This window comes from Streptomyces sp. NPDC046977 (assembly GCF_040644455.1).
In the GTDB taxonomy this organism is placed as follows: domain Bacteria; phylum Actinomycetota; class Actinomycetes; order Streptomycetales; family Streptomycetaceae; genus Actinacidiphila.
Map to the genome: position 1 here is coordinate 1 of NZ_JBEYWO010000013.1, position 55,445 is coordinate 55,445.

At 70.6% G+C, this 55,445-nt stretch carries 52 protein-coding genes, 3 pseudogenes and 1 riboswitch (1 of these 56 running past the window's edge); of the genes and pseudogenes, 16 read left to right on the forward strand and 39 right to left on the reverse strand.

The window, feature by feature from the left end; translation table 11 throughout:
- Window positions 1-139: 139 nt before the first annotated feature.
- From ABZ883_RS20470 to ABZ883_RS20480, 3 genes are all read right to left on the reverse strand, one after another.
- Window positions 140-538 (reverse strand): ABC transporter substrate-binding protein, encoded by a 399-nt coding sequence (locus tag ABZ883_RS20470; RefSeq protein WP_360907866.1) that lies wholly within the window; start codon window positions 536-538, stop codon window positions 140-142.
- Window positions 539-564: 26 nt separating this feature from the next.
- A complete protein-coding gene (locus ABZ883_RS20475) occupies window positions 565-1,050 on the reverse strand; it encodes a hypothetical protein (RefSeq protein WP_360907868.1) in 486 nt (161 codons plus the stop codon).
- Between the two features lie 213 nt (window positions 1,051-1,263).
- A complete protein-coding gene (locus tag ABZ883_RS20480; protein WP_360907870.1) occupies window positions 1,264-1,698 on the reverse strand; it encodes a hypothetical protein in 435 nt (144 codons plus the stop codon).
- Window positions 1,699-1,933: 235 nt separating this feature from the next.
- On the opposite strand from ABZ883_RS20480, the gene ABZ883_RS20485 reads away from it, so the two are divergent.
- A complete protein-coding gene (locus ABZ883_RS20485) occupies window positions 1,934-3,199 on the forward strand; it encodes a TerD family protein (protein ID WP_360907872.1) in 1,266 nt (421 codons plus the stop codon).
- A 346-nt stretch (window positions 3,200-3,545) separates the two neighbouring features.
- Here ABZ883_RS20485 and ABZ883_RS20490 read toward each other — a convergent pair whose 3' ends face one another.
- Complete coding sequence (locus tag ABZ883_RS20490; protein ID WP_360907874.1) at window positions 3,546-3,923, reverse strand: metalloregulator ArsR/SmtB family transcription factor; 378 nt, start codon at window positions 3,921-3,923, stop codon at window positions 3,546-3,548.
- Between the two features lie 88 nt (window positions 3,924-4,011).
- Window positions 4,012-4,214: riboswitch (cobalamin riboswitch) on the forward strand.
- 27 nt (window positions 4,215-4,241) lie between these two features.
- Here ABZ883_RS20490 and ABZ883_RS20495 point away from each other — a divergent pair.
- On the forward strand, window positions 4,242-5,342 hold the full coding sequence (locus ABZ883_RS20495; protein ID WP_360907876.1) for a HoxN/HupN/NixA family nickel/cobalt transporter: 1,101 nt from the start codon (window positions 4,242-4,244) through the stop codon (window positions 5,340-5,342).
- 79 nt (window positions 5,343-5,421) lie between these two features.
- Here the strand turns inward: ABZ883_RS20495 and ABZ883_RS20500 are convergent, their stop codons facing one another.
- From ABZ883_RS20500 to ligA, 3 genes are all read right to left on the reverse strand, one after another.
- Complete coding sequence (locus ABZ883_RS20500; RefSeq protein ID WP_360907878.1) at window positions 5,422-6,879, reverse strand: PepSY domain-containing protein; 1,458 nt, start codon at window positions 6,877-6,879, stop codon at window positions 5,422-5,424.
- Between the two features lie 136 nt (window positions 6,880-7,015).
- Window positions 7,016-7,603, reverse strand: coding sequence for a hypothetical protein (locus ABZ883_RS20505; protein WP_360907879.1), 588 nt, complete (start codon window positions 7,601-7,603; stop codon window positions 7,016-7,018).
- 500 nt (window positions 7,604-8,103) lie between these two features.
- Window positions 8,104-10,122, reverse strand: coding sequence for an NAD-dependent DNA ligase LigA (gene ligA, locus ABZ883_RS20510; RefSeq protein WP_360907881.1), 2,019 nt, complete (start codon window positions 10,120-10,122; stop codon window positions 8,104-8,106).
- Between the two features lie 379 nt (window positions 10,123-10,501).
- Between ligA and ABZ883_RS20515 the strand changes: the two genes are divergently transcribed.
- Window positions 10,502-11,560, forward strand: a complete 1,059-nt coding sequence (locus ABZ883_RS20515) for a PP2C family protein-serine/threonine phosphatase (protein WP_360907883.1) — start codon at window positions 10,502-10,504, stop codon at window positions 11,558-11,560.
- A gap of 23 nt (window positions 11,561-11,583) precedes the next feature.
- Here ABZ883_RS20515 and ABZ883_RS20520 read toward each other — a convergent pair whose 3' ends face one another.
- Together ABZ883_RS20520 and ABZ883_RS20525 are read right to left on the reverse strand one after the other, a co-directional pair.
- A complete protein-coding gene (locus ABZ883_RS20520) occupies window positions 11,584-12,567 on the reverse strand; it encodes a helix-turn-helix domain-containing protein (protein ID WP_360907885.1) in 984 nt (327 codons plus the stop codon).
- Window positions 12,568-13,020: 453 nt separating this feature from the next.
- Window positions 13,021-13,416, reverse strand: coding sequence for an alpha-L-rhamnosidase C-terminal domain-containing protein (locus ABZ883_RS20525; RefSeq protein WP_360907887.1), 396 nt, complete (start codon window positions 13,414-13,416; stop codon window positions 13,021-13,023).
- Window positions 13,417-13,563: 147 nt separating this feature from the next.
- Here ABZ883_RS20525 and ABZ883_RS20530 point away from each other — a divergent pair.
- The 3 genes and pseudogenes from ABZ883_RS20530 to ABZ883_RS20540 form a co-directional block, all read left to right on the forward strand.
- Window positions 13,564-13,797: pseudogene (locus ABZ883_RS20530) on the forward strand (alpha-L-rhamnosidase N-terminal domain-containing protein); the annotation flags it as partial.
- Window positions 13,798-13,961: 164 nt separating this feature from the next.
- Entirely contained in the window at window positions 13,962-15,635 is a 1,674-nt protein-coding gene (locus ABZ883_RS20535; protein WP_360907889.1) for a family 78 glycoside hydrolase catalytic domain, read from the forward strand.
- The gene (locus tag ABZ883_RS20540; protein ID WP_360907891.1) at window positions 15,632-16,486 is read left to right on the forward strand and encodes an aldo/keto reductase; all 855 of its coding nucleotides are present in this window, start codon (window positions 15,632-15,634) and stop codon (window positions 16,484-16,486) included. The genes ABZ883_RS20535 and ABZ883_RS20540 overlap by 4 nt, the downstream gene beginning before the upstream one ends.
- Before the next feature lie 62 nt (window positions 16,487-16,548).
- Here ABZ883_RS20540 and ABZ883_RS20545 read toward each other — a convergent pair whose 3' ends face one another.
- The 6 genes and pseudogenes from ABZ883_RS20545 to ABZ883_RS20570 form a co-directional block, all read right to left on the reverse strand.
- A complete protein-coding gene (locus ABZ883_RS20545; protein WP_360908247.1) occupies window positions 16,549-17,520 on the reverse strand; it encodes a cytochrome P450 in 972 nt (323 codons plus the stop codon).
- Window positions 17,521-17,802: 282 nt separating this feature from the next.
- Window positions 17,803-19,170: pseudogene (locus ABZ883_RS20550) on the reverse strand (FAD-dependent oxidoreductase); the annotation flags it as partial.
- Window positions 19,167-19,394, reverse strand: coding sequence for a ferredoxin (locus tag ABZ883_RS20555; protein ID WP_360907893.1), 228 nt, complete (start codon window positions 19,392-19,394; stop codon window positions 19,167-19,169). The gene ABZ883_RS20555 and the pseudogene ABZ883_RS20550, both read right to left, overlap by 4 nt.
- 277 nt (window positions 19,395-19,671) lie before the next feature.
- Complete coding sequence (locus ABZ883_RS20560) at window positions 19,672-20,964, reverse strand: cytochrome P450 (RefSeq protein WP_360907895.1); 1,293 nt, start codon at window positions 20,962-20,964, stop codon at window positions 19,672-19,674.
- A 329-nt stretch (window positions 20,965-21,293) separates the two neighbouring features.
- A complete protein-coding gene (locus tag ABZ883_RS20565) occupies window positions 21,294-21,953 on the reverse strand; it encodes a response regulator transcription factor (RefSeq protein WP_360907897.1) in 660 nt (219 codons plus the stop codon).
- Window positions 21,950-23,134 (reverse strand): histidine kinase, encoded by a 1,185-nt coding sequence (locus ABZ883_RS20570; RefSeq protein WP_360907899.1) that lies wholly within the window; start codon window positions 23,132-23,134, stop codon window positions 21,950-21,952. The genes ABZ883_RS20565 and ABZ883_RS20570 overlap by 4 nt, the downstream gene beginning before the upstream one ends.
- Window positions 23,135-23,322: 188 nt before the next feature.
- On the opposite strand from ABZ883_RS20570, the gene ABZ883_RS20575 reads away from it, so the two are divergent.
- Window positions 23,323-23,925, forward strand: a complete 603-nt coding sequence (locus ABZ883_RS20575; RefSeq protein WP_360907901.1) for a DUF308 domain-containing protein — start codon at window positions 23,323-23,325, stop codon at window positions 23,923-23,925.
- A 70-nt stretch (window positions 23,926-23,995) separates the two neighbouring features.
- Here the strand turns inward: ABZ883_RS20575 and ABZ883_RS20580 are convergent, their stop codons facing one another.
- Window positions 23,996-24,838 carry a M23 family metallopeptidase gene (locus ABZ883_RS20580; RefSeq protein WP_360907903.1) on the reverse strand — a complete coding sequence of 281 codons (843 nt, stop codon included), beginning with the start codon at window positions 24,836-24,838 and terminating at the stop codon, window positions 23,996-23,998.
- Between the two features lie 88 nt (window positions 24,839-24,926).
- Here ABZ883_RS20580 and ABZ883_RS20585 point away from each other — a divergent pair.
- Window positions 24,927-25,025 (forward strand): annotated as a pseudogene (locus ABZ883_RS20585) (ABC transporter ATP-binding protein); the annotation flags it as partial.
- A 356-nt stretch (window positions 25,026-25,381) separates the two neighbouring features.
- On the opposite strand, the gene ABZ883_RS20590 reads toward ABZ883_RS20585, so the two are convergent.
- The 6 genes from ABZ883_RS20590 to ABZ883_RS20615 all read right to left on the reverse strand — a co-directional run bounded on the left by ABZ883_RS20590 (window position 25,382) and on the right by ABZ883_RS20615 (window position 29,827).
- Window positions 25,382-25,654 carry a hypothetical protein gene (locus ABZ883_RS20590; RefSeq protein ID WP_360907905.1) on the reverse strand — a complete coding sequence of 91 codons (273 nt, stop codon included), beginning with the start codon at window positions 25,652-25,654 and terminating at the stop codon, window positions 25,382-25,384.
- Window positions 25,655-25,823: 169 nt separating this feature from the next.
- Window positions 25,824-26,300 carry a hypothetical protein gene (locus ABZ883_RS20595; protein ID WP_360907907.1) on the reverse strand — a complete coding sequence of 159 codons (477 nt, stop codon included), beginning with the start codon at window positions 26,298-26,300 and terminating at the stop codon, window positions 25,824-25,826.
- Window positions 26,301-26,441: 141 nt separating this feature from the next.
- Window positions 26,442-26,813 (reverse strand): hypothetical protein, encoded by a 372-nt coding sequence (locus ABZ883_RS20600; protein WP_360907909.1) that lies wholly within the window; start codon window positions 26,811-26,813, stop codon window positions 26,442-26,444.
- 129 nt (window positions 26,814-26,942) lie between these two features.
- Complete coding sequence (locus ABZ883_RS20605; RefSeq protein ID WP_360907911.1) at window positions 26,943-28,298, reverse strand: HAMP domain-containing sensor histidine kinase; 1,356 nt, start codon at window positions 28,296-28,298, stop codon at window positions 26,943-26,945.
- A complete protein-coding gene (locus ABZ883_RS20610) occupies window positions 28,295-28,969 on the reverse strand; it encodes a response regulator transcription factor (RefSeq protein ID WP_360908249.1) in 675 nt (224 codons plus the stop codon). The genes ABZ883_RS20605 and ABZ883_RS20610 overlap by 4 nt, the downstream gene beginning before the upstream one ends.
- 87 nt (window positions 28,970-29,056) lie before the next feature.
- The gene (locus tag ABZ883_RS20615; RefSeq protein ID WP_360907913.1) at window positions 29,057-29,827 is read right to left on the reverse strand and encodes a hypothetical protein; all 771 of its coding nucleotides are present in this window, start codon (window positions 29,825-29,827) and stop codon (window positions 29,057-29,059) included.
- Window positions 29,828-30,035: 208 nt separating this feature from the next.
- Between ABZ883_RS20615 and ABZ883_RS20620 the strand changes: the two genes are divergently transcribed.
- From ABZ883_RS20620 to ABZ883_RS20630, 3 genes are read left to right on the forward strand one after another with little or no spacing between them, the layout of a single operon-like run.
- Window positions 30,036-30,560: a PadR family transcriptional regulator gene (locus ABZ883_RS20620; RefSeq protein WP_360907915.1), complete on the forward strand. Its 525-nt coding sequence runs from the start codon at window positions 30,036-30,038 to the stop codon at window positions 30,558-30,560.
- Window positions 30,557-31,255: an ABC transporter ATP-binding protein gene (locus ABZ883_RS20625; protein ID WP_360907917.1), complete on the forward strand. Its 699-nt coding sequence runs from the start codon at window positions 30,557-30,559 to the stop codon at window positions 31,253-31,255. Before ABZ883_RS20620 ends, ABZ883_RS20625 begins: the two co-directional genes overlap by 4 nt.
- Entirely contained in the window at window positions 31,252-33,546 is a 2,295-nt protein-coding gene (locus ABZ883_RS20630; protein WP_360907919.1) for an FtsX-like permease family protein, read from the forward strand. The genes ABZ883_RS20625 and ABZ883_RS20630 overlap by 4 nt, the downstream gene beginning before the upstream one ends.
- Window positions 33,547-33,607: 61 nt before the next feature.
- Here the strand turns inward: ABZ883_RS20630 and ABZ883_RS20635 are convergent, their stop codons facing one another.
- The 6 genes from ABZ883_RS20635 to ABZ883_RS20660 all read right to left on the reverse strand — a co-directional run bounded on the left by ABZ883_RS20635 (window position 33,608) and on the right by ABZ883_RS20660 (window position 39,794).
- Window positions 33,608-34,285 carry a response regulator transcription factor gene (locus ABZ883_RS20635; protein WP_360907921.1) on the reverse strand — a complete coding sequence of 226 codons (678 nt, stop codon included), beginning with the start codon at window positions 34,283-34,285 and terminating at the stop codon, window positions 33,608-33,610.
- Window positions 34,282-35,607 (reverse strand): histidine kinase, encoded by a 1,326-nt coding sequence (locus tag ABZ883_RS20640; RefSeq protein WP_360907923.1) that lies wholly within the window; start codon window positions 35,605-35,607, stop codon window positions 34,282-34,284. Before ABZ883_RS20640 ends, ABZ883_RS20635 begins: the two co-directional genes overlap by 4 nt.
- A 79-nt stretch (window positions 35,608-35,686) precedes the next feature.
- Window positions 35,687-36,535 (reverse strand): ABC transporter permease, encoded by an 849-nt coding sequence (locus tag ABZ883_RS20645; RefSeq protein WP_360907925.1) that lies wholly within the window; start codon window positions 36,533-36,535, stop codon window positions 35,687-35,689.
- On the reverse strand, window positions 36,532-37,470 hold the full coding sequence (locus ABZ883_RS20650) for an ATP-binding cassette domain-containing protein (RefSeq protein WP_360907927.1): 939 nt from the start codon (window positions 37,468-37,470) through the stop codon (window positions 36,532-36,534). Before ABZ883_RS20650 ends, ABZ883_RS20645 begins: the two co-directional genes overlap by 4 nt.
- Window positions 37,471-37,623: 153 nt before the next feature.
- Entirely contained in the window at window positions 37,624-38,379 is a 756-nt protein-coding gene (locus ABZ883_RS20655; protein ID WP_360907930.1) for a polysaccharide deacetylase family protein, read from the reverse strand.
- Window positions 38,376-39,794, reverse strand: a complete 1,419-nt coding sequence (locus ABZ883_RS20660; protein WP_360907932.1) for a glycosyltransferase — start codon at window positions 39,792-39,794, stop codon at window positions 38,376-38,378. The genes ABZ883_RS20655 and ABZ883_RS20660 overlap by 4 nt, the downstream gene beginning before the upstream one ends.
- 144 nt (window positions 39,795-39,938) lie before the next feature.
- On the opposite strand from ABZ883_RS20660, the gene ABZ883_RS20665 reads away from it, so the two are divergent.
- Window positions 39,939-40,343: a BlaI/MecI/CopY family transcriptional regulator gene (locus ABZ883_RS20665; protein ID WP_360907934.1), complete on the forward strand. Its 405-nt coding sequence runs from the start codon at window positions 39,939-39,941 to the stop codon at window positions 40,341-40,343.
- Window positions 40,344-40,524: 181 nt separating this feature from the next.
- On the opposite strand, the gene ABZ883_RS20670 is transcribed toward ABZ883_RS20665, so the two are convergent.
- The 5 genes from ABZ883_RS20670 to ABZ883_RS20690 form a co-directional block, all read right to left on the reverse strand.
- A complete protein-coding gene (locus ABZ883_RS20670) occupies window positions 40,525-41,301 on the reverse strand; it encodes a response regulator transcription factor (protein WP_360907936.1) in 777 nt (258 codons plus the stop codon).
- Between the two features lie 125 nt (window positions 41,302-41,426).
- Window positions 41,427-44,084, reverse strand: coding sequence for an ABC transporter permease (locus ABZ883_RS20675; RefSeq protein WP_360907938.1), 2,658 nt, complete (start codon window positions 44,082-44,084; stop codon window positions 41,427-41,429).
- Window positions 44,081-44,794, reverse strand: a complete 714-nt coding sequence (locus ABZ883_RS20680; protein WP_360907940.1) for an ATP-binding cassette domain-containing protein — start codon at window positions 44,792-44,794, stop codon at window positions 44,081-44,083. Before ABZ883_RS20680 ends, ABZ883_RS20675 begins: the two co-directional genes overlap by 4 nt.
- Window positions 44,791-45,489 carry an ATP-binding cassette domain-containing protein gene (locus ABZ883_RS20685; protein WP_360907942.1) on the reverse strand — a complete coding sequence of 233 codons (699 nt, stop codon included), beginning with the start codon at window positions 45,487-45,489 and terminating at the stop codon, window positions 44,791-44,793. Before ABZ883_RS20685 ends, ABZ883_RS20680 begins: the two co-directional genes overlap by 4 nt.
- Window positions 45,489-46,040, reverse strand: coding sequence for a hypothetical protein (locus tag ABZ883_RS20690; RefSeq protein ID WP_360907944.1), 552 nt, complete (start codon window positions 46,038-46,040; stop codon window positions 45,489-45,491). Before ABZ883_RS20690 ends, ABZ883_RS20685 begins: the two co-directional genes overlap by 1 nt.
- 207 nt (window positions 46,041-46,247) lie before the next feature.
- Here ABZ883_RS20690 and ABZ883_RS20695 point away from each other — a divergent pair, with 207 nt between their 5' ends.
- Window positions 46,248-47,555, forward strand: coding sequence for a HAMP domain-containing sensor histidine kinase (locus ABZ883_RS20695; protein ID WP_360907946.1), 1,308 nt, complete (start codon window positions 46,248-46,250; stop codon window positions 47,553-47,555).
- A gap of 201 nt (window positions 47,556-47,756) precedes the next feature.
- Window positions 47,757-48,644 carry a hypothetical protein gene (locus ABZ883_RS20700; protein ID WP_360907948.1) on the forward strand — a complete coding sequence of 296 codons (888 nt, stop codon included), beginning with the start codon at window positions 47,757-47,759 and terminating at the stop codon, window positions 48,642-48,644.
- A gap of 17 nt (window positions 48,645-48,661) precedes the next feature.
- Here ABZ883_RS20700 and ABZ883_RS20705 read toward each other — a convergent pair whose 3' ends face one another.
- Both ABZ883_RS20705 and ABZ883_RS20710 read right to left on the reverse strand, forming a co-directional pair.
- Window positions 48,662-49,600, reverse strand: coding sequence for a M56 family metallopeptidase (locus tag ABZ883_RS20705; protein WP_360907950.1), 939 nt, complete (start codon window positions 49,598-49,600; stop codon window positions 48,662-48,664).
- Window positions 49,601-49,611: 11 nt separating this feature from the next.
- Window positions 49,612-49,995, reverse strand: a complete 384-nt coding sequence (locus ABZ883_RS20710; protein WP_360907952.1) for a BlaI/MecI/CopY family transcriptional regulator — start codon at window positions 49,993-49,995, stop codon at window positions 49,612-49,614.
- Window positions 49,996-50,138: 143 nt separating this feature from the next.
- Here ABZ883_RS20710 and ABZ883_RS20715 point away from each other — a divergent pair, with 143 nt between their 5' ends.
- Entirely contained in the window at window positions 50,139-50,804 is a 666-nt protein-coding gene (locus ABZ883_RS20715; protein ID WP_360907954.1) for a DedA family protein, read from the forward strand.
- Between the two features lie 99 nt (window positions 50,805-50,903).
- Window positions 50,904-51,740: an undecaprenyl-diphosphate phosphatase gene (locus tag ABZ883_RS20720; protein WP_360907956.1), complete on the forward strand. Its 837-nt coding sequence runs from the start codon at window positions 50,904-50,906 to the stop codon at window positions 51,738-51,740.
- Window positions 51,741-51,808: 68 nt separating this feature from the next.
- On the opposite strand, the gene ABZ883_RS20725 is transcribed toward ABZ883_RS20720, so the two are convergent.
- The 4 genes from ABZ883_RS20725 to ABZ883_RS20740 all read right to left on the reverse strand — a co-directional run.
- Window positions 51,809-52,429, reverse strand: a complete 621-nt coding sequence (locus ABZ883_RS20725) for a hypothetical protein (RefSeq protein ID WP_360907960.1) — start codon at window positions 52,427-52,429, stop codon at window positions 51,809-51,811.
- A gap of 2 nt (window positions 52,430-52,431) precedes the next feature.
- Window positions 52,432-53,277, reverse strand: a complete 846-nt coding sequence (gene efeU / locus ABZ883_RS20730) for an iron uptake transporter permease EfeU (RefSeq protein WP_360907962.1) — start codon at window positions 53,275-53,277, stop codon at window positions 52,432-52,434.
- Window positions 53,278-53,297: 20 nt separating this feature from the next.
- On the reverse strand, window positions 53,298-54,458 hold the full coding sequence (gene efeO / locus ABZ883_RS20735) for an iron uptake system protein EfeO (protein ID WP_360907964.1): 1,161 nt from the start codon (window positions 54,456-54,458) through the stop codon (window positions 53,298-53,300).
- 99 nt (window positions 54,459-54,557) lie between these two features.
- Window positions 54,558-55,445: the 3' portion of a M56 family metallopeptidase gene (locus ABZ883_RS20740; RefSeq protein ID WP_360907966.1), read on the reverse strand. Its footprint extends 72 nt past the window's final position; 888 of the gene's 960 nt are visible here — the last part of the coding sequence; its start codon lies beyond the right edge, outside the window; it ends in the stop codon at window positions 54,558-54,560.

Consider the following 55,445-nt stretch of genomic DNA (forward strand, 5'->3'; position numbering starts at 1 on the left):
ACTTCAAGGCGCTGACGCTCAGACCGTGGCCGCGGGGACCGGGAAATCATCGACACACCCCGACCAACGCCATACGACCGGCCCAGGACACTCCCGGACCGGTCACACCATACGAATCAACGACCCGCGAAGTACGGGTCTAGAACGGCCGCGCCTCCGCCGACGTCACCGCGGCCCCGGCCTGCACGCCGTGCAGCACATGGGCGAGCACTTCCGCACCGCGCACCACGCGAGGGCCGGGGCGGTTGAAGTAGGCCGGGCCGTCCAGAACCCACACCCTGCCGGCCCGGACGGCGGGCAGATCCGCCCAGCCAGGCAGCACCGTCAGCGCTTCTCGTTCGCGCAGCGTCCGCTCAGGCGAGAAGCCGCACGGCAGGGCCAGGACGACATCGGGGCGTGCCGCGACGACCGCTTCCCAGGTCATGGGCTTGGTGTGCTCGCCGGGTGCTGCCAGCAGGGCCTCGCCTCCGGCGTGGCTGATCTGCTCCGGCACCCAGTGGCCCGCCGGCCACAAGGGGTCGAGCCACTCGATCGCCACGACACGAGGGCGCGGCCGATCGGCTGTCAGGCGCGACACCGGTCCAGGCGGTGCCGAAGTTCGGCCTGGCGTCTTTCGGCCCGGTCGCGGACGCCGAGCACATCGCCGACCGTGACCAGGCAGTCCAGCACGTCGCCCAGGGTCCGTGGTTCCAGGCTCAGAACCCGGGTGCCGGTGTCCATGACGCGTACCGCCTGGCTCACCCGCTGATAGGAGACGGCACAGACCTCGCAGAGGTCCTGGGTGAGCACGACGTCGGGCTCGGCGGCCGCCAACGCCGCGCTGTCCAGGGTGTAGAGGGAGGAGCCGGAGTGAGCGGCGCCTCCGACGGCGTCCGAGATCTCCCTGCTGCTCATGTCGTCCGGCGTAAAGGCGGCACCGGTGACGACGGGTACGGAGGCAACTGCCTCGGGCGGCCAGTCGCACTCGTGTGTCCGCCCGGCCAACTGCGCGGCCAGGCCGAGTTCGGCCACGATGTCGGTCGCGGCCGGGAGCAGGGAGACGATGCGCATCCGACGACTGTAGGCGGCCCCTGCGGTGGCGGACGCCTTCTGAGGGCTGTCCCGTAAAGGATCTTCGGCAGGGTGGGCCGCGAGTGCCGCCTTCCAGACGGACGACTCACGCGGCGAGGAGGGGGTTGTGCATCCGTGCGATGCCGACCACGGCGCGGTGTACGCCGTCTCTGCGGGATCCTCACACGGTTTCCGCCGGTACTGGTGCACTGATCACTTGCTGGACAGTCGCAGATCCCCGGACCAGGTCTCGCACCGGACACGGCCGGCCTCGAAGGTGAGCTCAAGCGCGCGCCGGCCGGTATCCGGGTCCGCTTCGTTGTGTACCCCCAAGATCGTCTCACCGAGATGGTCTGCGAACGGGGCCTCGCTGTGAATCGGCGCCACCTCGACGCGGCCGGACTCCGCCATCTCGTATCCCTCACTGGGGGCTGATGTCTCTACGATCAGGCACCAGTCCGATCCCGGCGTCACGTGGGTGGCGGCCTCCTCGCTGTCGATCAGCCACAGATCCAGCGGGCCGGTCAGGGGCACCGTGCTGTACAAGTGCCACGACGCAAGCACTCGTTCGAGACGCCGCCCGACCAGGTAATCAGGACGCGCCCCGGCCCCGTGCAACGGGCACTTGTCCAATCGCTTCGGCTCCACCCAGCGACCGTCCCGTCCGGCAAAACCACAGGTCACATGCTTATACGGGACAGCGCTGAGGCCCTACTGCTGCGGAAGCTTGCAGGCCACGCTCGCGTCCTAGCCGCAACGGCCCTCAGGCACACCGCCACCGGTTGCCCCTCGGTACGTGGATTCAGTCGAGGAACATCAGCCGTTTCCCGGCGCGAATCGGCTCTACGGACCACCATGGGTGAAGCACTCTGGGAGGCCACGAATGATCACGAACCTCACTAAGGGCGGGAATGCTCCCTTGCTGGGCAACACCTGCCAAGTCACCGTCACTACGCCGACGACGGGCATTGATGTTTCAGCTGTTCTCTTGGCCCAGGATGGCAAAGTGCGGACAGATGAGGACCTGGTCTTCTACAACCACCGCTCTCAGGACGGTGTGAGTCTTGCAGGTCAAACCATCGCTGCTGACCTGGCTGCGGTACCCGGCTCAGTTGATCGAATCGCTGTAGTGGCCAGCATTGACCCGCAATGTTCGGCTCCGCACTTCGATGCGAGCAGTACCCCGCGCGCGGTGGTCGACTGCGGAGACGGCCGCATTATGTTTGCGCCACCGCCCCTCGCAAACCGGGAGACGGTCGCGGTTGTGGTCGAGTTCTACCGCCGTGCCGGCTCCTGGAAGGTTCGTGCCGTGGGGCAGGGCTGGGACACCGGGTTGGCGGGTCTGGCCGGGGATTTCGGGATCGTCGTGGACGACCCTGGCCCCGCCTCGGCCGCTGTGGCTGCAACGCCACCTGAGTCGCCGAGCACGTCGCACCATGCGACAAGTGCCCAGCCGGTTCGCGCCCCTGCCGTTCCGTCCGCTGCACTGCAACGGCCGCCGGTGACACCGCTGCCCCCGCCGGGCCCTCTGGGACGGGTTGTGCTCACCAAGGGTGGCCAGGCAACGATCAACATGAGAAAGGAAGATCCAAGCCTCGCTGTAACGGCCATGCTCGAATGGAACGGAGGCAGTGATGCCAGACGGAGGGCCGGGGCCGATCTGGATCTCTACGCGTTGCATGTTCCGCGGAGTCTGGTGACGCCCAAGGGTGCCAAGCCGAGCAAATCCGAACAGGTGATTTATTACCGGAATTTGGGATCGCTCATGGCTCCGCCATTCATCGCCCTAGATGGCGATTCCCGGAGGCCGGGGCGGGAGACCATCACGATCCGGCGTCCCGACCTGCAGGGATATGTTCTCATCTGCGCGTACAGTGCGGTTGAGAATGGTGTCGGCTCGTTCAAGTCGTATGGTGCCCGGGCAGTTGTAACCGATGGGCGGGGCTCGACTGTCACAGTACCGCTGTTCAATAATCGCAACCTGTCTTACTGGGTTGCTATTGCGTTGATCGACTTCACCGCCCCTGGTGGCATTGAGATTCGGCATGTTGAGAAGTACAGCGGGAATCACGTGGAGGCCCGGCCGATGCTGTACTCCAGTGGCAGTTTTCGGATGAGCGCAGGCAAGGTCGAATTCAAGACGAGGTAGCTGGCCGCCGTCCCACTCTTGACCCTTTCCTCCCACGGACCGACCTCAAGCAGGTGTGGGATCGAACACGGGAAAGGACACGTGGACAAGTTGGGCAGGAGTGCGCGATCGGTGTAGAGGCATTGGGGCATGCCTCACCGCCGCGTAGACCGCCTCCGGCGCCTGACGGCTCCCGCGCGTCCGGCCCCGCTCGCACGGTGTGCGGGGCAAGCGGGCCCGCCGGGCTCACCTGCCCGTCCCGACCCCGGTCCACCATGTCGCCGCAGGCTCTCGTTCACCCGTCAAAGGCGTCTCGCGGGCGCCGGGTGTCAACCAGCTCATCGTCGACCGGCGGGCGATGGGAACGTCACATGTCGGCGGCCCCGTCTCCTTGAGGCGCCGCGCAGTGTCCCAGCAGTTGCCCGGTCATCTCGTCCACGATGCGGTAGCGGACGATCCGGCCCTGCCGGTCACCGGTGACGATGCCGGCGGCCCGCAGCAGCCGCAGGGCCTGGGAGACCGCCGTGTCCGTCATGCCCGTGGCGACCGCCAGGTCCGTGACCGCGATCGGCCCCGCCGTCCGGAGAGCCAGCAGCAGCGCGAGACGGCCTGGATCGGCGAGCAGCGAGAAGCGATCCGCCCAGGCCCGCACATGCCCAGGTTCTCCAATGGCGGCGACAGCGTCGCAGACACGGTGGCCGTCGATGGTTCGGTGGCCCGCCCGCTCGGCGGGAACAAGGTGCATGGGCGCCATCCTGGCAGCCCGGGATGTGATCTTGAATACCTGTGCGTCTCTGCACCTGTGCAGCCTTGCAGGCGGAGTGCCCGCGCTCCTAGGGTGATGGCGCCGTGGTGCTCGGGAAGACCGGTGACAGCCGATGGAAGGCTCAGTCCGGGGCGGCCCTCGCCACTGTGATCGGGTAGTTCCCGCCCCCTCCCGCTTCGGCGGTGCCACTGGTCCTCACAGGCCGGGAAGGCAGGGGCGGGCGCGCTTCGCCCGTAAGCCAGGAGACCGGCCGCGGCATCTCACGAGTTGATCCACGAGGTGCTGGAGCGTGACCGCATGACCCTGCCCCCATCTGCCCCGTTCGCCGGCCCGTTCCGCTGGCGGCGCGAGGACACGCTCCGCACCGCGGGCCTGATGGCCGTGATCGCCGCATTGCACGTCGTCGCTTTCGGTGTGCTGTTCCTGCTGGTGATACCGAACGACTACCGGGTCGGTTCCGAGGCTTTCGGTCTCGGCCTCGGTATCACCGCCTACACCCTGGGAATGCGGCACGCCTTCGACGCCGACCACATCGCCGCCATCGACAACACCACGCGCAAGCTCATGGCGGACGGCAAACGCCCGGTCTCCGTGGGCTTCTGGTTCGCCCTCGGGCACTCCAGCGTCGTGGTGGCCCTGGCGGCGCTCGTCGCCGGCGGTGCCCGTCTGGCAGGCACCCTGGCGGACGAGGACTCCGGAACGCACCAGGCGCTGGGTGTGGTCGGAACCACCGTTTCCGGCACGTTCCTCTATCTCATCGCCCTGCTGAACCTCGTCGCCCTACTGGGCATACTGCGGGTCTTCAAGAAGATGCGTACGGGCTTCTTCGACGAACGGGAGCTCGAAACCCACCTGGAATCCAGGGGGTTCATGAACCGCGTACTCGGCAGGCTCACCCGCTCCATCACCCGTCCCGGGCAGATGTACCCACTCGGCTTCCTCTTCGGGCTCGGGTTCGACACCGCCACCGAGGTCGCGCTGATGGTGATGGCGGGCAGCGGAGCCGCCGCCGGTCTGCCCTGGTACGCGATCCTGTGCCTGCCGCTGCTGTTCGCCGCCGGGATGAGCCTGTTCGACACCCTCGACGGGACCTTCATGAACTTCGCCTACCAGTGGGCGTTCTCCAACCCCGTGCGCAAGGTCTACTACAACCTCACCATCACCGGTCTGTCCATCGCCGTCGCCTTCGTCATCGGCACCATCGAACTGGTCGGGGTCCTGCACGACAAGCTCGACATGACGGACGGGCTCACCGGCTGGGTCGCCGGCCTCGATCTCGACAACGTCGGCTACGTGATCGTTGGCCTCTTCGTCGTCGTGTGGGCCGTCGCGATCGCGTACTGGCGCGTCGCCAAGGTCGAGGATCGCTGGGCGGCGCGAACTGCGGGGAGCGTCTGACGTTCTTTCGGTGGCCTCCGGTCGGGCACAGTGGTGTGCCCGACCGGAGGCAGCCCCCGTCCCCTCTTCTGCCGCGACGTCAGGCGGCGGGACGCCGCAAGTAGAGCCCGAACACGATGTCGTAGAAGAGGAACGCGATCAGCGTGATGCCCAGCAGGGGCAGGGCCCAGCCGAGCGCGGCGACGGCCGGGACGCCGATGATCAGCACCGGCAGCGGGAGTTGTCGCCACGTTCCTCGTGCGGGGGCCTTCCCGAGGGCCGCCGTGCGGCCGTCACGCGTGGGGCGGCGCTGCCACCACATGCGGTAGCCCCACACGATGACGGAGATCAGGCCGACCGCGATCAGCGCCAGCAGGATCTGGTTGACGATGCCGAACAGCAGGCCCATGTGGCCCTGGACGCCGAGTTTGCTGAGCTTGGCCAGGACCGGGTAGTCGGCCCAACGGCTCTCCGAGGTGACCTTGCCCTTGGCGGCGTCGACGGCTACCTGGTCGTAGTGGACCGGCCAGAGGTCGTCGTCCTGCGCCACGGTCCACGCACTCGTCGCATCGGCGGGCGGCGTCAGCTCCACCCGGCCACCGAGGCCGGCCTCGCGGGCGACCGTGAGGACCGCGTCGAAGGCTGCGGGGTCGGCCGTCGCCGCGCCGGCGCCCGTGCCGTGTCCGGCGTGCCCCGCAGGCTCGCCCTTGCCGGCGCCGGTACCGCCGGGCAGGGCGGTGACCAGCGCGGGCGCGTGCCCCTTCGCCGCGTTCAGCAATTCCCCGAACCGGGCACCGGCGTAGTGGGACCAGGTCAGGCCGGTGGCGCTGAGACCGAGCAGACCGACGGCGAGCCATACGCCGGTGGCGGCGTGCCAACTGCGCGTACGCCGCACTCCGCCTGCGGAGCGGTCGGGCAGCAGCACACCGCGTGCCGACTTGGCGCGCTGCCCGCGGGCGCGTCCGAGCCACAGGACGAGCCCTCCGGCGACGATCACCCACAGCCAGCTGGCGGCAACCTCCGAATAGAGGCGGCCGGTCTCGCCCAGGTGCAGATTGCGGTGCAGGTCGTCCAGCCACGTCGTCAGCGGGGTGGAGCCGTACCACGTGGTCAGCGCCCCCTTGACCTCGGCGGTGTAGGGGTCGACGAACACCGTGCGCTGGTTCTCGCCCAGTTCCGGCAGCGACAGGACCACCCGCGTGGTGTCCTCCGGCCCGGGCGGCGTGATCACCGAGGACAAGGTGCCCTCAGGGTGGGACTTCCGGGCCGCGGCGATCTGTTCCGCGAGCGGGCGCGTTGCGTCCCCCACCTTCGCCACGCCGAGCTGATCGCCGTACACGAGCTGGTCGAGCTGGGGTGTGAAGGTGTAGGCCAGGCCCGTCAGAGCGGCCACCAGCAGGAACGGGGCGACGAACACACCCGCGTGGAAGTGCAACCGCACGAGCAGCGCCCGTACCCCCTTCCACGATCGGCCCCGTTGTTCCGGACCGCTTCCCGGAGCAGCCGATGCCGCTATGAGGGCGTTGTCTCTTGACGCTTCTTCTTGTGTCGATGACATGGGTGCATCCCCAATCGGCGCCCGGCGCACAGGACGCGGGCGCTCACGAAGCCGACGATGGTGTCCGCCTCAACGGCGGTACGGCGTGCGGGCACACCGCACTGCGCCCGTCATCGCATGTCAGCGAGACGGACGGTCAGGAGCACATCGCCGGCCGCGGCGGGCCGCGCCGTGTGACGCCGTGCCACAGGGCCGCCTGCTGAGACAGCCGCGAGGGGGCGTGAAGGGACACTCGCGTCGCCGGGGCCGGTGGGCTGACGACGACATGGACGAGGAAGGCCCCGCGCAATGGAGTGAAGACGAACGCGGCCAAGGAACGGCCCAGCCGGAAGGCAGCAGCCTCACCGCGCCACAGCCACAGGCCGCACAGCACCGCCGCGAGGGCGTGCGCGCCGAACATGCCAGGCGACCAGCCACTCATCGCGGCGCTGCTCATGGGCATCGCTTCCGCGGAGCCCGCAACCTGATGGCCGACAGCACCGTCCCCGACACCCGACGGAGCGGCGGCGAAGGCCTGGGCGAGGCGGAACCAGCCGTGCAAGGCGCATTGGGTCACCACGGTCGCGACCGTCACCACTGCCGCGCCGCGCTCACGCCGACCCGCGAGCCACCACGCGCCGGCGGTCGTCGCGGCGAATGCGTACCCCACCGCCCAGCCCGGAACCGACCGCGACATCAGCGCATGTCCAAGACCCGTCACCGCGACACACACGGCCGCGAACACCGCGGCACGTGCGAGACGGAAGGCAGGCCCGGGCGTCATGAGCAGCAATGATGCCATTCACCACCCGAATGAGGGATGGGGCGCACGGAAGCACCACCGGCGCGCCCACGGCTGTGCTAGCGCAGATCATGGAAGGCGACAGCGCGATGGCGTCGACCGGGAGGACTTCGTGTCGGCCGCAGACGCACACGATGCGGTGTGGGCCCGAGTCATCAGTGGGGCCGGGAGTGTCAACCGGCCATCGCCGCCCGCCTATGGCCGAGGTCTTCCTCAGCCCGGCTCGCGCACAGCCGGCTGAAAAGGCCACCGCAGTCGTGAAGGCGAGCGCGATCGAACACGCTCGCGAGCCCTGGAGGTCCGCCCCGGCATCGGCCTGCTGAGGCCGGACGGCCTGCGCGACTGCGCGACTGCCGGGGACGATGAATCCGGTGTCCGTCTCATCTGCCTTGTGGCGACTCGGCCCGCGCTGAAGCCCGTCAGCAGGTGTACCGGCCCCCGACCTACGTGAGGTAGTCGGCTATGAGGTCCGCGAACTCCACCTCGTTGAGGACCCTGGTACCGAGCTCTTGAGCCTTTTTGAGCTTCGATCCGGCTCCCTCGCCGGCCACCAGGATGGTCGTCTTCCTCGACACGGTGCCGGACGAGGTACCACCGGCCTGGCTGACGAGGTCGTTCATCTCGGTGCGGTTCCGTCCCGACAACGGGCCGTGCATCCCACCGGTGATCACCACGACCTCGCCGGTGAGCGGGCCGCCCTCCGCGGTGGCAACGATGGGCTCGGCCATGTTCACGCCCGCGCCGACGAGCTTGTCGATGACCGGCCCCAACGCGTTGATGTGCGCGGCGATTTTCGCGGAGTTGGCGCCCGGCAGCTTCGGCACCGCGGCGAGAGCATCGGCGTCCGCTGCGCGGATCGCGTCCATGGTGCCGAAGTACCGTGCGATCTCCCGTGACAGCGTGCGGCCGGTGCGGACCACACCGAGAGCGCAGAAGACACGGTTGAGAGGTTTGGTCTTGGCCGCCTCGATCTGGGCCAGCACGGTGTCGGCCCGCTTTTCGCTGCGGGTGGCGTCGATCAACTGCTCGCGGCTGAGGGTGAACAGGTCGCCGACGTCGGCGACCGCGCCGCTGTCGACCATGGCCTCGATGTAGGTGACGCCCAGGCCGTCGATGTCGAGCTGGTCGCGGCCGACGGCATACCGCAGGGCGGCGAGCAGCCCGCAGCCCCCGCCGGCGCCGCTCGCGCACTCCCACCGCTCACCCGAACTGTCGATCTCGCCGCCGCACTTCGGACAGGCGTCGGGCAGCACGATCGGCGTCTCCTCGCCGGTGCGGAGTTCCACCACCGGGGCTTCCACGCGCGGGATGATGTCGCCCGCTTTGAACACCCCGACCGTGTCGCCGATCATGAGACCGCTGTCGCGGATGAACCGTGGGTTGTGCAGCGTCGCGTACTGCACGACACTGCCGTCCACCTCAACCGGCTCCAGCACGGCCCGTGGGGCGATGACGCCGGTGCGGCCGACGTTCCATTCCACGGCCAGGAGTTTGGACCGTGACACGGTCGGGGGCAGCTTGTAGGCCGTCGCCCAGTGCGGATGGCGGGTGGCGAGTCCGGCTTTCTCCTGCTCGGCGACCGCGTTGGCCTTGATGACGACGCCGTCGATGTGGAAGGGAAGCTCCGCGCGCAGGGCCGCGATCTCCTCGACGCGCTGCTGGACTTCCGCCACGGTGGCGAGCACCCGCAGACCCGCGGCAGTTGCCGCCGTGGTCTGCACCCCGGTGGCGGCGACCGCAGCCATCATCTCTTCGTACGTGTCGCCGGCCGGCCCGACCACGCCGTAGGCGTAGAACGTCGTCTCGATGACGTACGGCCTGTCCTTGGCCCGCAGCGTGCCGGCCGTGCCGTTGCGGGGGTTGGAGAAGACCTTCGCCCCGTGAGCCTGCCGGATCGCGTTGGCCGCCAGGAACTGCTCCCGGGTCAGAAGGACCTCGCCGCGGACCTCGAACGTGGCGAGTGTGCTCAAGTCCCGCGGAAGACCGACGATGGAGCCGATCGCGTGCGAGATGTCCTCGCCGAAGGCTCCGTCGCCGCGGGTGACGAGCTGGACCAGGCGCCCGTCCACGTAGCGGGCGGCGATCGCGGCGCCGTCCAGCTTGGGTTCCGCGACGTAACCACCTGCCGCCGGGGCGCCGAGGCGTCGCGTGAGCGAGGCGTCCCACTTGGCGAGTTCCTCGCCGCTGAAGACGTTGTCCAACGACAACATCGGCACCGTGTGGGCGACGTCGCCGGTGGGGGCCGCGCCGCCGCCGACCTTGCCGGTGGGGGAGTCCTCCCGGACGTCGCCGGGGTGCTCCAGCTCGTAGGCCCGGATGCGGCCGGCCAGGACGTCGTAGGCGGCATCGTCGAGCGGGCTGGTCCCGTCGCCGTAGTAGGCGGCGCACGCCGCCAGTGCCTCCTCGACGGCGGAGTGATACGCGGCGCGGTCGGCGAACGGAGCGGGCATTACTGTCGTCATGCCTCGCATCCTCGCGCACAGGTCTGACACCGCCCCTCCGCCCGCCGTGCGGCCGGACACTCAGGCTCCAGCGACGGGGAGCTCCCGGTGTGGGCGGTGCATGTCGGCCCGCAGCTGGGCAGGCGGGCCGACCGGCGTCGGAGAGCCCACCGGCCGCCCCGTCGGCGGCACCCCAGTCTGGGCAACGGTCCGGCATCCGGCGCGCGCCCGGTTCGGTATGCGCGCTCGGTCAACAGGTCGTGCGCAACCGCGCAACATCCGTGGGTCCGACTCTCTTACGGTCGGGGCTCGTCCCTCTCCGGACCTCCGGTGAGCGGCCGGCCACGGCGGCCGCCGCTGCCCGGCCGTCCGGACGTGCGCGATGGAAGGAGTGGGCAGCATGGCCGATCTTGAGCAATGTGCGGAGAGTTCCGTCGAACAGCTCGTGCTCGTCGCGGGTTCACTGCTGAGTGTCCTGACGATCTGTGCGGCGGTGTCGTTGTGCTTCCGTCTGAGGGTCGCCTGTGACGTCGTGCAACTGGTCACCGCGCCGGCAGCGGCCGTGGCATGCGGCCGGCTCCTGCGCCTGTACCGCCGACGGGTGGCGGGTGCACGTGCCGTGTCCGACGCCGTGGAGCGTGTCCTGCTGCGGCCGCTGCCCCCGCGCATCGGCGGCCTGCACCTCGCTTCCGTCTACCGTGCTCGTGGTGGACCCGCTCGAGTGGGTGGGGATCTCTACGCGGTCGCCCGGTCCGACACGGCGACCCGCATCATCATCGGTGACGTACGAGGGAGCGGACTTCCCTCGTTCCTCGACGTCATCGCCATCCTCGGGGCCTTCCGTGAGTGGGCACCGCAGGCGGTCTCCCTGACGGAGGTGTCCTGCCGCCTGGAGGAGAGTTACCTCCGGCACCTTGCCGACGCCGACGACGGCACCCGCTCCGACGTGGGTGAGGACTTCGCGACCGTGCTGATTCTGGAAGTGCCCGACGGGGAGTCGGTCGTCCGCATGGTCAGCTTCGGGCATCCACCCCCGGTGCGGGCACGTCGGGGAGAGCCGGTGTTGCTCGCCGGGACGCCTTGCCTCCCGCTCGGGCTGACCACGCTGTGTGACGCCGGCTCCAGCGAGAGCGTCTTTGAACTCGGCCCGCAAGACACGCTGTTGCTGTACACGGATGGGCTCATCGAGGCTCGTGACTGCAGTGGGGTCTGCTTTCCGTTGCTCGAACGTGCCGCCACGTGGACATGGCACGACCGGCGCCGGTGCTGCGAAGGTCACCTCCACAACGTCCTGGCGGAGATTTTGGACGACATCGTCGCGCATTGCGGCGCCCTGCCGGCCGACGACCTCGCGATGATCGCGCTGGCCCGCCATCTGGAAGGTGGCGGGCCGATGCTCCCCCGCCCCGCGGGCCCGGATCCGTCGGATGACGACGCCGGGTCCGTGCCGTGGCGGTGATGCCGAGCGGAGCAGCCGCGGAGTCATCGCCGATGCGGTCCGGATTTCTCGTTCCTGGTCATACGGCGCCACTCGACCGGGGAGATGCCGTACGTGGCGCGGAAGGCCCGGCTGAAGTGCGCGGGGCTGCCGAAGCCCCATCGCTGCGCGATCGTCGCCACCGGCACGCCCGCCAGATCGGGGCGTGAGAGGTCTTCGCGGCAGGCCTCGAGGCGTTGATGGTGGATCCACCGGCTGACGCTCATGGCCTCGCCCTCGAACAATTTGTGCAGGTAGCGTACGGAGACGTGGTGTGCGGCCGCGATCACGGTCACGGACAGGTCGGGCCGGTTCAAGTGGTTCCTGATGTATTCGCGGATCAGCAGCCGCAGCGTTTCCTCAGCGGTCGGTGAGACATCCGCGCCGAGCCGCCCTTCATGTGCGACCAGCGCGGTGAGCACGTCGACCATTCCCTGCTCCAGATACCGTTTTGTGCCCGACAGGCAGGCGTGGGACTCCGCGGCCGCGGCGATCCTGCTGACGTAGGAAGCGAGGATCCCCCCGACATGGTGCGTGGCGGGGAACACCCGGCCGGTGACGCGGGCCAGATCCGAGTCGGGGACGTCCAGCATCTCGAGAGGGACGGCCGCGATGTTCTGGCGGAAACTGCCGAGGAAGTCCCGGAAGAAGGGCCGTCGGGAGTCGATGAGTACCAAGTCCCCCGGCGACAGAAGCGTTTCCCGTCCGTCTTGCGTCACGACACTCCTGCCCGCCGCTTGCAGGCTGACGATGAGCGTGCCGCTGGAGTCGTTGGCGATGATCCCGCGCGTGCGGGCCATCTGCTGGGGGCTCGCCTCCACGTGGTGCAGGCGGATGGTGCCCAGCGAGACCGACCAGAGGGCACCGCGCACCGCGCGCTCCCTGTCAGGTCGGATCTGCAGTCGGGTGATCGCTTGATGGACGGCTTCCGTCCAGTACGCCGCCCGCTCACTGGGGGGTATGAGGTCAGTGCGGAATGTCTTGATCACGATGTCGCCATGTCGGTATGAGTCACAGGGAAGACACCCCGAGCACCCTGTACACCGGCGCTCAGGGCGGCCGGAATTCCGACATGAACTATCCTAAATCGTTGATTTCCGAGACGGGGTGAGGTGGCAGGAGACTGCGGTAACCGCAGGAGCGAAGCGAGGCAGGCCGGCCGGCGACGTCATCCCGGTCCGGCAGAACGGCCCAGCATCCGACGGTGACATCATCCCGTCTCGCGGTCGGTCGTCGCCGGCTGTCGATATCGCAAGTGTGCGGGCCGCATGGGCCGGTCGCGTCCGCTGGAGTGGTGCATCGACGCCGGCTCGGTGATCTCGTGTGAGGCGGTGCGGTGAGTCCGGACGGATGGTCGTAGCCGAGCGAACGTACGGCCGGGACGCTCGCGTCCCGGCCGTACTGAGTTGTTGCGCGTGTGAGCGCCCTGCAACGGGTGTTGGTTACCGGTTCTGGGACGTGGTGAAGGTGTAGGTGCCGGAGCCGACGGTGTAGACGACCGCGTCGCCCTGGGTGCCGGTGAGCTTGACTCCGGGGGCCTTGGCGGCGGTGTAGGTCTTGCCGGTACCGCTCTCCTGGACGGCTGCCGGGTCGGTGGCCGGGACGTAGATCTTCGCGGTGGTGTTGGCGGGGACGGTGACCTTCAAGGTGATCCGTGAGGAGTTCTGGGACCACGACGAGGTGATCTTGCCGTTGACGGACCGGTAGGAGGTCGATGCGCTGTCGATGCCCTGGCCGGCCGTGATCAGCGGCCTGATGGCGATCTGCTGGTAACCGGGGGCCGTGGCCTGGGTTCCGGCGAGGTCCTCGTACATCCACTGGCCGACGGAGCCGAACATCTCGTGGTTGCGCGTGCGGCTGCTGGACTCCCAGTACTCGCCGAGTCCCGTCCAGCCCAGCGGCCGAGGTGACCGCCCGCATCACGGCGGTGCCGCGGTCCGCCGCAGGCGCCGGTCGGTGACGACACCGTCGCTCCCGGCCGGACCGTGTACGGCCGGCGCCTGCGCTACTACACCTACGACGTCACCTCGCTCCTCGCTCAAGGCGCCAACACCATCGGGGCCTGGCTCGCCGACGGCTGGTACCGCGGCCGCTTCGGCTTCGACGGCGGCCACCGCAACCTCTACGGCACCGATCAGTCCCTCATCGCCCAGCTCGAAGTGACGCACGACGACGGCACCACCACCGTCGTCGCCACCGACCCCACCTGGCAGGCCTCCACCGGCCCGATCCTCTTCAGCGGCCTGTACGACGGCGAGACCTTCGACGCCCGCCTGCACGACCCCCCGCTGGTCCACCCCGCACGGGGACCGGACCGGCGCCTGGGACCGTCGCCACCGGCAGCCGTGACCCACGGACCCTCGTCGCCCCCAAGGGGCCGCCGGTGCGCTGCACCGAAGAAGTGCACCCCGTCACCATCACGGCCAAGGACGAGGGCCGGTACGTCCTCGACTTCGGGCAGAACCTCGTCGGCCGCCTGCGCATCACCGTCGACGGCCCCGCCGGCTGCACCGTCACCCTGCGCCACGCCGAAGTCCTCCAGGACGGGGAGCTCGCCACCCGTCCACTGCGTCTCGCGGCCGCCACCGACACCTACATCCTGGACGGCTCGGGAGAACAGTCCTGGGAGCCGCGTTTCACCCTGCACGGCTTCCGCTACGCCGAGGTCAGCGGCTGGCCGGGAGAGCTGACCGGCGACGCCGTCACAGCGCGGGTCCACCACACGGACATGGTCCGCACAGGCTGGTTCGAGTGCAGCGACCCCCTGGTCAACCGGCTCCACGAGAACGTCCTGTGGAGCATGCGAGGCAATTTCGTCGACATCCCCACCGACTGCCCGCAGCGCGACGAACGCCTCGGCTGGACCGGGGACATCCAGGTCTTCGCCCCCACCGCGAGCTTCCTGTACGACTGCGTCGGCATGCTGGACTCGTGGCTGGACGACGTCGCCGTCGAGCAGTTCCCCGACGGCACCATCCCCTGGTACGTACCCGTCATCCCCGGTGCCCCGATGTGGACCCCCATCCAACCGCGCGCCGCCTGGGGCGACGTGGCCACTCTCACCCCATGGGTGCTCTACCAGCGCTATGGTGACCTCGAACTGCTCCGCCGTCACTTCCCCATGGGACGGGCATGGGTGGACCTGATGGAACGCCTGTCCGGATCAAGTCGGCTGTGGGACACCGGATTCCAGCTCGGCGACTGGCTGGACCCCATCGCCCCGCCGGACGACCCGGCCGGTGCCCGTACCGATCGCTACCTCATCGCGACCGCCTACTTCGCCTGGTCCGCTCGTCACCTGTCCTGGGCAGCCCGAGCTCTCGGCCACGAGGACGCGGCACACCAGTACGGGACGCTGGCCGACGAGGTCTCCGACGCCTTCCGCCGCCGCTACGTACGCGCCGGCGGCCGTATGACCAGCGACAGCCCCACCGCCTACTGTGTGGCCCTTGCCTTTGGCCTTCTCGAAGATCCAGGCCTGCGCCAGTTCGCGGGCGACCGGCTGGCCGAACTGGTCCTGGAGGACGACGCCCGCATCGCCACCGGCTTCGTCGGCACCCCCCTGATCTGCGACGCGCTCACCGACACCGGCCACCTTGATGTCGCCTACCGGTTGCTGACCCAGACCGACTGCCCGTCCTGGCTCTACACGGTCACCATGGGTGCCACCACCATCTGGGAACGCTGGGACAGCCTCCGCCCGGACGGCACCCTCAACCCCGGCGGCATGACCTCCTTCAACCACTACGCGCTGGGTGCCGTCGCCGACTGGCTGCACCGCGTCGTCGGAGGCATCGCCCCGGCCGAACCCGGCTACCGCGCCATCACCTACCGCCCCCGCCCCGGCGGCGGCATCACCTGGGCACGCACCCGGCACGAGACCCCCTACGGCACCGCCGCGCTGTCCTGGGAGCTCACCGGAGACCAACTCGTCGCCACCGTCATCGTGCCCCCGGGATGCACCGGCATCATCGAGCTGCCCGGGCGGTCGGCCATCTCTGTCCCCGCCGGGGAGCATCTCGTGGACACGGCCGGGGTCACGGAGCGTGCGGCGTGAGCCTGACACCACGCCGCATCGGCCGGACCGAGGTCCACCCGCTGGGCCTCGGTCTGGCGGCCCTGACCTTCGATCACGCCGACGAACCGGCCAGAGCGGCGGATGTCATCACCACGGCCATCGATGCGGGCATTCGGCTCCTGGACACCGCCCACGCCTACACCACGGCCACCGAGGACAACCACAACGAACGCCTCATCGCCCGCGCACTCCGCGGCGTCCCCGCGGCCGACCGCCCGCTGATCTCCACCAAGGGCGGCCACTACCGCAGCGGCGACACCTTCCCCGTCGACGGCCGACCCGCGACCCTGCGCCGCCACTGCGAAGCCGGCCTCCGCGCCCTGGACGTCGAGCGGATCGACCTCTATCACCTGCACTGGCCCGACCCGAACGTACCGATCAGCGAAAGTGCCGGCGCCCTGGCCGAACTCCAACAGGAAGGGAAGATCGACCTGATCGGCCTGTCCAACGTCGACCGGACCCAGCTCACCGAAGCCCGAACCGAGGCGACCATCGCCACCGTTCAGAACCCCTACTCACTCTTCGCCCCAGGCGATGACGAGGTCCTCGCACACTGTGAACGCCACGACATCGCCTTCCTCGTCTACTCCCCACTGCGGGGTATGAGCACCATCAGCTCCCCGCTCGCTCGCACCATCGAGGATGTGGCGGCACACTACGGCGCCACGACGGCTCAGATCGCCCTGGCCTGGCTCCTTACCCGGTCCCCGTCGCTCATCGTGCTTTCCGGCGCCACCCGCCCGGAGACCGTGCGCGCCTCGGCAGCGGCCGCAGCAATCACCATGCAACCGGAACATATTGAACAGCTGAACCGCGAGGCTCGCGGCTGAGGCGGGCGCGAATGCCGTGGTCAACGGGCGCGCCCTTTCAACTGCTCTCGTTCGCTGCCGTGTCAGCCGTCACCCTGCTCGATGTCGAGATGGACCGGACCCCGGAGAACGGGGCTTGGCCGGTACGGCGGCGGGTCGGTGACCAGGCTGGGGCGGTCGAGCCGGCGTACCAGTCCGGTCAGCGCGATCTGGGTCTCCCGCCGGGCCAGCGGGCCGCCGAAGCAAAGGTGGATGCCGCTGCCGAACCCCAGGTGCCGGTTGTCGTGCCGATCCGGGTCGAAGCGGTCCGGATCATGGAAGCGCTTCGGATCGCGGCTGCCGGAGGCCAGCATGAGCATGATCTGGGAGCCCTGGGGGATGACGGTGTCGGCGACGGTGAGGTCGCTGTATGCCACTCGCCAGGGAATGATCTGCACGGGGGGCTCGTAGCGCAGGAGTTCCTCGACCAGTGGCACGACGAGGCCCGGTTCCTCGCGCAGTCGCCGCAGCACCTGCGGGTGGCGCAGCAGGGTGAGCATGCCGTTGGTGATGAGGTTGACGACGGTCTCATGGCCGGCGACGAGGAGCAGTCTGGCGGTGGCGACGATCTCGGCGTCGGCCATCCGGCCGTCGGGCCCGTCGTCGTTGGCCAGTCGTGACAGCAGGCCGTCTCCCGGCCGGCCGTGGCTCTGTTCCACCAGTTCGACGAGGCACCGGCACAAGTCCTTGCGGGCCTGTACGCCCTTGTCCAGCTTCTCCTTCGGATCGGTTTCAGGGTTGTCGTCGACCGAGTTCATCAGATCGCTCACCCAGCGGTGGACATCCGGTTCGACCGCGCGGGGCACGCCGAGCAGGCGACAGGTCACGGTCACGGGGAACGGGAAGGCGAAATCGTCGACGATGTCGATCCGCTCCTTGCCCGCGAAATCGTCGATGAGGCCCACGGCGACGGTGGTCAGGGCGTCCTCCATGCCGATCACCAGCCCCGGGGTATGCGGAGGGCCGAAGTGACGCGTCGCCATACGCCGCAGGCGATCGTGCTCGGGCGGGTCCATGTGGATGAACGACGACGTGGCCGCTCCCTCGACCGGCGGTGGCGGATCCGACAGATTGCCCAGGTCGGAGCTCAGATGCGGGTCATTCAGCACGTCCGTGATCTCGCGGTACGTACTGATGACCCAGCTGCCGTCCTCCTGCCGGGCCACCGGCGTCTCACGCAACTCGGCGTACAGCGGGTACGGGTCCGCCCGGGCGGAGTAGTCGAAGATCCGCTGCAGGATGCCGGGCCTGCCGGTTGTGGTCGTCCGCTCCTCCGGCTGCCGATGCCGGCGCGCGGCCGTGACGCGGCGCCCGCCCGGGTCCTGGCCGGTGACGACCACCGTGGCGCCCTGAGCGAGCAGGGTGGGCCCGGGGAGGTCGACGGGCAGCGGTCTCATGTCGGCCGGCCGGTCCGGCGTGGGGCAGGGAGGCGGGAACGGTGCGGCCGTCTCGATCAAACGCCGGTAGTGGTCGAGCCACTTGCCGTTGTCGAAGCTCACCGCGGCCGTGACGCGGCCCTCGTAGCCGTACGCGGTGACGAAGCGGTGGTCGTCCAGCGATCCCTGGGTGACGGCCACTTCGTCGGCGAAGGTCGGCACACCGACGGACTTGATGTTGACGCCGAACTGGATCGACCAGAACAGCGGGACGGACAGGTGGGATCGGCGGTCCTCCGGGACGCTGACCATGTTGTGTGCCGCGACCTCTGCCTGCTCGACGGCGTCGACCCAGTGCTCCATCGAGATGAGCCGGTTCTCGTAGAGGGGGTTCGGGCAACGCGCCACGTCTCCCGCGGCGAAGACGTCGTCGGTGACGCGGCCGTTGACGTCGAGGGCGCGGCAGCCCGTGTCGCAGGTGATGCCCCACACGCCCGCCGCCAGTCCCGATTCCCGCAGCCACTCGGTGTTCCGGATGCTCCCGAGCGCCACCACCGCCACATCGGCGTCGACCGTACTGCCGTCGTCGAAGTGCGCACGGCGAAACCGTCCCTGCGCGTCGCCCTCCAGCCGGGCGACTTCGACACCGCACCGCAGGTCGACACCGTGAGCACGCTGCATGGCGGCCGCGACCTCGCCGATCATGGCGCCGAGCGCCCCGACCAGCGGGGCCGGCGCGAGTTCGACGACGGTCACCGGGATGTCCCGCTCGCGGCAGACGGAGGCGATCTCGGAGCCGGTGAATCCCGCACCGATGACCAGCACGCGGGAGGGCCCGGCGGCGAGGGCCTGCTGCAGGCTCTCGGCATCCTCGCGTGTACGGAGGACGAACACGCCGTCCAGGGCCGCCTCGGACTCGACGAACCACGGCCGGGCCCGTACCCCGGTGGAGATCAGCACCCGGTCGAAGGGAACCTCGCGTCCGTCGGCGAGACGCACGTGGTGCGTCGCGAGGTCCAGCCCGCCGGCGGGCACGCCCCGCAGCCACTCCGCATCGATGCCGCGGCGGCGGGGCAACGTGGTGTTCCCGGCCGGCACCCATCCGGTCAGTACCTGCTTGGACAGGGGAGGCCGGTCGTAGGGTTCGCCCGGCTCGTCACCGATCATGGTCAACGATCCGGTGAAACCCTCGTCGCGCAGCGCCTCGGCGGCGCGCAGCCCCGCCAGGGAAGCCCCGACGACCACGATGCGGCCATCGCGCTTGAACGCCAGGTTGTCGGCACCGGTCATGACGGTGAGGCCTCCGCCGATGAGTGCCGCGCCTCCAACCGGTCGACCAGGATCGCCTGGACCGGGCAGGCGGCCGCGGCGCGCAGCACCCGGTCGCGCGAGGCGTCGTCCGGGTTCGGGTCGTACAGGAGGGCTTCCTCGCCATGCATCCGGAACGCCTCCGGAGCCAGGAACGCGCACTGCGCATACCCCGCACATCGCGAAAGATCGACGACAACCTTCACCCCGACCTCCACAGGGAGCGGGAGCTGCGAACCCTCAAGCCGGCGCTGCGGCCGCTGTCCGCGGCGTCGGACGGGAACCAAGGGGCACGGCACGGCGGAAAACCATCACAAACCAGCATAACGACGGCATCGATACGGGTGGGCGAAGGAGCAGGCCGTCTGGGCCCCCGGCTTCACCGAGGAGGGGCGCCTGCGGGAACACGTCTTCTTCGCCGGCACGATGAGCGAACCATGAGCCGGCGAGCCGAGCGCGTGTGGAATGTGAGATGGCCTGCCCTCAACTGCGCAAGGTGGCACGCAGGTGCAGGCCGGCGGTTGCGAGACCCTCGAAGGTGGTGACCCGGTAGCCGGGTTCCGTGCCGGGTGGCTCGCTCACGTGGAAGCGGCGGGCTGTCTGCGCGGTCATGAGTGTGAGCATGGCCATGGCCAGAGCGGCTCCCTCACAGCCGTGCGGCCCGGTACCGAAGCCGAGGAAGACCCCGGGTTTCGCCGACGGGCCCGAATCGTCCAGCCAGCGTTCGGGCCGGAACCGGTCCGGTTCGGGGTGTTCCCGTGCATCGCGGTGGGCGGTGTAGGGGCAGACGAGCACGGTGGATCCGGCGTCGATGGTGTAGTCGGCGAGCTGAGTTTGTCGCGGGGCGCGCCGGGTGAGCAGCCAGCTCGGAGGGTGCAGCCGGAGCACTTCGCGTACCAGCGCCTGGGTGTACCGCAGGTTGTCGAGGTGGGTGCTGGTCGTCGTGGCCGGGTCGGCGGGCAGGAGGGCGGCCTCGGCCGCGACGCGGTCCGCGGCCTGCGGGTATCGGGCCAGGTGGAGCAGGGTCCATCCGGCTGCCCGGGAGGGTGTCTCGAAGGTGGCGACGGTGATCCCGGGGAAGGTGTCGAGGATGACCTCTTCCGACAGCGAGCCGTAGCGGGGGGAAGGCCGGAGCATCTGTCCCAGCACGTCGTCACCGAGCCGGCCCGATGAACGCCGCCGACGGACGACGGGCCGCAGAGCGTCGGTGAAGGCGACTTGCCGCCGTGTGCGGAAGCGCCGTGCCGGTGTGGGCACCCAGCGCGGCCATACCCAGCGCGAGGGACGTACGAGCACCTCCCGGGCCACGAAGAGCTGCCAGGCGAAGGGCAGCAGGGCGGGAGCATCCTCGGAGAAGAGGTAGCGCACGCCGATCTCCGCCAGGACGGGCCGGACCAGGGGCAGGATCTCGACGTCCCGGTCCGTGGGCCACTGGTCGGCAAAACGAGCGGTCCCGGGCGCGATCTCACCGATCCGGGCCGCGACCGCCTGCGGGCGCAGTCCACGCATGCGGGCGGCGCGAGCGTGCGCCCGTTCCTCGGGCAGCGGCGCTCCGCCGGCCCGCTTCAACGACGGGAAGAGGGGCGAGGACGGCTTGGGGAAATCCTGTGCGCGGTGCAGGACCGCTTCGCACACCCCGGCCGTGGCAGCTACGTAGACACCCGACTCGAGCTGCCAGACGTCCCCGCACTCCTCAGCGCCGCGACGCGCCAGTTCAAGCCGGTCGCGGCTCCAAGCCGCGAAGCTGCCTCCCGGCAACCGCGGTGGCTCGTTCACACGGCCCATGGGATCGGCCCCTGACTTCTTGGAGCGGTCAGGCCTGTGCCGTAGGGAGCGTGGTCACGAGCCGACGGGAGCCCGGGGGCGCCCGCCGACCGTGTGGTCACACCCTGTCGTCGGCGGTGTGCGTGCCCCAGTCGTGGGCCCCGTACGCACCGTAGTTGCGGGTGAAGGACAACTTGGCGAGCAGCTTGGCGATCATGAAGCACTCCTCTCGCTTGCCTTCAGCACCATGTGCCGTGTGTCCAATTTTTCCGCATATGCCAGATGGATTCAAGGCGTGTGCCGGCGGGCCGGCGCCGCCCCCCAACAACGGCCTTGAGGGCTCAGGGGTACAGGCCGGCCCGGAAGGCGAACGAGACGAGCTGAGCCCGGTCACGTGCGCCGACCTTTGTCATGGCCCGCACGGCGTGGGTCTTCACGGTGAACGGCGACACGGACAGCTGGGCCGCGATCTCGTCGTTGCCGAGACCGCTTGCGACGAGGACGACCACGTCCCGTTCCCTGGGGGTCAGAGCGTCGAAGCGCCGCAGGAGTTCCTTGTCGATCACCGGGGGCGGGCTGTGGGTCATGTGCCCGATGAGCGCGGCCGTCGCGGCGGCCGACAGCGCACCGCCTCCGCCGACGACCTCGGCGATTCCGGCGACGAGTTCAGCGGGGCTCACGGTTTTGCTCAGGAAACCGTTGGCGCCCGCGCGCAGGGCCGCGAGGACGATGTCGTCCTGATCGAACGTGGTCAGCACGATCACCCGCGTCTTCTCGGGCGGATGCTCCGCGCGGATCCGGCGGGTGGCCTCGACACCGTCGATGCCGGGCATCCGGATGTCCATCAGGACCAAGTCGACGGGGTGCTCCCGGAGGAAGGGGACGACCTGGAGTCCGTCGGAGAGGTCGGCCACGACAACGAGACCCGGGTCGAGCCGGAGCATCGTCCGGATGCCGGCCCTGATGTCGTCCTGGTCGTCGACGATCAGGATGCGTGTCATCGGACGACGGCTCCCAAGGGGCTGAACTCCGCGTGGACCCGGAATCGCCCGTCGTGACTGTCGATCGTCAGCCGCCCGCTGGAGGACTCGACGCGTTCGCGCATCCCCACGAGGCCGAGTCCGCTGCCCGACCCGGAGCCGCCGGGCGACTGACCGACGCGGTTCTCCACCGTGACGCAGATCCTGCCGTCGCGCTCGCCCACATCCACCGTCGCCGTCCCCTCACCGTGCCGGTAGGCATTCGTGAGTGCTTCCTGAACCACGCGGTAGACCGTCACGCCGACGCTGGGCTCCACGAAGCCGGCGGGAATGTCGATGGAGGACCGGATGTCGAGGCCGATGCTCTCGAAAGAGGCGATGAGGCCTTCCAAGCCGCTGAGCGCCGGGGTCGGCCGCAGTGCCTCGCCGTCGGGGACGTCGTCCCCGAGGCGGAGGAGCGCGAGGATGCGTTGTGTTTCGACGATGACGGTGCGGGCGCTGGACCTGGCCGAGACGAGGGCCTGCCGGGAGGAATCGGCGTCTTCGGGCAGCCCGATCTCCGCCGCGCCGAGATGCAGGCTCAGCATCGCGACCTGGTGACCGATGACGTCGTGGAGGTCTCGGGCGATGCGGAGCCGCTCTTCGGTCACGCGCCGGGTGGCTTCGATCTCGCGGGTGGCGATGGCGCTCTCGGCCCGTTCCTCCAGGGTCCACCAGTGGTCGCGGTGGATGCGGAGCGCGGCTCCCGTCGCCCCTCCGCCCACAGCCGAGAAGAAGGCGGCGGCTCCCACGACCGCGCCGCCACGGAATCCTCCGACTGTCATGAACGCCCCGAGGAAGAACGCCGCCACGATGCCGGTGGCGGCCAGCGGCTGCTTTCCCCTGAGGGTGACCGAGAACAGTACGAGCACCGCCATCATCCACACCGAGAAGGGGTCGTGGCCCACCGCTGTGACGGCGAAGGACGCCGCGCTCGTGACGACGAGTCCCGCCCACGGCTTGCACCACGAGAGGGTGACGCCGGCGCCGGCGAGGAGCACGGAGAGGACCGTCGGCCAGTCCGAACCCCGCAGGACCGCCGCCACGATCTGGCCGGTGAACACCAGCGCGGCCAGCGTGTAGGCGACCCGGTGCGGCACCTCGGGGCGGCGGACCCACAGCGGTGCCGTGAGCCCGTCCTGACTGTTCCGCGCCTTGTCCATGAGCCGATTCTCGTCCACGTCTGCGGCGGTCGTGTACTTCGAATGATGTAGATCGGGACGGCGGGGCACATGCCGTCGAAGCGGACGGCAGAACTACTTCGTTCGAAGTACGCGGCGCCTCCCGAGGCGCCTGAGACTCCTCATCGAGGCGACCGTCTCACACCGTCACGATCACCACGGGACACCCGATGACTCAGACCACCACCGTAACCTCGGCCACTTCGACCACGGCCATGACGTCGCCCTCCGGGCTCCGATCGCTCCACCTGATCCGAGTCGTCTTCTCGCTCATCTGGGTGGCACTCCTCTTCGCGACCTCCGCCTCACTCGTGTCGACGGACAGGCCCACGGCGATCGCGGCCGTGCTGCTCGTCGTCTACCCCCTGTGGGACGCCGTCGCCACACTCCTCGAGCGTCGCCTGGCCGGCACCGGCACCGCGAACCCCGTGAGTACCGTCAACGTGGGTCTCGGCCTGGCTACGACCGCAGCAATGATCATCGCCGTGTTCTCCACCGTCGCGACAGCCCTGCTCGTGTTCGGCGTCTGGGCCCTGCTTTCCGGCGCCATCCAGCTCGTCGTGGCGATCCGGCGCCGGCGCACCGTCGGCGCCCAGTGGCCGATGATCATCAGTGGTGCACAGTCCGTGCTCGCCGGCGCCACCGTCGCCGCCACGTCCGCCTCCGCGACGAGCAGCCTGTCCACCGTCGCCGGATACTCGGCCTTCGGTGCCTTCTGGTTCCTGGTCTCCGTTGTCGCCCTCAGCATCCGCAGCCGACGCGGGAACCGCTGACTGCCGCCGTAGCAGCCGCCACCTTTTCCGGAGGCGCGCCCCAGTCGGTCCGCATTGCACTCGGTCCCGGCTATGACGCGGCGTGGGGCTCCGACGAGTCGGCGAGGGCGGTCCGGACGGGGACGAAGCAGGTGTTGTCGGCGGGAATGCCCTCGTGCTCGTGGCCGTCGTCGTTCTGGTACCGCCAAGTGAAGCGCAGGCCGTGGGCCGAGGTGATGTCGGGGCTGTCCATGAGCTGGAAGTGCAGGTGGGGCTCGGAGGAGTTGCCCGAGTTGCCGCATTCGGCCAGTTGCTGACCGGCCGTCACGCTGTCCCCGACGTCCGCCTTCAGCGAGTGGCGCCGCAGGTGTGCAAAGACGGCGTAGGCCCCTTCGCCCAAGTCGAGGATCAGATGGTTGCCCAGCAGATGGCGGGGCAGACCGAGGGAGCGCACGAAGCCCTCCGGCAGTACGTAGAGCAGGCCGGCCAGGGAGGTTCGCGTCAGGTGGTCCCGATGGCGGTCATCGGCGGCGACCCCCCGACCGCTCGCCGGCGCCAGCACCGGTTCTCCGAAGGACGGATAGGACTCGGGACGACGTGTCAGCGGCCACAGCCACACAGGTTCCGGCGCCGGGCGGCGGGCCAGGTCGAGGGCGTACGTCTGCGCGAGGTGGTGAGTATGGCTGGGCACCTTGGTGGCGGGCCCGTTGCGTGCCGTCCAACGGCCGTTCACGGGGATGTCCAGCGCCAGTGGCGGGGGTTGTTCACGTGGCGGGCGCTGAGCACGCGTCATCGCCTGCCGCATGAGCAGACCTGCCGCCAGCAGGGCGAGCCCGACGAGCCATAGAGGTCCGATGCCTTCGCCGTTGACGAGGACGCACGTGGCGCCGGCGGCCAGCACCAGGCCGTGCCGCTTCCACAGGGACTGTGGCATGGGGGCCCTTCGGTGGGGGGCTTGCAGGTGGACGCAGCATTCCAGAGTCTGGTCCATCGGCCCACCCCGGACCTCAACGCGGGGGCGACTGACCACTCACGATCTCGCCGGATCGGAGAAACTCGCTGACCGGATCCTCATCCTGGCCGGCGGGTGGACCGTCGCCCACGGTTCCGCCGAGGAACTGTTTCCCCAGGCGTCGACCAAGGCCACGGTGCGCTCCGGACGCCCTGGTTGCCGGTGTGTTCCTGGCCGATGGTGTGGCACGGCGGCGGTGTCTTCGAGCACGCCGGGTGTGCCGGCGGGGGAGTGGCACGGCGAGCCGCGGCGCGACGGAGAAGTGGGCAGTCTCGGCGGGCTCGGCGGTACTGCCATGCAGGTCACTCCCGCGCGCTCCGCGCGACCAGCGCCAGCGGTCCGCCCGGCTCTCGGGATCGTGCTCGCGCAGGTCTTCAGTGAGCCCAGGGCCCGGTGGGCGAGCAGGCCGGTGACGACAGCGACGCGGCCGTACGTGGAGCCGGGCCCAGGGCACTGGGTCGGTTGTCACTCGTAGCCGAGACGTTCCTCGGAGTGCAGGCGCCACCCGTCGTGACGCTTGATCAGGACGAAGGCGGTGCGCTCATAAACGTCATAGGACCCGGAATCCGGGTCGTGGCCGTACGTGAACCAGCGTGCCTCGATCCGCGCCGTCTCCGGGGTCTCGCTGACGACGATCACCTCTTCCAGTGCGGACACCGCGCCGAATCCATCGGTTCTGTCGCGGTCGTGCACTCTGGCGTACTCGGCGCGAAAGTCGGCAGGGCTCTGGTAGAGCATCTGAACCTCTTGGCTAAAGCTTGCGGCCGGTTGGTATTGGCAAACCGTAATGGAAAAGGGCTCCACCTGGCTCTGTTGATGATGGTGCAGAAGCAGATACGTCCTCCACACGCTGGTGTGGCCCGAGCAGGCCCGGGAGTTGGACGGGAAGCGCAGCGCGATCGGTGGTTCAGTCGCGGGTGGCGCCTTCGGGCCACACGATCCGTACGGGTACACCCACGCCGTGCGCGTAGGCGACGGCGTCGGCGGTGCCGCCGTAGCCGCGGGCCGGCTGCCCGTCCCATACGGCGATCAGTTGATCGACCAGGCCCACGACGATCTCGCTGCCTGCCTGGTGGGCCTGTGAGTCGGATTCGCGCAACCCGGTGTGGTGGACGTCGGCGGCACGGGCCATCAGCTCGTCGTACACGGGGTGGTGCGATGCGGGCAGGCTCTCGCGGTACTCGGTGGCCGGGATGACCATTTCGAGGCGGCCGCCGTGCGCGACGACGGCCTGGGCGAACCAGGTGTCCGGGCCGTCGGCGATGCAGCTGATGCCGATCAGGTCCTCCGCCCCGGTGGCGTCGACCAGCTTGGCGAGCTCGGCACGGACGTGTGCCTCGACCTCCGGCGACAGCCCACGATGCCCCGTGATGCCCACACGCATGCCGGTTTCCCCTCACAGGTGGATGTCGAGCAGCAGGGAGTCGAATTCGCGCACGATACCGGGCGGGGTCGGCGGGCCATAGGAGCGGCGGAAGGCGCGGGTTCGCCCGATGACGCCTCCGGACCTCGGGCGTCATCCGTTTCAGAGTATGGACAGAAGCAACAATACGCTCGGCCCGGCGAGCCAGCCGGTAAGTGCAGACATCGTCCCTATGGTCCAGGCCGACTTGGGCTGCCTTCGGGTCACCTGGTACCCGAGCATGACGGTGGAGGCAAGCAGTGCCACGGGGAGAATCACAAGGCGAAGGACCGGCACCACGAACACCACCCAGGTTTCATGCGGGCTGAGGGTGCAGCCGAAGCCGATTCCCTCACATTCCCCGTATCCGACCGATCTGGGAAGCTGCATGACCCACAGGGTCAACCCGCCAATGAGCAGGCCGTACAAGGCTGTCATGAACGCCAGGCTTTGCCAGACGACGGCCCGCCTGCGCGGGAGGGGAGTCGGTTTCATGATCGCAACGGTAAGGACCCGGTCGTTTGGTGCGTATCCGTCCGCATACTCATTCAGTGCTGAGTATTCAAGAAGCCCGACGCCGCGGATCGGGCAGTCGGCACCCGCCCCGGATGCCGGCGCCCCGGCTCACGTGGTGGGAGGGAGGCAGAGCCGCATGCACAGCCCGTGCTCCTGCGGTTCGGCGGTGACGCGGCCGCCGTGCATCTCGGCGACCTGTTTGACGATGGCGAGCCCGAGTCCGGAGCCGGGAAGGGACCTGGCGGTCGGCGAGCGGTAGAAGCGGTCGAAGACGAAGGGCAGGTCGTCCTCCGGGATGCCGGGGCCCTGGTCGGTGACCGTGACCGTGCCGTCGGGGGCGACACGGACCAGCACCTGGCCGCCGTCCGGGCTCCACTTGACCGCGTTGTCGACGAGGTTGCCGATGGCCCGTTCCAGCGCATCGGGGTCGGCGTGCACCAGGCACTGGGCCAGTTCGGTCCGCAGGGAGACCTGAGGGCTGCGCCGGGCGATACGCGCGACGACCCGCTCGGCCAGGAGATCGAGGCGGGTGTCCTCGGTGTGAAGGTGCTGCTGCCCGTGACGGGCCAGTTCGACCAGGTCGTTGACCAAGTCCCGTAGTTCCCGGGTCTGCGTGCGGGCCTGCTCGACCAGCGCGGGCGCCTGCGGGTCGGCCACGCCGGGGCCCTCGCTCAGCAGTTCCAGGTTGGTGGTGATACTCGTCAGCGGGGTGCGCAGTTCGTGTGAGGCGTCGGAGACCAGCCGTCGTTGTGCGGTCACGGACTCCTCGACCGCGGCCATCATCGCGGTGAAGGAGCGCGCCAGCCGGGCGATCTCGTCGCGGCCGTGCACGTCGATGCGCGCGGTGAGGTCCTGGGTCGCCGTGATGTGTTCGACAGTGTCGGTGAGTTGCCGTACGGGGCGCAGCACCCGGCCGGCCAGGAGGCGGGCGCCGAGGGCGGCCAGCAGGGTGCCGCCGGCGGTGATCACGGCCAGGAGGACGGTGAGCCGGTCCAGGGTGGAGGTGACGACGGACTGCCGGATGGCGGCTCTGACCAGCGCACCGTCCCAGCCGCTCAACGGCGCGGTGTAGACGCGGTACCTCACCCCTCCGTACTCCGCGTCCTGGAAATACGCCGGGGCCTTGCCCAGAGCGACCTCGACGTCGTGCCTGCTGACGGGAATGAAGCCGCCGCCCGGTCCGGCTGCCACCGGAGGCGCCACGAACTGCAGTTGTGTGGAGCCGACGGTGACCGGCGAGGTCGGCACGGTCAGACGGGTGCCTTCCCGTTCCATCTGCTCCATCTTGAACTTGAAGTCCTTCAGCAGCTGCGACGCGTCACGGTCGGCGGCGGACGTCAGCACGTCATCACTCTGCCGGCGCAGGCCGGCGCCGAGCGACGGGTAGATGACCAGCGAGGCCAGCAGCAGGGCCGCGAAGACCACGGCGCCACCGGCCAGGGCGACTCGGTTGCGCAGAGTCACGGCTCCTCCCGCAGTACGTAACCCAGTCCGCGAACGGTCTGCAGCAGTCGTGGCTCGCCGTCGGCCTCCAGTTTGGCGCGCAGGTAACTGATGTAGACCCACAGGGCGTTGGAGGACGGGCCGAAGTCGTAGCCCCACACCGCGTCGAAGATCAGCGAGCGGCTCAGTACGCGATGGGGGTTGCGGAGGAAGAGCTCGAACAGGGCGTACTCGGTACGCGTGAGTTCCAGCGTCCGATCGCCGCGGCGTGCGCGGCAGGCGGCGACGTCCAGCTCCAGGTCGGCGAAGCGGATCAGCTCCGCCTGCGGAGGGCCACCGCGGCGCAGCAGCGCACGGACACGAGCCCTGAGCTCGTCCAGGGCGAAGGGCTTGACCAGGTAGTCGTCGGCGCCCGCGTCCAGCCCGGCCACCCGGTCCTCGACGAGGTCGCGCGCCGTGAGCATCAGGATCGGCACGCGGTCTCCCCGGGCGCGGATCCTTCGGCACACCTCCAGCCCGTTGGGCTCCGGCATTAGCACGTCGAGGATGACGGCGTCAGCGCGGCCGGCGCCGAGTGCCGCCAGGGCCCCGGTCCCGTCCGCCGCCTCGACCACCTCGTGGCCGTCCCGCGCCAGGGCCCGGGAGAGCGCCAGGCGCACCGCGTCGTCGTCGTCCACCACCAGCACACGCATGGCCGTCATCGTCCCGTCCGTGAGGTCAGCAAGGGATAAGGGCGGCCGGAGCGGACTGCTCCGGGCCGGCCGCCCCGCGCGATGGGCTCAGCCCTTCGCGGACGGTCCCTGGGCGGCCAGCTCCTGCTTGGTGCCGGACAGGGCCTTCTCGAACCGGGCCGCGCTGACCCCGAGTTCCTTGGCGATGGCCCGGAACCTCGCGCTGCCGACCTCGATGCCGCCGGGTCGGCCGGCCTGCGTGAACAGCTCCCTGACCGCTCGCTCCGCCGCGGCGGTCCCGACATCCAGCCGCGTGGCGACGCCCGTCGCGAAGAGTTTCACGGCCTCGTCACCGTCCGAGCCCTCGTGCTTGATGACGCTCTTGCCGTCTCCCGGCTTGCCCTTGCCCCCGTGCTTGCCGCCGTCGACGTGCCCCCCGATCGCCCGCTTGGTCGCGGTGAGGGCCTTCTCGAGCTGCGCGGGGGTGGCCCCGAGCTTGCCGGCGACGGCGGCGAACTGACGGCTGTTCGGGTCGACGCCGCCGCCCGGGCCGTCGGCCAGTGCGAACAGTTCCTTCACCGCTTCCTGCGCGGACGCGAGGCTCACGCCCAGGCGGGAGGCGATGCCCTTCGCCAGTGACGCCGCGATCCGCGCACGGTCCTCCGCGGGCCCCCCGGGCTTCCCAGGCCTTCCGGCCTTCTGTGCCTTCTCCGCCTCTGCGGCCTTTCCGGACGTGCCCGGCTTGACCTTCGCCTCCACGGCTGTGGCGGCCCCCGCCTTGGCCGGGCCGGGCGACGGGGCCGCGACTGCGGACGCCGTCAGGCAGCCCACCGTGGCGGCCGCGGCCGCCACGGTGATCCAACGCGCCTTGCTGCTCATGCGTGGTCTCCTTCGGGTTCACGGGCGAACCGGCGGCCGCCGGCGCCCGCGATCCAGCAGACCGCCCGGAACTCAAGGGAACTCTCGGGAAACCTTAAGACGGCCTTATAAGGCTCGGTGGGCGGGGGCCCACCACCCGGCCCTCCCCAATGACCCTTGCCGACATGCTCGTTGACGTCGAGTAGATACTGAGTGTAGACACTGAGGTATGACTGTTCCTCTGGCGCTCCTCGGCCTCCTCGAACGGGAGTCGAGCCACGGCTACGACCTCAAACGCGACTACGACGCCTACTTCGGCCGGGGCAAGCCGCTGCCCGCCGGGCAGGTGTACTCGACCTTGAGCCGCCTCGCCCGCGACGGCAAGGTCGAGGTCGGCGAGGCCGAGCCCGGGTCGGGCCCGGACCGCAAGCGGTACGTGATCACCGAGCTGGGGGTCACGCAGGTCGAGACCTGGCTCACCGAACCGGTCGCGGGTGAACCGCACCTGCAGACCGTGCTGTTCACCAAGGTCGTACTGGCGCTGCTGCTGGAGCGCGACCCCCGTGCCTATCTCGACATCCAGCGCGCCTCCCACATGGAGCGGATGCGGGAACTGACCGAACTGCGCAGGACCGGCAGCACGATCGACTCACTCCTCGCCGACCACGGCGTCTACCACCTGGAGGCCGACCTCCGGTGGATCGACCAGACCGTGGCACGCCTCGCCGCCCTCACCGCGGAGGTCCGCTCATGAGTACGGACGAAGGCTTCCTCGTGGAAGCCCGGAACGTGGTCCTGTCGTTCGGGCAGACCCCGGCGCTGCGGGGAGCCGACCTCTCCGCCCGCGCCGGCGAGATCCTGGCCGTCACCGGCCCCAGCGGTTCCGGAAAATCCACGCTGCTGCACTGCCTGGCCGGGATCCTGGTCCCCGACGCCGGCGAGATCTGGTTCGACGGCCACCGCCTCGACACCGAGCGCGAACCCGAGCGCAGCGCGCTGCGCCGGGACCACTTCGGCTTCGTGTTCCAATTCGGCCAGCTCGTCCCCGAGTTGACCGCCGAGGAGAACATCGCCCTGCCGCTGCTGCTTGCCAAGTCCCGCAGGGCGACCGCGCTTGCCGAGGCCCGGCGGTGGTTCGGACGGCTCGGCCTGGACGGTCTCGAGGGACGCCGGTCCGGTGAACTCTCCGGCGGGCAGGCCCAACGCGTCGCCCTGGCGCGCGCCTTGGTGTCCCGGCCCCGCGTGCTGTTTGCCGACGAGCCGACCGGGTCGCTCGACTCGCTCACCGGCGAGCACGTCATGGACCTGCTGGTCGACTCCGTGCGCCAGGAGGGCACCACCGTCGTCCTCGTCACCCACGAGCCGCGGGTGGCCGCCTTCGCAAGCCGCGAAGTCGTCGTCCGCGACGGCACGGTGACGCCGCTGTCCGCAGGACGGATCGCCTCGTGATCAACCTCGGCCTGCGCCTCACCCTGAACGGCGGCAGAGAGGCCGCCGCCCGGCTCGCCGTCATCGCGGCCGCCGTGGCCGTCGGAGTCGGTCTGCTGCTGAGCATTCTGGCGGCCGTCAATGCCACCGCCACCCAGAACAGCCGCAACGCCTGGCTCAACACCGGCACCAGCAAGAGCGCATCACACCCGTCTGCCGCGGAACCGGACGCGGACCCGCTGTGGTGGCTGCTCAGGGCCGACCGCTTCGACGGCAGGCTCATCGGCCGTGTCGACGTCGCCCCCACCGGCCCGAACGCCCCGGTCCCACCGGGACTTGCGCGCCTGCCAGGACCGGGCGAGTTCTACGTGTCGCCGGCCCTCGGCAAGCTCCTCCACTCCACCCCGGCCGCCGAACTCGCCGACCGTTACCCCGGCCACGAGGTCGGTACGGTCGGCCCGGCGGCACTGCCGGGCCCCGACTCCCTGGTCGTCGTCATCGGCCGCCACCCCGACGAGTTGGCGAAGCAGCCCGGTGCGACCCGGGTCACCTCGATCACCACCGTCGCACCCGGCAACTGCAACGGCACGAACTGCACGGTCAGGGCAGGCATCGACAACAGCGGTATCAAGCTCATCCTCTCCGTCGCGGGCACCGCCCTGATCTTCCCCGTGCTCATTCTCATCGGCACGGCCACCCGGCTGGCAGCCGCCCGCCGCGAGCAGCGCTTCGCCGCGATGCGCCTGGTGGGCGCCACGCCGCGGCAGATCACAGTGATCGCGACCGTCGAATCAACGGTCGCTGCGGTCATCGGCACTGCCGCCGGTTTTGGCCTTTTCTCCCTGTTCCGCACGCAGTTGGCGGCTGTCGACCTCACCGGGACGCCGTACTTCGCCGACGACCTCACGCTCTCCACCGGCAACATCCTTCTCGTCTCCGTCGCCGTCCCTGTGGGGGCCGCGATCGCGGCGCGGATCGCCCTGCGGCGTGTACAGGTCTCCCCGCTGGGGGTCACCCGGCGCGTCACGCCCCGCCCGCCGCGGATCTACCGGGTGATCCCACTGGCCGCGGGCGTCGCCGAACTCTCCTGGGTCATCGGCCGGGTGCCCGAGAGCACCGACGGCCAGATCGTGGTCTTCGTCTCGGGAATCCTGCTGGTCCTCACCGGACTCGTGATCGCCGGCCCGTGGCTGACCATGGCCGGGGCACGAGTCCTGGCCCGGGCCACCAGCAGGCCGGCGCTGCTCGTCGCGGGGCGGCGGCTCTCGGACGACCCGAAGGCGGGCTTCCGCGCCGTCAGCGGACTGGTCCTCGCCCTGTGCGTGACCAGCACCGCCGTCGGGATCATCGGCGCACTGAACGCCGAACGCGGCATCCCGCAAGCCGGTCGCTCCGTCGCCGGCGCTGTCGACACCCACTACGTCACCGACTTCGACCACGCGTCAGGACGTCCGATCGGCAGCGTGCCCCCTCCCTCACAGGCGGCCCTCGACGACCTGAACTCCGTACCGGGCGTCACAGGCGTGTTGGTGATCCACACGAACCCGCTCGGCACATCGGATCCCGCCTACGACGGCCAGGGTTCCACGACACCGCCGGTGGCAGGCCTGGCCTCGTGCGCGCAACTCGCGACGATGCCGGCCCACAACACCTGCGCCTCCGGAGCCGAAGCGGCGTCGGTCGCCCAGTACTTCGGCACCTTCGGGACGTACGAATGGGAGCACTGGCCCGAGGCATGGCCCGCCGCCGGGATCTCCGCCCAACGCCTCGCCCGCCTTCCGGTCGTGGAGATCGTCGTGGCCACCGACGGCTCGACAACGGCGATCGAACGCGCGCGCACCATCCTGATGAACGCGTACCCCGGCCAGGACGTCCCGCGGACCGTCCAGGAGGATCACGCCGAAATGGGCGCGCAGCTCGCCGGCTACCGACAACTGGCCGACGTGGTCGTTCTGGTGAGTTTTCCCATCGCCGGCTGCAGCCTGGCGGTGAACGTGGCCGGAGGCCTGCGCGACCGCAAACGCCCCTTCAGCCTGCTGCGGCTGACCGGCACTCCGCTCGGGATGCTGCGGCGCGTGGTGCTTCTGGAGACCGCCGTGCCACTCCTGGTGGTCGCCGTCGTGGCGATCGGCATGGGCTTCCTGGCCGCTCAGCTCTTCCTGCGGGCCCAGTTCGGATACTCGGTCCAGGCACCAGGAGTCCGGTACTACGCGATCGTGCTCGCCGGACTCGTGGCCTCGCTGGGCGTCATCGCCTCCACCATGCCGCTTCTCGCACGGATCACGGGACCGGAAACGGCACGCAACGAGTAGCCGCGACGCCGACGGCTCGGGCCGGCGGGCCCGAGCCGTCCCCCTGGGGAATCAACCGCGGTCATTCGGGTGGACTGGGCCGGGTGAGCCCCAGGTCGTAGGCGAAGATGACGGCCTGCACGCGGTCGCGGGCACCGACCTTCATCAGCACCCGCCCGACATGGGTCTTGACGGTCGATTCCGACAGGACCAGGCGCTCCGCGATCTCGCCGTTCGTCCACCCCTTTCCGATGGCGACCAGGATCTCCCGCTCGCGTCCGGTCAGGGCGTTCAGCCGGGGGTCGCCGGCCGCGGCGGAACCGGGAGGGCGGGCCGGCAGGTGGTGGGCGTAGGCGTCGAGAAGTCGCCGGGTCACGGCCGGGGCGACGACCGCGTCGCCTTCCGCGACCGCACGGATCCCCGCCAGCAACTCCTCGGGGCGGGCGTCCTTGAGCAGGAACCCGCTTGCTCCGGCGCGCAGCGCGGCATGGGCGTACTCGTCGAGGTCGAAGGTGGTCAGGACGAGGACACGTGAGCGTCCTCCCGTGCCGACGATGCGGCGTGTGGCCTCGATGCCGTCCATGCCGGGCATCCGGATGTCCATCAGTACGACGTCCGGTCTCACCTCCGCGGCCAGGCGCACCGCCTCGGTGCCGTGTCCGGCCTCGCCGACCACGTCCGTGCCCGGCTGGCTCTCGAGCAGCATGCGGAAGCCGTAGCGTTGCAGGGGCTGATCGTCCACGATCAGAACAGTGGTCATGTCAGGCCGCCGACGGTGTCGAGCTCTTGGGGGAGTGCGAGGACGGCCACAACCGTCCAGCCGCCGTCAGAGCCGGGGCCCGCCGTGACCGTGCCGCCGTAGAGGGCGGCGCGCTCCCTCATGCCCGCGAGCCCGTGCCCCTCCGCTCCCGGCCGGAGGCGCGGAGCCTCGCCGGGCGGCCCGCTGTCCTCGACGCGGACCCGCAGCCGGGCGCTGTCGGCGGCCACCGTGAGGTGGGCCCGCGTCCGCGGTCCGGCGTGCTTGAGGGTGTTGGTGAGTGCTTCCTGCGCGATGCGGTAGGCCATCAGCTGCAATCCGCGGTCCAGGGTGTCCAGGTCACCGCCCGCTGTGTAGACGACCTCCGGTCCGGCCGCGCGGATCCGGGCGCACAGCCCGTCGATGTCGGCGATGCCCGGCTGAGGGTTCAGCTCCGGAGCCTGGTGCGCGCTCTGGTCACGCAGCACGCCGAGCAGACGGCGCAGCTCGCCCAGCGCCTGCCGGCCGGTGTCACCGATCAGCGTCAAGGCCTCCCGGCCGCGCTCGGGCGAGGCGGCCACCGCGTACGCGCCTCCGTCGGCAAGGGTGACGATCACGGAGAGGTTGTGCCCGATGATGTCGTGCATCTCACGGGCCACGCGGGTGCGTTCGCTCGCCGCGGCGAGCCTGCTGCGCTGATCCCTCTCGACCTCCAGGCGGGCCGCCCGCTCCCGCAGGCCGGCCAGCTGGGCACGGCGGATCCGTACCGCGATGCCGACCGCGACGGCCGCGGTCGCGGTACTGAACAGGAAGAACGACGAATCCCAGAAGGACACCGCGGCGGACAGCCGTACCGCCACCAGCGCCAGGCCCCCGGCCATGGCCACGCAGGCCCACGCCAACTGCCGCAGCCGCCCGTGCAACGCCAGGCTGTACAGGGCGATCAGCAGGGCGACGTCCGCCCGGAGCACCGCGCCGAGGGCCCACTGCACCACGAACACCGCCATGACCGCGCCGAAGGCGGTCGCCGGGCGCCTGCGCCGCCACAGCAGGGGCAGCAGCAGACCCGCCTGCAACAGCACCGTCGCGGGCAGCGGCAGCTGGGTGAAGGCGATCCGGTGCTCGCGCGCGCCGTCGTCGTCGTGGACCAGATCGGGAACGCAGAACACCAGCAGGACCACGATCACCACCAGCGTGTCCAGCACCCACGGATGATCGCGGTCCGCCTGGCGCACGCGCTGACTGACCCCGGCCAGACGCAGGAAGGCCGGGTGGCCGGACAGCGGATCGCCGTCCGCGGACGGCGGCAGGCCCGGGTCGAAGGGGGCGGTGTCCTGATGGCTCATGGATGTCACTCGTTCATCGTCGGCGGGGAAAGGCCGTCGCGGCACCCGGAACGGACCGGATGCCGCGGGACCACGCTGCTCACACGTCGGTGCGCACCAGCCGGACAGCGGCGCCGGCCAGCGCGGCCGCCGTCCAGACGACGAAGACCACGAGTCCGGCGAGCGGTGACAGCGTCGTCGCGTCGTGGTGCAGGGTGAACATCGCCTCGCCCGCGTTGCTGGGCAGGTAGGGGCTGATGTTGTCCTGCCACGAGGTGGGCAGGAGCGACACCAGGCCGGGAACGAGCATGAGCGAGGCCACCAGCACCGAGATGCCGCCCGCCACCGAACGCAGGAGCGCGCCCAGGGCGACACCGATCACGCCGACGAGGCCGAGGTAGAGCGCCGCGCCCAGCAGGCTGCGGACCACGCCCGCATCCGAGAGCGTCATCGCCGCCCGGGTCTGCGCGACGATGCCGCTGTCGGCGAGGAACGTGGCGAAGACGCCGGCCGTGCTCAGAACGAGCGCGATCACGCCGAAGACCGCGGCCTTGGACCACAGCACCGGCAGGCGGCGCGGTACGGCGGCCAGGGTCGAGCGGATCATGCCGGTGGAGTACTCGCCCGCGGCGACCAGCACCCCGAGGACGCCGAGCGCCAGCTGGGCGAAGTTGGTGCCGAAGAGCGACAGGCTCAAGGCGGTGGCATCGGCGAAGTCGTGGTCCATGGGCCGGCCCGAGGAGATCCTCGACCTGAACTGGAAGGCGGCGATCAGACCGAACGCGACCAGGAACAGCAGACCCAGCCCGAGGGTGATCCAACTGGACCGCAGCGACCACAGCTTGGCCCACTCCGAGCGCAGCACACGCGCCGCGGTCACCTTGTAGGCGGGCCGTTCGGGCAGTACGGCGGACGGCGCGGGAACCGTGTCGGGCGCGATGGTGCTCATGCGGCACTCCTGAGGGTCTCGATGCCGGTCACGGAGCCGTGGTACTCCACGGCGTCCTTGGTCAGGTCCATGAACGCCTCCTCCAAGGAGATCGTCCGCGGGGCCAGCTCGAACAGCGCGATGCCGTGCCCGGCGGCCCTGAGCCCGATCGCACGTGCCGACAGACCGGTCACCAGAAGCTCCTCGGAGCCGGACCGTCCGGTGATCTCCACGCCGGGCCCGGCCAGGACCTCGCGGAGCCGGGCGGGGTCGGCCGTCGCGACCTTGACCACGTCGCCGCCGGCCTGCCGGACCAGTTCCCGGACCGTGGTGTCCGCCAGCAGCCGGCCGCGTCCGACGATGATCAGGTGGTCCGCGACCAGCGCGACCTCACTCATGAGGTGCGAGGAGACGAAGACGGTGCGGCCCTCGGCGGCGAGCCCGGTGAGGAGGTTGCGGATCCACAGGACGCCCTCCGGATCCAGGCCGTTGACGGGTTCGTCCAGCATCACGGTCGCAGGGTCGCCCAGCAGGGCCGCCGCGATGCCCAGCCGCTGTCCCATGCCCAGGGAGAACGCGCCGGCCCGCTTCCTGGCGACCGACTGCAGGCCGGTGAGCTCGATGACCTCCTCCACACGGCTGCGGGGAATGCCGTGGGTGTGGGCCTGGGCCATCAGATGGTTGAACGCCGACCGGCCGGGGTGGATCGACTTGGCCTCCAGCAGTGCGCCGACCTCCTGGAGCGGCGCGGCGTGCCCGGCGTAGCGGCGGCCGTTGACCTGCACCGATCCACTGGTGGGCGCGTCCAGCCCGACGATCATCCGCATGGTGGTGGACTTGCCCGCGCCGTTCGGACCCAGGAATCCGGTGACGGTGCCGGGCCGCACCGTGAAGTCCAGTGCGTCGACCGCGGTCTTCTCCCCGTACCGCTTCGTCAGCTGGTGTGCCTCGATCATCGGACGCTCCTGGGTCGTCGTGGGCCGGACCGCCCGACCGCCTCACCTGCAACGTTAAGTTCCGCCACGGCGCGATCCGTGGTACCGGGGGCCGATCATCGGCAGGCCGGTAGTACCCCGGTACCACTGGCCGCGCGGACGACGGATCGGCCCTTACGGCTCGGAGCGGGCGCGGGACGGGCCGCCCGCCCAGTGGTCACGCAGTGGTCCCACGGCCTGGCCGCTCTCCTGGCAGGTGTCGAGGATGTGTGGCAGAGCGCCGAGGGCGGACCGCCAGGCACCGGGAGCGGACGTGCAGTCGGAGTCATGGAGCAGGATCGTGCCGCCGCCGCGCAGATCGGCGGTCACCGTGCGATGGACGGACCGCGGGGTGGCACGCGCTCTCCAGTCCTCGCCCCAGCACGTCCACAGCACCGGCGTCAGGCCCAGCCGGCGCGCGGTGAAGTGCGCGGCGGTGGTCATGACACCGTACGGCGGCCGGAACAACCGGGGCTGCCGGCCGGTGAGGTCGGCGACCAGGTCACGGGCGCGGGCCAGGTCGTCGTACGTGGCTCGGGGGCCGCGCAGCAGCAGCGGCCGGTGGCGCCAGCCGTGGACGGCGATCTCATGTCCCGCCAGGGCGATGTCGCGGACCAGTCCGGGGGAGCGGCGTGCCTCGCTGCCCAGGAGGAAGAAGGTGGCATGCACCCTGCGTTCGGCGAGCAGCCGCAGGAAGAAAGGCGTGGACAGCGGGTCCGGGCCGTCGTCGAACGTGAGGGCCACATGGTCGCTTCGGCCCTGCCCCGCCAGGCGGGGCATGACGCGGTTGCGCAGCGGCCCGAAAGTGGAGACGACGGGCGCCGCATGGGCGGCCGCGAGCGCGGGCAGCGCCACAAGGGCGGTGGTGCGCAGGAGTCGGGCGGTGGTCACGGCTGGCTTCCCTCGAACGTCGGGGCGGATGTGAAGTCGTCGGGGTCGAGTCGGTGGTCGATCGCGCGCATCAGACCTGGATAGTCGTGCGCAGTGGCCGCCATCCCCAGCCCGACGCCGCCCGCCCAGAGCCCGCACGCCACGGCGACGGTCGCGGCCAGCCGGTACAGCGCGAGACGGGGCCCGGCCGGTCGCGGCGTACGGGGGAGGAGCGCGCGCCGTGCGGTCATGCTGCCGGGTTGCGGGACGGATGCGCCGCTCTGACCCGCCCTCAGGACGGCGGCCGCGGGGCCGGTGTCCGGTCCGGCGGCGAACAGGTCCAGTCCTGCCGCCCGTTGCAGCAGTCCTCGTGGGCCGCGGATGAGATCCGCGAGGCCAGGGGCGAGAGCGTCGGGCGTGCGTATCCACGCGGCGAGCCCTGCCTCGTCCAACGCGGCGGCGTTCGTCAGACCGTGACCGGGGATGCAGCGGTAACTGGCGACCGGCAGCCCGCAGGCGAACGCCTCCAGCGAGGTGAGACCACCCGCGTTCTGCACCAGGACGTCCGCGGCGTTCATGAGCGCGGGCATGTCGTCCGTCCACCCGAAGACATGCCCGATGTCGTCCGCCCGCAGCCGTTCGGCCAGGGAGGTGTTGCGGCCGCAGACGACGACCGGGACCGCGGCACCGCCGGCACGTATCTCCGCCGCGACCTGCCGCACCGGCCCCACGCCCCAGGAGCCCGCTACCAGCAGGGCCAGCGGAGCATCCTCCGGCAGACCCAGCCGGGCGCGCGCCGCTCGCCGTTCCTGCGGGCCGGCGGGAGCGAAGCGCGGATCGGTGACCGGCCCGCACACCCGTACGTCGGACGCGCCCAGAGCACGCGCCTGGGCGGCGGGAACGGCGTGCGCGGCCAAGTGGGCGTCCACGCCCGGCGCCACCCAGAGCGGATGCACGGAGAAGTCGGTCAGGTAGGTGAGGACGGGCACGCCCAGCCGGCCGCCCAGGCGCAGCGCGCCGAGAATGCGGCTCGCGCCGGGGTAGGTGGAGACGATCACGCTCGTATCGGGAGGCAGCGCCCGCAGCACCCGCCGTTCGGCGACACGGAGCACGGCGCCGGCCGCCGGGCCGGTCCCGCCCGCCTGCTCGGTGCTGCTGTAGATCCGCTGGTAGGCCCAGGGCGCGTGGACCAGGAGCCGGTGGTAGGCGGTGCCGAGAGCCTGGCCCAGGTGTGCCGGCAGCAGGTCGAGGAGGTCGAACCGGTCCACAGGGGTACCGCTGAGAGAGATACGCCGCGCCAGCTCGGCGGCCGCGCCGTCGTGCCCTGCTCCCATGCTGGCGGAGACGATCACGACTCTGCCCGGGGTGTCCAACTGCTCGGAGAGGGGGACGGCGTCCGCCGTGCTCGGGTCAACCATTCCGCGGACGTTCGACATGGGCTTTCCTCCGTGCGCTGGTGGGAGCGGCGAAACTCTACAACATGTAGTAGATGGTGCCGCTCCCGTGCGCTCCCGCCCGCTACAGGCGTCAGGGGGTCCGGCGGTAGCCTGAGGGGCCGAGTCGAGAAAGGGGCGAGCGCAGTGCCCGACAAGCGTGAGGAGTCCGGTGCGACGCCCCGTCGTGCACGCGGAGAGCTCGAGCGAGACGTCCTCGCGGCGCTGTGGGCCGCGCGCGAACCGATGACGGCCGGCCAGGTGCAGCAGCGACTGTCAGGAGACCTGGCCTACACCACCGTCCTCACGATCCTGGTCCGGCTGCACGAAAAGGGCGTGCTGCACCGTCACCGGCAAGGGCGCGGCTACGCCTACGCGGCGACCCGCGACGAGGCGTCCCACACCGCCCAGCGGATGCGCACGCTGCTCGACGCCGGATCGGACCGGGAGGCCGTGCTGGCCCGCTTCGTCTCCGAACTCTCCACGGCGGACGAGCAGATGCTGCAGCGACTGCTGTCCGACAGTGAGGCGCACGGCGGCAAGACTTCGTGATCCCCGGTCCGGCGGGGCCGGCTTTCGGGAAGCGGCCGTCGTCGGGCACCTTGTGCATGCGGCGTCCCTTCCGACGGCGAGCCTCGCGGATGCTTTGACCTACAAGACGTAGTAGCCGCGCGCAGGGTTCCCGTGGAGCCGTTCGGCGGTTTTCCGCCCGCCACGGGGCCCTCGGCCTCGCTCATGCATCGTCGGTCGGTCCGTTCGCCTCCTCGCCGAGTCCGGGGGAGGAGTCACTCGTCTCAAGCCGGTATCCGTGCCCCCGCAGGGTCGTGATGTCAGGCGGGCGGACCCCTGTCCGACCGGCGGCGGCACTCTCGCTCAGCCGGCGGCGCAGCGACGCGATGGTGACGTCCAGGGTCTTCGTGGGACCGAACCAGTTCTCGTCCCACACCTGCGCCATCAGCGTCTCCCGGGACACAGCCGTCCCGGAGCGCCGGGCCAGCAGCGCGAGGACCTCGAACTCCTTGGGGCGCAGCATCACTTCGTGATCGCCGAGCAGGCAGCGCCGTGCCGCGACGTCGACGGTCAGGTCACCCACCAGCACCGGGCCTTCCTGGGGTGCGGCGACCGATGGACGGCGCCGCAGGTGTGCCCGGAGCCGGGCCAGCAGTACCGACAGGCTGAACGGCTTGACCAGGTAGTCGTCCGCGCCCGCGTCGAGCCCGGCGATCACGTCGATCTCGTCGCTTCGTGCCGTCAGGATCACGATGAGCAGCGACGGACGGTCGGTGCGCAGCCGGCGTGCGATGTCGACGCCGTCACTGTCGGGCAGGCCCAGGTCGAGCAGGACCACATCCGGTTCGGTGCGGGACACCTCGGCGATGCCGCTGGTGCCGGTGCGGCACCATGTGCAGGCGTAGCCGCCGCCCCGCAGGCCGGTTTCCAGGTGCCTCCCGATCACTTCGTCGTCCTCGATGACGAGGATCCTGGTCTGCGGGGAAGACGGTGCGGCCATGCTGCGAAGGGTAGGGCGTACCGCACCGGACGCGGCGGCGCCCGGCCGTGAAGCGGCATCGGACGGCTCGCGGCGGGTCCCGTACGAGGGACATGGTTCCCGCCGCGGCCGGTGCTGCGCCGGTGTCACAGATCGCGGAGTTCTTCGACGGCCGGCCGGGTGGCACGACGCGTCGCGTTCATGGCGGCGCCCGCGATCGCCGCGACGGCGATCAGGAGAGTGAGGACGAGGTAGGCCCACGGCACGGCGATGCTTGCCGGTGGCGGGTCGAAGACACCGGTCAGGACCTTGACGAGCATCTCCGACAGCGCCCACCCGATCAGCACACCTCCGGCCAGCCCCGCCACCGTCAGCACCCCCGCCTCGCTGAAGGCCAGGCCCCGCAGTTGACGGCGCGAGGCCCCCAGCACGGTGGCGATGGCGAAGGTCCGGCGCCGTTCTGCCAGGCCGAGAGCGAGGACGATGCCCCCCGCCCCGGCAGCCAGCAGGACGGCGAAGACGAGCTCGATCCGGGTCAGACCCGACAGGTCCACCGAGGTGAGACTGGAACCGACGGACGAGCGGGTCTGCGTGATGTCCGTGACGGTCGCGGATGTCCCGAGCGCGCGGTGCAGCCGGGTGGCGACGTCCTTCTGGCCCGTGCCGCCGGTGTCCACGAGGAACGCGCCGATCGCGTCACTGCCCGTGGCCCGCGCCACGTAGCTCGCGTTGGCGACGAAGAAGCTGTCACTGGGAGCGGTGGGGAACTCCTTGACGACCCCCGCATAGCGGAACGGCACGGTGCGCAGGGCCTTGCTGCGGCTGTCCTGGAGCCGCAGATTGAGCGTGTCCCCGGGCACCAACTGGAAGTCCTTCACGGTCTCCTCGCTGACCAGCACCGAGTCGGGATGCGCGGCAAGGGTGTTCATCAGGCTCCTTGCGGTACCGCCTGCGAAGTAGGCGTCCTGCAGCGACGTGGCCGAGGCGATGGTGGCCGGGCGGACGCCGTAGAGATCCTGCAGGTCCGAGCCCACATAGGCGAATCGGTGCTGGAGGGGTTCCACGTGCCGGACGCCGGCGACGGCGAGCCCTCGGGCGGCGTCCGGACCGACGTAGGTCCCCGGTGACTGGGCGACCGTCACGTCCGCGCCGTTGGTCAGCCGGGCGTCCACCTCGGCCTGCTGTTTGTACGTCGCGTTGAACGTGGCGGTCGACGCCGCGAAGGACACCGCCAGCGCGAGCAGGACCACGGCGCGGGCCAGTGGGCGGCGCCCACGGGACATGCCGGCCGCGGTGGTGCCCGCGAGTGTGCCGGTCAGCGGCCGCACCGCGCGGGCCAGCGGGCCGCGTCCATGAGCGAGGGCCAAGGACACCAGCCGCCACAGCAGCAGCGCGGAGCCCAGCCAGAAAAGGGAGGGGCCCAGGAACGCCCAGTAGGACACCGAGATGGCCGCGACACCCTCCGGGGCCAGGACCAGGGCGTACTGATTGCCGCCGGCCGCCCGGAACACCAGGAACGAGACGGCGATGAGCAGGAGGTCCACGCCGAACCGCATCCACCATGCTGTACGCCCCCGGTCGATGCCGGAGCGGGCCTCGGCCACGGACACGCCGCGCAGATCCCGTACCGCCGGCACGAGCACCGTGGCGCAGGCGATGGCCAGTCCGAGCAGCAGCGCCCCGGTGAACCAGCCCGCAGCCGAAGCGGTGGTGTCGCCGAACGACCCGGCGCCGAAGGCGAGCTTCCCGGCGAGCGCCGCGAGGCCCAGCCCCACCACCCCACCGCACAGGCCGACGGCCAGGGCCTCACCGGCAGCGGCTGCCGCCACCTGACGGGCGCGCAGACCCCGGGTGCGCAGCAGTGCCTGTTCCCGGCGACGCCGCTCACCACCGGCGCCGGCGACGGACGCCGTCAGCAGCGCGGCCAGGACCACCCCGGGAACACCGAGGAACAGGAACAGGATCTGCGCGTACAGGGCGTCCTGGCGTGCCGCGTCCAGCGCGGCGCCGAGATTGTCGCCCACGAGTGCCCCGCCGGCCGTGTGGGCCTCGAGGTTGTGCGCGGCTCCGGTGACGTCGGTGTAGGCGGCAGCAGGGTCGGCCGGCAGCGTGCCGTCGCGGCGGACGTGGAGCTGGGTGGTGACGGAGGCGGGGTCGGACGCCTTCTCCTGCGCGGTGAGCGTGGCGAACATCGCCGAAGGCAGCAGCAGGACGTTGTCCGGCGGTGCGGTCGGCTGGGACTGCGGCGGCGCGCCGACCTTCTGGAACAGGGAGTCGCCCTGGGGAAGGTCGACCACCCCGGCGACCGTCACGGTCGCGGGTCTGCCGCCCGGCAGTTCGACGGTGACCGTGTCGCCGACGCCGGCATGGAGATTGGCGGCGGTCTGCTGGGCGAGCAGGACCCCGCGGGTGGAGCCGGTCAGCGAGCGGATCTCCGCGGGGAAGTCCCGTTGGTAGCCGTCGGGCAGGCCGAGCACCATGCCGGGGCCTGTGCTCTGCGTGGTTCCGCCGGAGGTGGCGCGGAAGCCGGTGCTGCGGGCGAAGCCGACGCTCTGCACGGTGTGCACACCGGGCGCACGGCGCACCGTGCGCAGCACCGTGGCCGGGTCGGCGTCCGGCTGGACCTCGACCTGCCAGTCCACCGCGACAGAACGGACGGCTCGGGCCGTCATGGTCGACTTCGACGCGGTCAGGAACGCGCCCAGGGACGCCACCAGTGCGACGGCCAGGGCGACGCCGAGCGCGGTGCCCAGCAGACGGCCACGCCGGTGCCGGATGAGCCCGTTCAGCCAGCTGACGATCACGATGCGTTCTCCCGTGTCCTGGTCGTTGCCGTCGTCTCAGAGGGTGTGCCGGGCACGAGCCGGCCGTCGCTCATGGACCACTGCTGGTCCAAGCGCCGGGCGACGGACGGATCGTGGGTCGTCACCAGCAGCGCGGCGCCGAGGTCGTCGGCGGCCGCGAGCAGGACGTCCATGACGTGCCGGCCGGTGGCCCGGTCCAGTTGCCCGGTCGGTTCGTCCGCGAGAACCAGCCGGGGCCGCATGGTCACGACACGCGCGACGGCCACCCGCTGCGACTGTCCGCCCGACAACTCCTGCGGCAACTTGTTCCGCAGGTCCGCCGCATTCACCTGCTCCAGAGCGGCCAGTGCCCGCTGCCCGGCCTCGCTTCCCGCGACACCGGCCAGGACCAGTGGCAGGGCGGTGTTCTCCACCACGTTCAGTGCCGGGACCAGGCTCGGCCCCTGAAAGACGACGCCGATGTGCGACGCGATCCGGCCGGTGAGGGCGGGCCAGGTCACCTCCCCCTGCGTGGCGCGTTCCAGCCCGGCCATCAGATGCAGCACAGTGGACTTCCCCGACCCCGAAGGCCCGGTGACCGCGATCCGGTCGCCCGCACGGACCTCGCAGCTGGCGCCGTGCACCGCGACCACCGCGGTCGGGCCCCGGCCGAAGGTGAGCGCGGCATCCCGGCAGCGCACCACGACCTCATCCACCTCGTCGGCGGTCATCGCTGAATCCTCCCGTCCCGCAAGGCGATCACCCGATCGGCGATCTTCACCGCTTCGGGGCTGTGCGTGACGATGAGCACGCCGCACCCCGATTCCGCGCGGCCGCGGAGCAGCCGCAGGATCTCCCGCTCCGTGGCGCCGTCCAGTTCCCCGGTGGGCTCATCGGCGAGCAGCACGTCCGGATCGTTGGCCAGAGCGACGGCCAGCCCGGCACGGGCCAACTCCCCACCCGACAATTCCTGCGGCAGGGCACGGGCCCGTCCCCTGATTCCGACCTGATCCAGCAGCACGCCGGCATCCGCAGGACCGGTGCTACGCGCGGCCCTGCGCGCGAGGCGGATGTTGGCGGTGACGTCGAGGTGGGCGATGAGATTGCCCGACTGCAGCAGGATGCCGACGCGGCGTGCCCGGATCCGCGCCCGCAGTGCCTCGGGCCGGTGACTGATCCTCTCCCCGCCCACGTGGACATCGCCGCCCGCCGGTTCGTCCAGCCCGGCCAGACAGGCGAGCAGCGTGGACTTGCCGGAGCCCGAAGGCCCGATCACGGCGACGGTCTCCCCACGCCGGACCCGCAGGCTCACTCCTCGCAGCGCGAGGGTTTCCTCCTCGCCCGCGCGAAAGAACCGGTAGAGCTCCCGAGCGGTCAGCGCGTCCGGGCCGGGGACGGCGTCGTCCGGCGTCGCAACCGCGGCCATCACTGCCACCGCAGCGAGTCGGACACGATCCGCCAGGGGTCGACGTTGTCGGCCTTCACCGGCCCGGACAGCGTGAGGTCGACCTCACGGCCCTGCTGGTGGAAGGCGTACCGCTCGAAGGCGTCGTGCACCGCTTTGCCTGTGACGGCATTCGTGCCGGAGTCCCCCTGGTAGGTCAGGAGGACGACCGACCCTGCCTTCCGGCTGACGGTGCTGACCTTCCCCAGCGCGAACCCGGGCACCTTCTGCCGCAGTGCCGGCACCACCTGTGAGGTCACCGACTGCGTCGTCGGGCCGGCGTTCGAAGACGCCGAGACGATCTCGATCCGGTTCAGCTTGTCGGTGAACACGACGGTGTCACCTGATGTCGTGCGGGACCAGCCCTCGGGAACCTCGACCGTGAATCCACCCGCCGGTGGCCGGTAGGTCACGAACGCCTGGTTGTCGGGGATGTCACCGGCCGGGTTGACCTCCTGCGTTCCCGCGGTGCCGCCGTCGGCGGTACCGGACGGATCCGTCCCGCCGCCACATCCGGCCACCAGTGCCGCCATCACGGCACCGGCTGCTGCCGCGGAAAGGACGCACCTGCGTCGCATCATCGAACCGCCCTTCGTGCTCGTGGCACGACTTGCCACACCGCCGACGCTAGGAACCGGCCGGTTAAAGGCCCCTTCGCGGAAGGTGAGAGGACGGCAAAACCCGATCGTGTGCTGTCGCCGCGGCTCCGGAGGCGTCCCAGTGGGGGCGACCATGGGGGCATGAGACAGCGTGTGGCCCGTGTGGCTCTGGTTGCCGCCCTCGTGGCCGTCGTTCTGCTGGCCGTGCCCCTGGCCCTGGTGATCCGCGCGGCCCTGTTCGCCGATGAGCGCAACGAGCTCGAACGTGAGGCCCTGGCCGCTGCCGTGCGGGTCAGTCCGCAATTCGCCGCCGGGGACGCGGTGGAACTGCCGGCAGCCCGGGACGGTGAACTGCTGGGCGTCTATGACACGGCCTGGCAACGGCGCTGGGGCACGGGCCCCGCCGCGGCCGACACCGCCGTGCACCGTGCCGCCACAGGAAAGGTGGCACAACAGCAGTCGCCCGGCGAGATCGTCGTCGCCGTTCCCGTGTCCGACGCCGAGCGCGTGATCGGAGTGGTCCGGGCCTCCACGGACACCGGCGAGGTCTGGAAGCGCATCCTGCTGGCATGGCTGGCGCTGGTGGCCGTTGCCCTGTCCGCACTGGGGGTCGCCCTGCTTGTCGCCCGGCACCAGGCCCGTGCGCTGACCGGACCACTGGAAGCCCTCGCTGCCACGTCGGCGAAGGTCACCGAGGGCGATCTCACCGCCCGGGTCGCGCCATCGGGCATCGCCGAGATCGATCAGGTCGGCGCCACGCACAACGACATGGTCGAACGCCTCGGCGGGCTGCTGCGCCACGAACGCGAGTTCGCCACCAACGCCTCCCACCAATTGCGCACACCGCTCACCGGGCTGCAACTGGGCCTGGAAGCGGCACTGTCGACATCAGGAGCCGATCTGCGGACCGCGGCACGCGAAGCGCTGGAACAGTCGCGGTACCTTCAGCACACCATCGACGAAGTGCTCCGGCTGGCGAGAACCGAGGCGTCCGCGCAGGACGGGCCCGCGATTCGCTCTGTCAGCGACGTCCTGGAGCAGGCGGAGCGCCGGTGGCACGGCCCGCTGGCGCAGGACGGCCGCCGCCTGGCCCTCGCACCGGAACCCGGCACCGGCGCCCTCGGTGTTCCCGGCCGGACCAGCGACCAGATCCTGGACGTCCTCCTCGACAACGCCCGCCGGCACGGACGCGGCACGGTGCGCGTGACCGTGCGGGAACTCGGGGGAGTGGTCGCCTTGGACGTGGAGGACGAAGGAACACTCACGCTCGATCCGTACGCCCTGTTCGCCCGTGGTACCACCACCGGCCAGGGCAGCGGCATCGGCCTGGCGCTTGCCAAGGAGATGGCTGCCGGCGTGGGCGGCCGCCTCGGCGTGACCCGCGACCACCCGACGACCTTCACCTTGCTCCTGCCCCACCAGGGGGAGGGCCCCGGCAGGCCGTCATGAAGTACTTCGCCCCGGATCCCGGAAGTTACGGCGTGCCCTGACGGAGCCCGGCCGTAGTCCGTCCTACGCTGCAGCTCAGTGTCTACAAGGCTGTAGGCGTACGAGGGGCAGCCATGCTCTGTCCGGCCGGCAGCGCGGACGGCGACACCCCACCCCACCCTCGACTCCTCCGTGACAGCCGGCATCCCAGGAGGGACCGAGATGGAGAAACCGCAATCACTGGCCGTGCCCCCGGCCGGTGTCGGCGAGAGCGCGGGGGCGTACGCGGTGGAGAAGCTGCCGCAGGTCTCCCTCGCCTTCTGGATCATGAAGATCGCGGCGACGACCCTCGGCGAGACGGCGGGAGACCTCTTCGCCCAGACCCTGAAGATCGGCTACTTCCTCACCACCATCGCTCTGTTCGCCGTCTTTCTGGCCACGCTGGCCGTGCAACTCCGGTCGCGGCGCTACAACCCCTTCGTCTACTGGACGGTCATCCTCTCGACCAGCACGGCCGGCACCACGATGTCCGACTTCATGAACCGCGACGCCGGCGCCGAGTACCTCTCACCCGGTGCCACGGCGCTGGGCCGGGGACCGCAGGGCCTCGGTCTGGGATACCCCACGGGCGCGGCGATCCTGGTCGCGCTGCTGATCGCGATCTTCGCCGTCTGGCGCCTGACCCGGCTGCCGTTCGCCCTCCAGGACATCCGTACCTTCCGCGCGGAGGCGCTGTTCTGGACGGCGATCCTCGTGTCCAACACCCTCGGCACCTCGATGGGTGACTTCCTGTCCGACAGCTCCGGACTCGGCTACGCCGGGGGCGCGCTGCTCATCACGGGCCTGCTCGCGTGCCTGGTCGTCCTGATGTACGTGCCGGCCGTGCCGAACGTCCTGCTGTTCTGGATCGCGTTCGTCCTCACCCGCCCCCTCGGCGCGACCGCGGGCGACCTCCTGACCAAGCCCACCGCGAAGGGCGGGCTCGACCTGGGCACCGCGGGGTCCTCGGCGGTACTTCTCGCGATCCTGCTCGGGTTCATGGGCCACGCGTATCTGCGCGAACGCCGAAGTGCCGGGCCCCGGAGCGGGCCGTCCGCTCGGACTGCGTAACCCCCCTCGCGGCCGGCTCACGTGCCGACGGCCTCCAGCAGGACATGGAGGTCGCCGACGGCGTCGACGGTCGACATGGCGGCGACGGCCAGGAACACCGCGGTGGCGGAGGCGAGCGCCGGGTGGTGGCGGAGCGGTGGGGCGAGCAGCGCGGCCACGCGCCTCGGCACCGGTCCCGCACCGGCGAGCGGCGACGCGCCACGCCGACCGATGATGCCGAGCGAGGCCCACGCGGGGCGGGCGGGAGCGCGGTGGGCGGCCAGCGCGGCCCTGCCGACCGCGCGGGCGACCCGCCGGCGGTCGCCCGTACCGGCTGCCGCCTTCTCGTCGGCCCAGCGTTCGATCGTGTAGGTGACGGCGGCGGCGAGAGGGCGCAGGAAGGGGTTGGCGGCGGCGCCGAGCTGGGCGAGGGCGACGAAGGCGTAGTGATGGCCCGACAGGTGGGCGCGTTCGTGGGCGAGCAGAATGTCGCGCTCGGAGACGTCCAAGGTCCGCAGCATGCCGGTGGAGACCACCACACGGCCGGGCAGGCCGGGGATCGCGAAAGCGTCGGGGACCTCGTCGTCGACCACGACCAGGCCGTCCTGCGTGGGCATGCACGCCGCCTCCAGCACGGCGGCGGCCAGGGACCGGGCGCGGCGCCAGAGCATGCGGGCGGCCGTCACCACGGCAGCGCCCAGGAGGAGGCCGGCGATCAGCGCCACGGACAGTTCGGCGGGATCCTTGTGCTGCGCGGCGTGGGCCGACCAATGGCCGAGCCCCGCCAGCGCGGGGATCCGGATCAGCCCGGTGATCGCCAGCAGGCCCAGCGAAACGGTGCTGGCCGCCCCCAGGACCACGCAGACAGCGGTCAGCAGCCAGGTCGCAAGCCGCGGATGGCAGCGGTCCGACAGAGGCCGGGCCCCGAGCGGGGCGAACAGCGACAGCAGCAGCGGCAGGTAGACGGCGATGCGCATCCGGCGCCCCTCTACGGATTCTGGTCGGGGCCGAGCAGCTGACGCAGGAGCTCCGCGTCGGCGGACGACAGGCCGTCGGCGAAGCGCGCGAGCACCGCCTCGCGATCTGGCCGCTCCTCCAGGACGGAACGCATGCGGCGAGCGGCGAAGCCGGGTTCGTCGGTCACCGGGGCGTAGGCGTAGGCCCGGCCGCGCTGCGTGCGGGTGAGCAGGTTCTTGGCGTACATGCGGGTGAGGATCGTCACCACGCTGCTGTAGGCCAGCTCGCCTTCCAGGCGCTCGGCGACCTCGCCGGGGGTCAGCGCGCCGTCGGCCCGTTGCAGCACACCGAGGATCTCCGCCTCGCGTTCGCCGTTCGCCCGCTTGGGGCCGCGGCCCTGGGTGGGGGAGCTCATGACGTTTGCCGGTCCTCCTGAAATCTTCTACAGTCACGTAAAACCTCTACGGCGGTGTAGACGCCGTTGCCTCCCGAGTGTGCCATGCGCCCCTGTCAGCCGGTCCAGACCCCCCGGCCCGCGCACGGCAGAAAGGCCTGTCGGTGCCCCACGCCCTCAACCCGCTGGATGCCACCTCACTGCTGACGGCGTTCGGCACCGTGGGTGTCTTCCTGGTGCTGTTCGCCGAGACCGGGCTGCTGATCGGGTTCTTCCTCCCCGGCGACTCGCTGCTGTTCACCGCGGGACTGCTCTGCACCACCGGCGCCGGCGGCCTGCACCTGTCACTGCCCCGGGTCCTGCTCGCGGCGGCGGCCGGGGCGCTGCTGGGAGCGCAAGCCGGCTACTTGATCGGCCGCCGCGCCGGCCGGACCCTGCTGAGCCGCACGCGCAACCGGCACCTGACCGACGGCATGGCCCGCGCCGAGGACCTGCTCGCCCGCTACGGCCACGGCAAGGCCATCGTCCTCGCGCGCTTCGTCCCCGTCGTACGGACGGTGCTCAACCCGCTGGCCGGAATCGTCCGCGTGCCCGCCGGGACCTTCGCCCTGTGGCAGGCTGTCGGCGGTCTCGTGTGGACCGTCGGCCTGGTGCTCGGCGGCTATGCCCTCGGCGCGAGCATCCCCAACGTCGACCGCTACCTGCTTCCCCTGGTCGGCGTGATCGTCGTCCTCTCCCTGCTGCCGCTCGCCGTGGAGCTGCTGCGCGCCCGCCGCACCCGCGCGGGCGCCGAGCCGGAACACCGGCCGGAACGACGCTCCGTGTCATGACCCCGTAGCCCCTCGCCCGGCAGCAACGCAGCAACGCAGCACCGCCGCACCGCCCGCGACCACCCAGCGATCACCCAGCGACCACAGAAACGGAACCCCATGAGTGCCATCAGCGTCGGCCAGGCCGCAGTCCTGGGAGTCGTCGAAGGAATCACGGAATTCCTTCCCATCTCCTCCACCGGCCACCTGAAGATCACCGAGGGGCTGATGGGCATCCCCGTCGACGACACGTCCGTCGTCGGCTTCACCGCCGTGATCCAGGTCGGTGCGATCGCCGCCGTGCTCGTGTACTTCTTCAAGGACATCGTGCGGATCGTCTCCGCGTGGGGCCGCGGCATCGTCAACCGCCAGGAGCGTTACCACCACGACTACAAGTTCGGCTGGTGGGTGATCTACGCGACCATCCCGGTCGTCGCCGTGGGCCTGGCCGCGAAGTCGCTCATCCAGGGTCCGCTGGCCTCCCTGTGGGTGGTCGCGGGCTCGCTGATCGTGGGCAGCGGCGTGATGTGGGCCGCCGACCAGATGGGCCGGCACAAGCGCGGCGAGGACGACACCTCGCTCAAGGACGCCATGCTCGTCGGCTCGTCCCAGATCCTCGCCCTGCTCTTCCCCGGCTTCTCCCGCTCGGGCGCGACGATGTCCACCGCGCTGATGCTCGACCTGGACCGGGTCGCCGCCACACGACTGTCCTTCTTCCTCGGCATCCCCGCCCTGACCGGCGCCGGCCTGTACGAACTGAAGGATGCCGCCGGCGCCGGGACCGGCCTCGCCCCGCTCGCGGTGGGAACCGCGGTCTCCTTCGTCGTCGCCTACGCCTCGATCGCCTGGCTGCTGAAGTTCGTCGCCAAGCACTCCTTCAACGCCTTCGTGGTCTACCGCGTCGTCATCGGCGTGCTGCTGTTCGGCCTGCTCGCCACCGGCGCGGTCAACGCGTGAGCCGTCGCCCCGGATGACGCTTCCAGGGGATCGACCGGTGCATCACTCCGGGACACACGGTTCGTACGTCAGTCCTCGGGCGGGGGCGAGAGCACCGGGTCGTCCATGCGGAGCAGGCGGTACCCCTCGCTCTTGCCCGGGGACCGGCCCGGATGGCGCGGACGGTAGGTGGCCGGCACAAAGTGCTTGGACCTCCGTGGCCGGAGCCGGCGCGCGGCACGCGTCATCGCCGCGAAAGCGGGGGAGGCGCCGAGCAGTTGGCGGAAGCTCCACGGGGTGAGTCCTGCCAGCCGGGCAGCGGTCTGCCAGCCCTGGCCCCGGCTGATCGCCAGCACGGCGACGCGGACCATCGCCGGCGTGACCGTACGGCCGGGGCCCAGGCCGTGCGCGGCGGCCAGTGCGGTCGCCGATGCGACAGCCGCCGCGAAGGCGGGGTCCAACTCCAGCCAGCTCCGCAGGACCTGGTCCGGTACGCCTGCCCACACCGCGGCCGCCTCGGGCCCCAGCCCGAGGGCCGTGGCCTGCAGAACGTCGGCCATCCGGGCCGTCGTGGCGTCCCGCTGACCGGGGTCGCGGCCGAGGGCCGCGTGCAGCCCGCGCTCCATCTCCTCCCGCGCGCACAGCCAGGCCACCACCTGGGCAGCCGTGGCCTCGGGATCCTCGGTGGCAGGGTCTTCGGGTGCGTCCACTTCTACTCCACGGGCGTGGGCTCGGCCGCCTTCTCCGGCCGCGGAGCGGACCGGGTGCGTTCCGGGGCGAGGAAGAAGGCCATCACCGGGATCAGGTACAGCGCCCAGACGAGCACCTGGATCAGGGTGGGGTCGGGCTGGAAGTTGAAGACGCCCTTGAGCAGGGTGCCGTACCAGGAGTCCGGCGGAATGGTGGAGCTGATGTCGAAGGCGAGATGGCCCAGCCCGGGCAGGATGTCCGCCTCCTGGAGGTCGTGGATGCCGTAGGCGAGGACACCGGCGACGACGACGAGCATCGCGCCCGTCCAGCGGAAGAACTTGGCCAGGTTGATGCGGAGCGCGCCCTTGTAGAACAGCCAGCCCAGGACGGCCGAGGTGGCCAGGCCCAGCAGCGCGCCGACGAGGGGACGGATGCCGTCGCCGGTGGCCTGCACGGCGGTCCAGATGAACAGGGAGGTCTCGAGCCCTTCGCGGCCCACGGCGAAGAACGAGGTCACCACCAGTGCCCCGGTGCCGACGGCCAGCGCGGCGTCGAGTTTGCCCTGGAGCTCGCTCTTGAGATGGCGGGCGGTGCGGCGCATCCAGAAGACCATCCAGGTGACCAGCGCGACGGACAGCACCGACAGGCTGCCGCCGAGGGCTTCCTTGGCCTGGAACGTCAGGGTGGAGGAGCCGAACTGGAGCAGCGCGCCGAAGGCGAGACTGAGGGCGACGGCGAGGCCGACTCCGGCCCACACGGGCACCAGTTGGCGGCGATTGCCGGTCTTGACGAGATAGGCGACGAGGATGCAGACGACGAGGCTGGCCTCGAGGCCTTCCCGCAGGCCGATGAGGTAGTTCCCGAACATGAGGTGGTGTTTCCCTTCAGCTACTTGGCGACCACGGCGGCGGCGAGCTTGGACAGCGGCTCGGCCAGCCCGTTCACACCGTCCGAGAGGTCCTTGCGCCGGCTTTCCGGGACCTTGTCGTAGGAGACGTACTCGTGGTCGCCGTAGCCGGTCCGGTACGTGTCCAGCAGCGCGGTGAGGGCGGCGAACCGGTCGTCGAGTTCCCCGGTGAGCGCGGGGTCGTTCCTGGACGCGAGGGGCCTGAGGAGTTCGTAGGACTTCCGGGCACCTTCGAGGTTGCCCTTGAAGTCGACGAGGTCGGTGTGGGAGTAGCGCTCCTCCTCACCGGTGACCTTGTTGCGGGCGACCTCGTCCAGCAGGCTCTTGGCGCCGTTGGCCATGGAGGTGGGGGTGATCCCGGCGGTGCCGACCTTCCTCACCCACGTGTTCAGATCGGTCATGAGCCGGTCGGCGAGTTGCTTCTCCCTGGCGCCGATCCTGCCGTCGTGCCACAGCGCCTTCTCCAGCCGGTGCCAGCCGGTCCAGTCCGTGGCCGGGTCCTGTCCGGGGTCCAGGCCGTTCTCGCGGAGGTCGACCTTCGGGTCGATGTCGCCGAACGACTCGGCGACGGGCTCGGTGCGCTCCCAGCCGACCCGCGACACGGCGTACAGCCTCTTCACTGACCGCAGATCGCCTGCCTTCACCGCTTCGGTGAAGGCCTTGGCCTTCGGGAGGGTCTCCTCGGCCTGGGCGAGGACGTAGCTGCGGTAACCGGCGACCGCGGCATCGGCTTCGGGGCTGCGCTTTGCGGCGGTGGTGCCCCGACCGCCGGTGGCCCGCACCTTCTGGCGGATACCGGCACCGCTCATGCCCGGTTTGCAGGCGACCTCGTAGACGCCGGGCCTGATCTCGGTGGTGAGCGACGTCTTGGTGCCAGGGCCTATGTTCTCGCGCTCCGCCGCGATCCGGTCATCGGGGTACAGCACGTACACCTCGGTGATCTTCGAGCCCTTGTTCTCCACCTCCAACGTCACGTGTCCGGAGGGGAATTCGGTCGTCGAGACCTCGCAGGCGGTGTCCGAAGCCGTCACCTTGACGGCACCGTCGCCGCTCGCGGCCTTCTGCGCGCATCCGGACAGCGCCGCAACCGCTGCCACGGTGACGGTGGCGCCGGCCAGCAGGCGCCGAGAGGGGGCGGACATGGGGGTGCCTCGATTCGCGCGGGGGAGTGCAGGGCAGACAGCTGCCCGGCCGCGCTGGAGTCTACAGACCTGTAGACGATAAGGAAAGGCTGCCCTTATTTAACGCAAGGACATGGGGCAGTGGGACGGGTCCTCCCCCTGGGCCACCTCGACCCCGTCGTGCAGCCAGATCGCCCCGACGGACGAGGAGACGGCCGCGGCGCCGCACACCAGGACCATGGCCAGCAGCACCGGGGCGAGGCGGCGGGTGGGGGCCTGTGAGAACAGGGCCTTCACCCGGGCGGGTACCGGACCGCCGGCCGCACCGGTGGCGAACGAGGGCAGCGGGGCGCGCTCCTGGTCACGCGTGACGGCCAGGGCGGCACGGCCGATCGCCTGCGCGGTCAGGGTGCGGTCGCCGGAAGCCTTCGCCGCGGCCTCGTCCGCGGCCCGCTCGGCGGCGAACGACACGTGCGCGACGGCGGCCGCGAGCCCCGGATGGCACCAGCCGGCGAGCTGGGCGACGGCCAGGAACAGATGGTGACGTCCGGCCAGGTGGGCGCGCTCGTGCGCCAGCAGCGCCTCGCGCTCGGCCGGGGCCAGGGCGCGGAGCATTCCCGTGGTCACCACGACGCGGCCCGAACGGCGGCGCGCGCCAGGCAGGGCGTAGGCGTCCGGGCGGGAGTCGTCGAGCACGTAGAGCCCGCCGGCCTCGGGGGCGCCGGCCACATGGTCGTGCGCCGCGCGGAACCTGCGTACCTCCGCGGTCGCCCGCCGCACGCCGGTCGCGCAGGCGACCGTGAGCGCGCCGGTGGCCAGCGCCGACACGGCCACCGCCACGACGTGCGGACCCGCCTCCAGAGGCCGGACGACCTCCGCCCACTCCGCGACCGCCGGAACCTTCAGGGCCAGCGGAAGCAGGAGCACGCCCAGGCAGGCAACGACCCCGATCGCCAGCGCTGCCGACGTCGCGGTGACCGCCCACAGCGCCACTTCGGGCCGCACCTG

What these genes read in the sequence shown, in the direction of transcription:
- ABZ883_RS20700 (WP_360907948.1), top strand. Translation starts at nt 47,757, where the DNA reads ATGGAGAAACCGCAATCACTGGCCGTGCCCCCGGCCGGTGTCGGCGAG.
- ABZ883_RS20475 (WP_360907868.1), bottom strand. Translation starts at nt 1,050, where the DNA reads ATGCGCATCGTCTCCCTGCTCCCGGCCGCGACCGACATCGTGGCCGAA.
- ABZ883_RS20720 (WP_360907956.1), top strand. Translation starts at nt 50,904, where the DNA reads ATGAGTGCCATCAGCGTCGGCCAGGCCGCAGTCCTGGGAGTCGTCGAA.
- efeO (WP_360907964.1), bottom strand. Translation starts at nt 54,458, where the DNA reads ATGTCCGCCCCCTCTCGGCGCCTGCTGGCCGGCGCCACCGTCACCGTG.
- ABZ883_RS20650 (WP_360907927.1), bottom strand. Translation starts at nt 37,470, where the DNA reads ATGATCGAGGCACACCAGCTGACGAAGCGGTACGGGGAGAAGACCGCG.
- ABZ883_RS20595 (WP_360907907.1), bottom strand. Translation starts at nt 26,300, where the DNA reads ATGCGTGTGGGCATCACGGGGCATCGTGGGCTGTCGCCGGAGGTCGAG.
- ABZ883_RS20495 (WP_360907876.1), top strand. Translation starts at nt 4,242, where the DNA reads ATGACCCTGCCCCCATCTGCCCCGTTCGCCGGCCCGTTCCGCTGGCGG.
- ABZ883_RS20705 (WP_360907950.1), bottom strand. Translation starts at nt 49,600, where the DNA reads ATGCGCATCGCCGTCTACCTGCCGCTGCTGCTGTCGCTGTTCGCCCCG.
- efeU (WP_360907962.1), bottom strand. Translation starts at nt 53,277, where the DNA reads ATGTTCGGGAACTACCTCATCGGCCTGCGGGAAGGCCTCGAGGCCAGC.
- ABZ883_RS20580 (WP_360907903.1), bottom strand. Translation starts at nt 24,838, where the DNA reads ATGCCACAGTCCCTGTGGAAGCGGCACGGCCTGGTGCTGGCCGCCGGC.
- ABZ883_RS20690 (WP_360907944.1), bottom strand. Translation starts at nt 46,040, where the DNA reads ATGGCGGCACTGGTGGCCGGATGTGGCGGCGGGACGGATCCGTCCGGT.
- ABZ883_RS20610 (WP_360908249.1), bottom strand. Translation starts at nt 28,969, where the DNA reads ATGCGTGTGCTGGTGGTGGACGACGACGACGCGGTGCGCCTGGCGCTC.
- ABZ883_RS20485 (WP_360907872.1), top strand. Translation starts at nt 1,934, where the DNA reads ATGATCACGAACCTCACTAAGGGCGGGAATGCTCCCTTGCTGGGCAAC.
- ABZ883_RS20625 (WP_360907917.1), top strand. Translation starts at nt 30,557, where the DNA reads ATGAGTACGGACGAAGGCTTCCTCGTGGAAGCCCGGAACGTGGTCCTG.
- ABZ883_RS20565 (WP_360907897.1), bottom strand. Translation starts at nt 21,953, where the DNA reads ATGACACGCATCCTGATCGTCGACGACCAGGACGACATCAGGGCCGGC.
- ABZ883_RS20645 (WP_360907925.1), bottom strand. Translation starts at nt 36,535, where the DNA reads ATGAGCACCATCGCGCCCGACACGGTTCCCGCGCCGTCCGCCGTACTG.
- ABZ883_RS20500 (WP_360907878.1), bottom strand. Translation starts at nt 6,879, where the DNA reads ATGTCATCGACACAAGAAGAAGCGTCAAGAGACAACGCCCTCATAGCG.
- ABZ883_RS20620 (WP_360907915.1), top strand. Translation starts at nt 30,036, where the DNA reads ATGACTGTTCCTCTGGCGCTCCTCGGCCTCCTCGAACGGGAGTCGAGC.
- ABZ883_RS20600 (WP_360907909.1), bottom strand. Translation starts at nt 26,813, where the DNA reads ATGAAACCGACTCCCCTCCCGCGCAGGCGGGCCGTCGTCTGGCAAAGC.
- ABZ883_RS20515 (WP_360907883.1), top strand. Translation starts at nt 10,502, where the DNA reads ATGGCCGATCTTGAGCAATGTGCGGAGAGTTCCGTCGAACAGCTCGTG.
- ABZ883_RS20640 (WP_360907923.1), bottom strand. Translation starts at nt 35,607, where the DNA reads ATGAGCCATCAGGACACCGCCCCCTTCGACCCGGGCCTGCCGCCGTCC.
- ligA (WP_360907881.1), bottom strand. Translation starts at nt 10,122, where the DNA reads ATGACGACAGTAATGCCCGCTCCGTTCGCCGACCGCGCCGCGTATCAC.
- ABZ883_RS20615 (WP_360907913.1), bottom strand. Translation starts at nt 29,827, where the DNA reads ATGAGCAGCAAGGCGCGTTGGATCACCGTGGCGGCCGCGGCCGCCACG.
- ABZ883_RS20685 (WP_360907942.1), bottom strand. Translation starts at nt 45,489, where the DNA reads ATGGCCGCGGTTGCGACGCCGGACGACGCCGTCCCCGGCCCGGACGCG.
- ABZ883_RS20490 (WP_360907874.1), bottom strand. Translation starts at nt 3,923, where the DNA reads ATGCACCTTGTTCCCGCCGAGCGGGCGGGCCACCGAACCATCGACGGC.
- ABZ883_RS20695 (WP_360907946.1), top strand. Translation starts at nt 46,248, where the DNA reads ATGAGACAGCGTGTGGCCCGTGTGGCTCTGGTTGCCGCCCTCGTGGCC.
- ABZ883_RS20635 (WP_360907921.1), bottom strand. Translation starts at nt 34,285, where the DNA reads ATGACCACTGTTCTGATCGTGGACGATCAGCCCCTGCAACGCTACGGC.
- ABZ883_RS20525 (WP_360907887.1), bottom strand. Translation starts at nt 13,416, where the DNA reads ATGTTCGGCTCCGTCGGCCAGTGGATGTACGAGGACCTCGCCGGAACC.
- ABZ883_RS20590 (WP_360907905.1), bottom strand. Translation starts at nt 25,654, where the DNA reads ATGCTCTACCAGAGCCCTGCCGACTTTCGCGCCGAGTACGCCAGAGTG.
- ABZ883_RS20660 (WP_360907932.1), bottom strand. Translation starts at nt 39,794, where the DNA reads ATGTCGAACGTCCGCGGAATGGTTGACCCGAGCACGGCGGACGCCGTC.
- ABZ883_RS20575 (WP_360907901.1), top strand. Translation starts at nt 23,323, where the DNA reads ATGACTCAGACCACCACCGTAACCTCGGCCACTTCGACCACGGCCATG.
- ABZ883_RS20570 (WP_360907899.1), bottom strand. Translation starts at nt 23,134, where the DNA reads ATGGACAAGGCGCGGAACAGTCAGGACGGGCTCACGGCACCGCTGTGG.
- ABZ883_RS20680 (WP_360907940.1), bottom strand. Translation starts at nt 44,794, where the DNA reads ATGACCGCCGACGAGGTGGATGAGGTCGTGGTGCGCTGCCGGGATGCC.
- ABZ883_RS20710 (WP_360907952.1), bottom strand. Translation starts at nt 49,995, where the DNA reads ATGAGCTCCCCCACCCAGGGCCGCGGCCCCAAGCGGGCGAACGGCGAA.
- ABZ883_RS20545 (WP_360908247.1), bottom strand. Translation starts at nt 17,520, where the DNA reads ATGGACCCGCCCGAGCACGATCGCCTGCGGCGTATGGCGACGCGTCAC.
- ABZ883_RS20670 (WP_360907936.1), bottom strand. Translation starts at nt 41,301, where the DNA reads ATGGCCGCACCGTCTTCCCCGCAGACCAGGATCCTCGTCATCGAGGAC.